Genomic DNA, 56,034 nt, shown 5'->3' on the forward strand with positions numbered 1-56,034 from the left:
GGTCACACCGATGCCCAACTCGCGGGCGGTGGGCAGGATTTCGGCCTCGATGCCGCGGGAAAGGAGGGAGTACTCGATCTGCAGGTCACTGATCGGGTGCACGGCGGCCGCCCGGCGCAGCGTGTCGGCGCCGACCTCGGAAAGGCCGATGTGCCGGACGTACCCGGCCTTGACCAGGTCGGCGATCGCGCCGACGGTCTCCTCGACCGGCACGCTCGGGTCGAGCCGGGCCGGGCGGTAGACGTCGATGTAGTCGGTGCGCAGGCGGCGCAGTGTGTACGCGAGGGCGGTCTTGGTGGCCGCCGGGCTCGCGTCGTAGCCGAGCCAGCCGCGATCCGGGCCGCGCTGCGCGCCGAACTTGACGCTGATCTGCACCGCCTCGCGGTCGCGGCCGCGCAGGGCGTCGTGCAGCAGCAGCTCGTTGTGGCCCATGCCGTAGAAGTCGCCGGTGTCCATCAGGGTCACGCCGGCGTCCAGCGCCGCGTGGACGGTGGCGATCGACTCGGCCTCGTCGGCCGGGCCGTACAGGTCGGACATGCCCATCAGGCCGAGGCCGAGCGCGGAGGTCTCCGGGCCGGTGCTGCCGAGGCGGGTGCGGGCGGGGGTGGTGTTCATGTGGGAGCTCCAGGAGAGGCGTGAGCGGATGCCTCAACTATGGCATGAGCGATGACAGATTTCAATATCTGTCATTCGGACCGACGCCTTGGCTCCGGACGAATCCGTGGTGGACAAACCTGGACGAACTCACCGTACGTCGCCCGCTCCGGTCGAGGTGGCGTCAGCTGCCCGACTGGTACCAAAGGCTGACCCGCCATCACCCATCAGGCGTGCTTCCGGGCTGCGGCGCGCGATTCGGAGCGCACGGAAGCGTTCCGAGGTCCATCGTTGGTGGTGAGCGCGGCCCGGGAGACCCGAGCCGGGAGCGCCCAGAGCGGCGGCTGCCTCCCGCCGGTCACCGATGCGTGATCACCGGGCCACCTCGCAGGGGAACGAACGAATCTTCTAGGCTCACCTCGCGGCTTCCCCCGTCCCGGTGCCCGTCCGCACCGGCGCGCGGGAGCCGCCGTCCCAGGTGCCCCGGGCCGAGCCGGGGTCACCGGACCGAGCGAGGAGGACGCATGTTGCCCAGCCCGAGGTCGCTCCACCAGCCGTTGCCCGACGAGGTACGCCGCCGTCGCACCGGGTCCGCCCTGCCGCCGCACCTGCCGGGTGGGCCGCTCGCCGCGCTCGCGCAGACCACGCTGAGTACAGGCAGCGGTCGGGGAGGCGCCCGATGAGCCCCCAACCGGCCGCCGCGCCCGCCGGTCATACCGAGGCCGTCGGCCGTACCACCCCTCGCCCGCCCGCCGTCGGGGTCTCGTTCGCGGACACCGACGCGCTGCCCGGGCTGCCGTCCACCCTGCACGCCAGGGCCCGCAGTCTGGGCAGCGCCGTTCGCAGTCGCTGCGCCGACCTGGCCAGGATCGAGTCGCCGACCGGTGACAGTGCCCGACTCAACGCGCTGGCCGAGGAGTTGGGCGCGGGCTACGCCGCCACCGGCGCCCGGGTCCACCGGGTGCCGAACGAGGCCGGGGACCACCTGGTGATGGACTGGCCGGGCCGGGACGAGAGCCTGTCGCCGCTGCTGGTGGTCGGTCACCACGACACGGTCTGGCCGGTCGGCACCCTGGCGGACTGGCCGGTGGAGGAGCGCGACGGCGCGCTGACCGGCCCCGGCGTCCTGGACATGAAGGCCGGTCTCGCGCTGGTGGAGGGGGCGTTCGCGCTGCTCTCCGACCTCGGGCAGCGGCCGCACCGGCCGGTCCGGCTCGTGGTCGTCGCGGACGAGGAGCTGGGCAGCCCCGACGGCCGCAAGCTGGTGGAACGGCAGCTGGCCGGGGCGGCCGCCGTCCTGGGTCTGGAGCCGCCCGCCGGGGCAGCAGTCGGGTCCGGCTCACCGTCACCGGCAGGGAGGCCCATGCGGGCAACGACGCCGCGCTGGGCATCTCGGCGGTGGACGAACTTGTCGACCAACTGGTGCTGGTACGCGGCCTGGTGAACCAGCCGGGCACCGAGCTGAACGCCGGCCGGATCACCGGCGGCACCCGGGCCAACGTGGTCGCGGGCCGGGCCGAGGCCGAGCTCGGCCTCCGGTTCGCGACCCCCGAGGCGCAGCGCCGCACCCTCGACAACCTGGCCCACCTGACCCCCCTGCGGCCCGGCGCCAAGGTCCGTGCGGAGGTGCTCTCCAGCCGCCCCACCTGGCCGGTCCGTCCCGCCAACCCGCTGCTCCGGCACGTCCGTTCACTGGCCGCCGCCCTCGGCCAGAACCTCGACGGCGCCCCGGCCGGCGGCGCGGGCGACACCAACATCGCCGGCGCCCGGGGCCTCCCCACCCTCGACGGCCTCGGCGCAGTCGGAGCCGGCCCGCACGCCCGCCACGAACACATCCGCACCGACCAACTCGCTCCCCGGATAGCGCTGCTGGCCGCCCTCCTGGCCGTCCCCCTGCCGCGCCTCCGCGAGCGCCCGTAGTCCGACCTCCCGAGGGCCGGGGCCGCCGATCGCCGGAGCCCCGGCCCTCGGCGTGGGCACGTCCTCACGGGGGATGTCGGTCTGGGCCCGCGCTGGAGATCGAGGCCCGTCAGAGAACTCGCTGCCTTCCGGGTGCACCGCGGAATCGTGCTCTTGTCACGGGTGAGTCGTTGGCTACACAATGGTACCGACCGAACGGTCAGTCGGGAGGCGAGTGCGGTGACGGTGTCCGAAACGGTGGAGGCCCTGGAGGGTCGGTTCGACGCGGTGGTGGCGGCCGAGCAGCGGGTGGAGCCGCGGGACTGGATGCCCGAGGCGTACCGGGCCACGTTGGTGCGGCAGATCGCGCAGCACGCGCACTCCGAGATCATCGGCATGCAGCCGGAGGGTGCCTGGCTGACCAGGGCGCCCTCGCTGCGGCGGAAGGCGATCCTGCTGGCCAAGGCGCAGGACGAGGCGGGCCACGGGCTCTACCTCTACGCGGCCGCCGAGACGCTCGGGGTGGACCGGGCCGAGCTGACCGAGAAGCTGATCTCGGGGCGGCAGAAGTACTCCTCGATCTTCAACTACCCGACGCTGAGCTTCGCCGACGTCGGCGTGATCGGCTGGCTGGTGGACGGCGCGGCGATCTGCAACCAGGTGCCGCTCTGCCGCTGCTCGTACGGTCCGTACGCCCGTGCGATGGTGCGGGTCTGCAAGGAGGAGTCGTTCCACCAGCGGCAGGGCTTCGAGCTGCTGATGACGATGATGCGCGGCACCGAGGGCCAGCGCGCGATGGTGCAGGACGCGGTGGACCGCTGGTGGTGGCCGTCGCTGATGATGTTCGGCCCGCCGGACGGTGACTCGCCGAACACGGCGCAGTCGATGGCCTGGCGGATCAAGCGGCACACCAACGACGAGCTGCGGCAGCGATTTGTCGACATGACGGTCCCGCAGGCGCAGCACCTCGGCGTCACGCTCCCCGACCCGGAGCTGAGCTGGGACGAGGAGCGCGGCAGCTGGGCCTTCGGTGAGCCGGACTGGTCGGAGCTCAAGCAGGTGATCAAGGGTCAGGGCCCGTGCAACGCGGAGCGGATCGAGCGCCGCCGGGCCGCCCACGAGGACGGTGCCTGGGTGCGCGAAGCCGCACTGGCCCACGCGGAGAAGGAGCGCAACCGATGAGCAAGGCCGACTGGCCCCTGTACGAGGTCTTCGTCCGCCCCCGGCGCGGGCTGAACCACGTGCACGTGGGTTCGCTGCACGCCGCCGACGACCGGATGGCGCTGCTCGCCGCCCGCGACCTCTACACCCGGCGGAACGAAGGCGTCAGCCTCTGGGTGGTCCCGTCCACCGCGATCACCGCCTCCACCCCCGACGAGCAGGACCCGTTCTTCGCCCCCAGCGGGGACAAGGTCTACCGGCACCCGACCTTCTACGACATCCCCGAGGATGTCCCGCACATCTGACGGGGGAGCACCTCTCATGAGTGACAACCACGGCGACCACGTCTACCTCTCCCTCGCCGAGGCCGACCACGGCCCGGAGGGCGAGGCCCGCTGGGCGTACGGCACCGGCTTCGCCGACCCGCTGCTCGGCGTGGACCGGGCGGCCCCGGCGGGGGTGGACGCGGCCGACCTGGCGGCGTACTGCCTGATGCTCGGCGACGACACGCTGATCCTGGCCCAGCGGCTGATCGAGTGGTGCACCCGGGCGCCCGAGCTGGAGGAGGAGGTGGCGCTCGCCAACCTCGGCCTCGACCTGCTCGGCCAGGCGCGCCAGCTGCTCACCCGGGCCGGCCAGCTGGACGGCACCGAGCGGACCGAGGACGACCTGGCGTACTGGCGCGAGGCGCACGAGTTCCGCAACGTCCGCCTGGTGGAGGTACCGAATGGCGACTTCGGGCACACCGTGGCCCGGCTGCTGCTGTTCGCCACCGCCCGGCACGCGCTGTACGAGCGGCTGAGCACGCACGTCGACCCGGTGCTGGCGGCGGTCGCGGCCCGGGGCGTCAAGGAGCTGGCCTACCACCGCGAGTACGCCGCCGCCTGGACGCTGCGGCTCGGCGACGGCACGGCGTACTCCGCCGAGCGGATGCAGGCCGGGCTCGAGGCGGTCTGGCCGCTGCTGGACGAGCTGTTCACGGCCGATCAGGCCGAGCTGCGGCTCGGCGTCGACCCGGGCGGGCTGCGCGAGCCGGTGCTGGCCGAGCTGACCGAGGTGATCACCGGGGCCGGTCTGACGGTGCCCCAGGCGGCCCCGATGGCCCGGGTCGGCGGCCGGGCGGGCCGGGACGGCGTGCACACCGAGGCGCTCGGCCTGCTGCTGGCCGAGCTCCAGGTGGTGGCCCGGGCGCACCCGGGGGCGTCATGGTGACCACCGCGCCCTCGGCCTGGGAGGTGGCAGCCGCTGTCCCCGACCCCGAGCTGCCGATGCTCACACTGGCCGAACTCGGCGTGCTGGCCGAGGTGGCGGAGGAGGGCCCGGCGGTGACCGCCTGGCTCACCCCGACCTACTCGGGCTGCCCGGCCGTCGCCGAGATGGCCGCCGACGTGGCGGGCCGGCTACGGGCTGCGGGCTGGGCCCAGGTGGAGATCCGGCTCCGGCTGGACCCGCCGTGGAGCACCGACCTGATCACCGAGGCGGGCAAGCGCAAACTGGCCGAGGCGGGCATCGCCCCGCCGGTGCACACCGGCCTGCTGCAACTGGGCCGGACCAGGCTCGCGGTGCCCTGCCCGCAGTGCGGCAGCCAGGACACCGAGGAACTGTCCAGGTTCGGCTCCACCTCCTGCAAGGCGCTCTGGCGCTGCCGCGAGTGCCGGGAGCCCTTCGAACGGATCAAGGAGATCTAGTGACCACCACGACCTCCCGTCGGCTCACCTTCCAGGAGCTGCGGATCGCGGCGCTGGAGCCGCTCTGCGAGGACGCCGTCGCGGTCACCTTCGAGGTGCCGGCCGAGCAGGCCGAGGCGTACGCCTTCCGGCCCGGCCAGACCCTGACGCTGCGTCGGATCGTGGACGGCGTGGACGAGCGGCGCTCGTACTCGATCTGCGCGCCGGTGGGCGGGGCGCTGCGGATCGCGGTCCGGGAGGTGCCGGGCGGGCTGTTCTCCCGCTGGCTGGTCCGGGAGGCCCGGGTCGGCGACAGCATGGAGGTGATGCCGCCGGTCGGTCTGTTCACCCCCGACCTGTCGGTGCCCGGTACGCACGTGCTGCTGGCCGCCGGTTCCGGGATCACGCCGATGCTCTCGATCGCCGCCTCGGTACTGGCCGACGGCGAGTCCGAGGTGGTCCTGGTGTACGGGAACCGGAGCAGCGACACGGTGATGTTCGCCGACGAGCTGGCCGACCTGAAGGACACTCACCTCGGCCGGTTCCAGCTGCTGCACGTGCTCTCCCGGGAGACCAGGGACGCCGAGCTGCTCAGCGGCCGGCTGGACGCGGAGCGGGTGCGGGCGCTGTTCGGCGCGCTGCTGGACGTGCCCGAGGTGGACCACTGGTGGCTGTGCGGCCCGTACGGCATGGTGCTCGGGGCCAAGGAGCTGCTGGCCGAGCTGGGGGTGCCCGCCGACCGGGTGCACCAGGAGCTGTTCCACGCCGAGGACGAGCCGGTTGCCGAGCGCGCGCCCGAGCAGCCGGACGGCGAGCGCTCCGAGGTGACGGTGGTGCTGGACGGCCGCTCCGGCACCCTGGCGCTGCCGCGCGACCGGTCGATCCTGGACGGCGCCCAGCGCTCCCGCCCCGACCTACCGTTCGCCTGCAAGGGCGGCGTCTGCGGCACCTGCCGGGCGCTGGTCACCGAGGGCGAGGTGAGCATGCGGCGGAACTTCGCGCTGGAGGAGAAGGAGCTCGCGGCCGGGTACGTGCTGACCTGTCAGGCCCGCCCGGTCTCCGACAAGGTCACCGTCGACTACGACCGGTAGCTCAAGACCGGGACGGGTGCTCCGAGCAGCTTGACGATCTCGTTGACGGCCGCCCGCCCGGCCCGGTTGGCGCCGATGGTGGACGCGGACGGGCCGTAGCCGACCAGGTGGATGCGCGGGTCGTCGACGGCCCGGGTGCCGTCGATCCGGATGCCGCCGCCGCTGGAGCGCAGTCCGAGCGGGGCCAGGTGGCCGACCTCGGGGCGGAAGCCGGTGGCCCAGACGATCGCGTCCACCGCCAACTCCTGCTCGCCCCAGGCGACACCACGCTCCGTCAGGCGGTCGAACATCGGGCGGCGGTGCAGCGCGCCGAGCTCCTCGGCGCGGCGGTAGGCGACCGACGGGCCGAGCCCGGTGACGCTCACCACACTGCGTACCGGCAGCCCCTGCCGGACCCGCTGCTCGACCAGGGCGACCGCCGCCCGGCCGGACTCCTCGGTGAACGGGCCTTCCCGGTAGACGGGTTCACGCCGGGTCACCCAGACCGTCTCGGCGACTTCGGCGACCTCGGAGAGCACCTGGATCGCCGAGGCCCCGCCGCCGACCACCAGGACCCGCTGGCCGGCGAACTCGGCCGGGCCCCGGTAGTCGGCGTAGTGCAGCTGACGGCCGGTGAACCGGCCCGGGTAGTAGGGCAGGAACGGCCTGCTCCAGGTGCCGGTCGCGTTGATCAGCGCCCGGGCCGTCCAGTCGCCCGCGTCGGTGGCGATCAGCAGCCGCCCGTCGGCCAGGGAACTGACGGACCGTACGCGGACCGGCCGGACGACCGGCAGCGCGTGCTTCGCCTCGTACGCGGCGAAGTAACCGGGCACCACCTCGCGGGCCTGGGCAGCGGGGTCGGGCGGCGGGAGTTCGAAGTCGGGCAGGTCGTGGAAGCCGTGCACGGTGGCCATCCGGAGCGAGGGCGAGCGGTGCGCCCAGGCCCCGCCCGGGGCGTCGTCGGCGTCCAGCACCACGAAGTCCGCGTACGGCGCGAGACCGCGCCGCCGCAGGTGGTAGGCGGCGGACAAGCCCGCCTGCCCGGCGCCGATCACCACGACATCCACGTCGGTCGTTGCATCGTAAACAGTCACGCCCATGAAACATCGACCTGCGGGTGGCTGTTCCCTACTGCGCGGGCGAGATCACCACCGCCGTGCCGTACGCGCAGATCTCGGTGCCCAGGTCCGCCGCCTCGGTCACGTCGAAGCGCATCATCAGCACCGCGTTCCCGCCGCGCGCCCTGGCCTGCTCGACCAGCCGCTCCATCGCCTGGTTCCGCGATTCGACCAGGGTCTTGGTGAGCCCCTTGAGCTCGCCGCCCAGCATCGACTTGAACGAGGCGCCGATCTGGGTACCGATGTGACGGCTGCGCACGGTGAGGCCGAAGACCTCGCCGATCACCCGGTCCACCCGGTACCCGGGCACGTCGTTGGTTGTGACCACCAGCACATCGGCGCTCGGGCCCTGCCCGCCGCCGTACTCGTCAAGGTTGCTCATGCGGTCATCCTGCCGCTCGAAGCCGTGCCAAGCCGGTGGACTCGCTCGCGAACTGTCTGTAAACCTTGTCCCATGGGCGAGCGAAGCGATCATCCACAGGGGCCGGGCGCGGCGGCGGAATCCGGGGACTCCGGCGCGCAGGAGATCGAGGCGACGGTGGTGCTCGGTATCCGGATCACGGACTGGGACGCGTTGCGGGCAGCCGCGCGCGCTGCCGTGGCGGAGTTGGACTTCACCGGGGTCGACCCGGCCGGGCAGCGTGAGGCACTGCTGCGAGAAGTCTCCGAGGACCCGAACGCGGCGCTCGGTGCGCTGCTGCACCCGGACCGGCTGGTGGCCGCGATCCCCGGGGTGGAGGCACTGGGCGGCACGCTGGAGATCGCGCTGACCGACGACTTCGCGCCGGACTTCGCCGAGCTGTTCCCGCTCGACCTGGACGAGGAGGAGGGCGGCGGCACCGGGGACTGGACCCTGACGCCACGGACCGCGTGCCTCCTGCACACCCAGCTGATCACGCTGGCCGACGCCGCGTACGACGACCTGGACGAGCACGAGGGCGACCCGGTCACCGACGAGGAGGAGGCGGACTGGGCCGTGCTGGCCCGGCTGCCCCGCCGGACCTGGAACCTGCACCGGGGCTGGCGCCGCTCGATGGCCCGCACCTTCGACGACCTGGCCGACGACATGGCGCTCGGCGAGTGGCCGCTGCCGCGCTGCCTGGCGGAGGAACTGGCGCTCCGGCTGGCCCTGGTGGACGCCCGGGAGCTGCTCGGCGCCCAGCCGCAGGCGGTCGCCGACATGATGGGCGACCTGCCGGTCGACCTGTACGACTACGACTGGGACGGCTGCGCCGACGAGCTGTTCGGGGTGTACGGCCCCGAGGAGCAGGGCGACCCCGACCTGGACGCGGCCGACCGGACCGACCAACTGCTGGCCGCCACCCACCCGGAGGGCTGGTTCCTCACCTACGAGGACGCCGAGGAGCGCGAGTCGGGGCGAGGCTACCGGCGCTGACCTACGCGGAGGGGGCCACCGGGCTGCTGGCATGCTGGTGGGGTGACGACGTCTCCTTTCACCGCTCCCAGCACCCCGGCCGCCTCCGACCCGCGTGACGAGCAGCCGCAGTACGTGCTGCCGCTGCTGGTCCGACTGGAGAAGGCCGAACCCCCGGCCCGTACCGACGCGTTGGAGACCTCGGCGCGGGCGGTGCTCACGCTGCTCGCCGACCCCCGGGTGACCGAGCCCGAGGGGGAGTGGGCGGAGCGGGTGGCCGCCTGGGAGGACGCCCGGATCCGCAAGGTGGTCCGGCGGGCCAGGGGTGGCGAGTGGCGCAAGGCCAACGAGCTGCCCGGGATCACGGTCTCCGGGGCGTCCGCCGAGGTCCGGGTCTTCCCGCCGGTGCCGCTGGACGGCTGGCCGAAGGAGCTGGCCAAGCTCCAGGTCTCCGGCACCGACCTGGACGACCCCGCCGAGCCTGGCCCGGTCGAGCCGGGCGTGCCGGTGCTCTGGCTGAACCCGGAGCTGGAGATGAGCGCGGGCAAGACCATGGCGCAGACCGGCCACGCCGCCCAGCTCGCCTGGTGGCGGCTGGATGACGCGCAGCGCAAGGAGTGGGCCGAGGCGGGCTTCCGGCTCGCGGTCAGGACCGCCGCCAAGGAGGACTGGGCCGAGCTGATGGCTGGTCACCTGCCGGTGGTCCACGACGCGGGCTTCACCGAGATCGCCCCCGGGCCGACTGTTGCACTCGAAGGGGGCGAGCGCTACTGCCCCACCCCGCGCCTGCGACGCCCGTGAACGCACCGGTCTGACCCCTGGCGTGTTCCGTCGGTGCCACCAGTGGCGGGCGTTCGGGAGGCTGTCCCGTAGGGGCCGGTGGTGTCAGGTCGGGTGGACGAGGCGGCTGTCGTAGGCGAAGACGACCGCCTGGATCCGGTCGCGGAGTCCGAGTTTCTGCAGGATCCGCCCGAGATGGGCCTTCACGGTTGCCTCGGCGAGGTGCAGGGCGGCCGCGATCTCGGCGTTGGACAGGCCGCTGCCCACCTTGACGAGGACCTCGCGTTCGCGCGTGCTGAGCCGGCTGAGTCGTTCGTCGTGGTGGTCGGTGCGGCTCCCGTGGGGGAGGTGCGGCCGGAGGTTTTCGAGCAGGCGGCGGGTGATCCTTGGGGCGAGAACGGCGTCGCCCGCGGCCACGTTGCGTATCGCGGTGAGGAGTTCCTCGGGCCTGGTGTTCTTCAGCAGGAAGCCGGAGGCTCCGGCGGCGAGTCCGGCGAAGGCGTATTCGTCGAGGTCGAAGGTGGTGAGGATCAGTACCTTGCTCCTGGGGGAGATGTGGGTGAGCAGGCGGGTCGCCTCGATGCCGTCGGTCCCGGGCATCCGGACGTCCATCAGGACGACGTCGGGGCGCAGTTCCCGGGTGAGGCGTACGGCCTCGGCGCCGTCCGCGGCCTCGCCGACGGGTGTCATGTCGGGCTGGGCGTCCAGGATCGTGCTGAAGGCCATCCGGAGCAGCGCTTCGTCGTCGGCGATCAGGATACGGATCGTCATGCGGGTGCTGCTCCGTCACTGTCGAGGTGGAGGCGGGTGTGGACGTTCCAGCCGCCGCCGGGGAGCGGTCCGGCGCGCAGTGTCCCGCCGTAGGCGGCCGAGCGCTCGCGCATGCCGGGGATGCCCTGGCCGGACGGGGCTGACGGGGTGTCGGCGGGAGAGGACGGGCCGGGGCCGTTGTCGGTGATGTCCACGGTGACGGTTGCGGCGGAGCACCGTATCCGGACATCGGCGCGGGTGCCCGCGGGAGTGTGTTTGAGGGTGTTGGTCGACGCTTCCTGTACCAGGCGGTAGACGGTCAGTTGGGCGGTGGCGGGCACGTGGGTGTAGCTGCCGAGGATGTCGAGGCGGGTCGGCAGCCCGGCGGCGCGCATCCGGTCGGCGAGGGCATCGAGTTGGGCGATGCCGGGCAGCGGGTGGCGTTGCGCGTCGGGTTCGTCGGTCCGCAGGATGCCGAGCGAGCGCCGCATGTCGGTCAGGGCCTGCCGGCCGGTCTCGGAGACCTGGAGCATCGCGGTGGTGGTCTTGTCGGGTGACCGGTGCTGCGTCTGGACGGCGGCGTCGGTGAGGGCGACCATGACGGACAGGTTGTGGGTGACGATGTCGTGCATCTCCCGGGCGATGCGGGTCCGTTCCTCGGCGACGGCCAGTCGTGCCTGCTGGTCCTGGTGTTGTTCCAGGCGTGCGGCCCGTTCCTCCAGGGCGGCGAGGTAGGCGCGCGCGGTCCGCGCGTTCGTGCCCAGGGCGACGGTGGCGACGACGGTCGCGGTCAGTGCGACGAAGGGGGCCAGGAATGCGCCTTCGGTCGCCCAGCGCAGGCACGCCAGCAGGGCCCCGCCCTCGACGACGGCGCCGGCGACGAGCGTCGCGCGTCTGCCCGAGTGCGCGGCCACCGTGTACAGGGACACCAACAGGGCGACGTCCGCCGGCAGTTGAATGCCCGCCAGCCACTGGACGATGGCTGCGGCGGCGACGGCGCCGAACACCGTGCGCGGGGCCCGCTGCCGCCACAGCAGGGGCAGCGTGAGGGCGACGGTGAGGGCCGCGGCCGGCGGGAGCTCGTGCGGCGCACGCGTGGCCGCGACATGGAGCAGGAGCAGGGGTAGCAGCAGGAGCGGCGTGGGCGACAGCGCCGGTCCCGTCGCCCGCCCGGATGTCGTCGCCTGCTGTGCGCGGTCCCGGTGGCGTACCGGGTGGGCATTGTCGTGCCCTGCGGCAGCCTCCGTCATCACCATGTCCCTGTCGATGTCCTGCCGATGCGGCCCCCTGCGTCCCCGCGCTGCCGTGCTCCGTCCTGCCACGGTAGGTGGCGGGGGCGGTGGCGCACATGCGTCCGTCGTCGGAGGACACCGCGCCGGAGTACGACCGCAGGAGGAGCCCGGGTACATCCTGCGGTCGTACTCCGGCCGCCCTTTCGGGGTGTCCGTCTGCGACTGGGGTGGCATGCGCCGGAGACCGCGGGCCGATGTGCCACCGTGTGCGCCGCTTCGAGGATGGCGGGGTGACCGAGACAATCGCGGGACTGTCCATGTCCCTTCCGGAGTTCCTTGCCGTGCTGGGCGCCGTCGCGCTGGTGGTGGCGCGCTGGCTTCCCCCTGCCGCCCGTCCGCGCGTCACGATCGCGGCGGGGGCGTTGTTCGTGCTGTCTGTGATCGTGCTGGGTGCGGTGGGGATCCGTTGGCAGTTGCTCCCGGTGCCGGCGGGTGGTGCCGTCGCGCTGCCCTTCGCCCTCTCCCCGCTGCTCCGAACGCTCCGGCGCCGTCCCGGCCGGCCGGCGTGGCGGGCGCGGTGGTGGCTGGCGTTGCCGGGGTCGGCGGCCTGCCTTGGTCTGATCGCCGCCGGGCCGGTGGCTGCCTGGGCGTTTCCCGTGCCCGTGTTTCCCGAGCCGTCGGGCTCCTTCGCCGTCGGCACCCGGGTGATCCAGTGGACCAACCCGAACCGCCCCGAGACCTTCACCGCCGACCCGGACGACCGGCGCACGGTCGTGGTCCAGCTCTGGTATCCCGCGCAGAAGAGCCCCGCGGGCGCGCAGCGGGCCCAGTACCTCGGACGTACGGAGCAGGAGGCGCGCACCGTCTCCGATGCCCTGGCCGGTGCCGTCGGCCTGCCCGGCTTCCTGGTCGACGGCGTACCGCAGGCCCGCACCCACGCGGTCTTCAACGCCCCGGTGGCCGGTGGGGGCGAACGGTTCCCCGTCGTGCTGTTCTCTCCCGGAGCGGGCGGGGTGCGCACCCAGAACACCGCTTGGGCGGAGGAACTGGCCGGCCACGGCTACGTGGTGGCCGCCCTCGACCACCCGTACGACTCCGCGGCGGTCGTCCTGGACGACGGCCGGATCATCCGCGCCGTGACCGCCTCCACCGGCGACCGGGAGGCGGACGAGGAGCTCGCGGCCGGCTGGACGGCCGTCAGGGCCGCCGACCTCGGCTTCGTCCTCACCCAGCTGGAGGGCCTGGACCGCGGCGCGATCGTCGCCCCGCTGGTCGGAAGTGACCCGTCGACCGGACGCGACCCGCTGGCCGGACGTCTGGACACCGGCCGGGCCGCGGTGACCGGCCACTCCATGGGCGGTGCCGCCGCCCTGCAGGCAGTCCGGCAGGACCCCCGGTTCGCCGCCGTCATCGACCTGGACGGCTACCCCCACGGCCCCGCCTCCCCGGCCCTCCACCAGCCGGTGCTCGCACTCACCCAGGCCATCACCCCGAGCACCGACCCGCGATACCTGCCCCGCCTCACCGAGGCCCTCGCATCCGACACCGCGACGAGCTACCGGCTCACCGTCCCCGGCGCCGCCCACCTCACCTTCATGGACGGCCCGCTGTACCTGCCGCCGGTGCCCTCGATCGTCGGTTCCCTGGGCCGCACCGGGAGCCCCCGCGTCGTCGCCGCAACCACGCTCGCCTTCCTGGACGCCACGCTGCGGCACGCGCCCGGCGACCTGGCCGGCGCGCTGTCGGCGTACGGCAGCCTCAGCGTCTACCGCCCGGACGACCCCCGCTGACCGGCCGCACCGCCCACCGGCCCACCGTCCGGCGCTGCGCTCGACCTCTGCCCGTCCCTGCGCTGCTTCCGCAGAGAGCTGCTCGCCTGGCCGGGTCAGGTCAACGGCGTGTCGGGCTGCTGTCCCGGCCGACACCCGGAGAACCAGTTCCGGGAATCAGGCCGCGGCGAACTCCTTCTCGCGGGCCGGTGTCTTGACCTTGGGCTTCTTGTTCGGCAGCGAGAGCCGGAAGACCTTGTGCCACGCGGAGAACACCTGCTTGGGCAGCGGCCCGGTGACGTACTCCAGCTCGTACTTTTCGAACAGCGCGCGCACCTTCACCGCGACTTCGGCGTACCGGTTGCTCGGCAGGTCCGGGAACAGGTGATGCTCGATCTGGTGAGACAGGTTGCCCGTCATGAAGTGCATGGCCCTGCTGCCGCTGATGTTCGCCGAGCCCATCATCTGGCGCAGGTACCACTGGCCGCGCGTCTCGCCCTTGACCGACTGGCGCTCGAAGACCTGTACGCCCTCGGGGAAGTGCCCGCACATGATCACCGAGTGGGTCCAGATGTTGCGGACCAGGTTCGCGGTGAACGTGGCGGCGAGCGTGGTGAGGAACGACGGGCCCGACAGCAGCGGGTGGATCACGTAGTCCTTGAGCACCTGCTTGCGGATCTTGCGGCCCACGGCCTTGGCCCGCGCGCGGAACTCCGGGTTCCTGCGGCGGCGCTTGTGCAGGTTCTTGGCAAGCTCCAGGTCGTACGCTGCGATGCCGTACTCGAAGAAGCAGGCGTTGATGAAGTTCCACAGCGGCTGGCCGAGGTGGAACGGGTGCCACTTCTGGTCCTCGTCGACGCGCATGATGCCGTAGCCGAGGTCGTTGTCCTTGCCGATCACGTTGGTGTACGTGTGGTGCAGCTCGTTGTGCGAGTGCTTCCACTGCTCGGCCGGCGAGACGTGGTCCCACTCCCAGGTGGTGGAGTGGATCTTCGGGTCCCGCATCCAGTCCCACTGGCCGTGCAGGATGTTGTGGCCGATCTCCATGTTGTCCATGATCTTCGCCACGGACAGGCCGGCGGTGCCGAGCAGCCACGCGGGCGGGAAGATCGAGAACAGCAGCACGCCCCTGCTGGCCAGCTCGAGCTTGCGCTGCGCCGAGATGACCTTGCGGATGTAGGCGGCGTCTTTCTCGCCGCGGTCGGCGATCACCTCGTCGCGGATCGCGTCCAGCTCGCGGCCTAGCTCCTCGATCTGCTCCGCGGTCAGGTGGGCGGTGGGGTCGATAGCGGTCAAGGTGCTTCTACCGTTCGATGTCGCAGGGGCCCGCCGCGGCGGACACACAGGTCTGGATGAGGACGCCCGGCTCGGCCTCGGTGATCTCGCCGGTGCGCAGGTCGCGGACGGCGCCCGCCTTGAGCGGCGTGACGCAGCCGAAGCAGATGCCCATGCGGCACCCGGAGGGCATGAGTACGCCGGCCTCCTCGCCGACGTCCAGCAACGGCGTGGCGCCGTCCGCGCCGACGGTCTTGCCGGTGGCGCTGAACGTGACTTCGCCGCCGTCGCCGGCGACGACGATGCGGGGGCGGAAGCGTTCGGTGTGCAGGCGCTCTTGGACGCCGTGCTCGGTCCAGTGCTCCTCTGCGGCGTCGAGCAGGCCCGCGGGCCCGCAGGCCCAGGTCTCGCGCTCGGCCCAGTCGGGCACGAGTTCGCCGAGACGGGCGATGTCGAGCCTGCCGTCTGTGTCGGTGTGCACCTCGGTGAGGCGCAGGTTCTTGTCCGCGACCAGGTCGTGCAGTTCGTTGCGGAAGATCACGTCTTGCGGCTGCGGCGCGCAGTGGACCATGACGACGTCGTCGAACTCGGTGTCGCGCAGCATGCCCATCACGGGCGTGATGCCGCTGCCGGCCGTCAGGTAGAGCACCTTGGCGGGCTTGGCATGCGGCAGCACGAAGTCACCGGTCGGCTGGTCGAGCTGGATCAGCGTGCCCGGTGTCGCCCTATGGACGAGGTGGTTGCTGACCTTGCCGTCCGGGATCGCCTTCACGGTGATCGTGATGCGGCCGTCCTGGCGGTCTGTCGGTGAGGTGATGGAGTAGGCACGCCACAGGCGCCTCCCGTCGACGTCGACCCCGATCCGCATGTACTGACCGGCAGTGTGGCCGCGCCAGCCCCGTCCCGGCCTGATCACGACGGTCGCGGCGTCACCCGTCTCGGGGTGCACGGCCTCGATGCGCCCACGCAGGTCGGCGCCCGCACGCAGCGGGCTGACCAGGTCGAGGTAGTCCGACGGCAGCAGCGGCGTCGTGACCATCTCCAGCAGTTTCCACGCCCTGCTGCGGAGGGCTGTACTCGTCATGACTCCAGCTTGCTGCGCCTCAGGGCGTAAAGTCCTGACCGTAGGACGTAAATCTGATCGGCTGAATTGTTCGCAGGGAACAAGAACGTGAGCCATGCAATCCGGAGGGCCAGCGAGCTGGTCCTGGACGAGACGACGGTCACCGCGCTTCGGGCCGCGCTGACGGCCACCGCCGACGAGGTCGTCGAGGCGATCATTGACGAGGTCCCTCCCTACGCCAACGCCCTTTCAGGCCGCATGGGCGGCACCATCCGCCAAGCCGTCCGCACCGCCCTGGGGCATTACCTGGACCTCGCGAGCGGGAACGTCACCGGCGGTGACGCCGGCGACGCCGCCTACGATCTGGGCCGCGGCGAGGTGCGCGACGGCCGTTCGATGGACGCACTGCTCAGCGCCTACCGCGTCGGCGCCCGGGTGGCCTGGCGATGCCTGGCAGCGGGTGCCGTACCCGCAGGTCTGCCCGCCGCCGAGGTCGCCAAGTTCGCCGAGCTGACCTTCGCCTACATCGACGAGCTCTCCGCCGCGAGCGCCGCGGGCCATGCCGACGAACTGGCCGCCCGGGGCAGGGCCCACGAGCGCCACCTGGAACACCTGGCCCGCGATCTCCTCGCCGGCGCGAGCCCGGACGTGCTGCTGGCCGCTGTTCAACGGGCCGGGTGGCAGACCCCGGTTTCGCTGACCGCGGTCCTGCTGCCCGCAGCCCAGGCCCGGCCTGCCTATCGCGTGCTCGACCCGAGCACTCTCGTCCTCGACGATCTGCCGGACGCCACCGGTGTGCTGCTCGTCCCCGATGCCGACCGACCACACCTCTTGCGGCAGCTGACCGACCGCACCGCCGTGGTCGGCCCGGCACGGCCATGGACTCGTGCGTCCGCCTCGTACGCACGAGCCGTACGTGCGCGCTCCCTCTCCTCTGAGATTCGCGACACCGAGGACCACCTGCCCGAGCTGGTGCTGAGCGCCGACATGGACGCGTTCGCAGACCTGCGTACCCGAGCCCTCGCGCCGTTGCGGACCGTGCCTGTCGCGACCGCACGGCGGCTGGAGGAGACGTTGCGGGCGTGGCTGCTGCACCAGGGCAGGCGGGACGAGGTGGCGGCGGCGTTGTTCGTCCATCCTCAGACAGTCCGGTACCGGATGTCGCAGCTGCGGGAGCTGTTTCCGGATCTCGCATCGCCGGACCGGGTCCTTGAACTGACCCTGGCGGTGGGTCTTCGGGCCGGCTGACGCGTACCGGGAGATCGCCCCCGGTTCCTGCACCGTCGTCGCGGACCACCCGTGCTGCGCTAGACGTCCTTGCGGCTGAGGGACCGCCAGCCACCGTACAGGGCCAGGGCGGCCCAGGCCGCCATGATCAGCAAGCCGGTCCAGTGGCCGAACCAGATGTTCGGGTCGGTTTCCAGCCGGAAGGCGTACTGGCCGGCCCGGTCCGGCAGGAACTGGGCGACGGCGCGCACTCCCGGGATGGCGGCCAGCATCACGGTGCCGAGGAAGACCATCGGGGCGAGCAGACCCATCGCGGCGGTGAGGTTGCGCAGCATCGCGGTGACGCCGAGGCAGAACAGCACCAGCAGTGGGCAGTACAGCACTCCCACGACGACGCTGCGGACCATGCCGGGGGCGCCGAAGTCGACACCGATCACGTCGTCCACCGCGAGCAGGCTCCCGGCCGTGCCGGCCAGGCCGACCAGCAGGCCGACGCCGGTGCCGAGCAGGAGCTTGCCGCCGTACAGCAGGCCCCGCCGGGGGACGGCGGTGAGCGAGCTGCGGACGGTGCCGGAGTTGTACTCCTGGCCGAGCAGCAGGACGCCGAAGCAGGCGAGCGGCACCTGACCGAAGTTGAAGCCGTAGTAGATCCCGATGGTCGGGTCCTCGGTCAGCGACGGGTCGATGTCCCCGTAGGCCAGGTGGACGGCCAGCGTGAGGCCGACGCTGAGCAGTACCGACAGCAGCGGGGTGAACCACTGCGAGCGCAGGGTGGTGAACTTGGTCCACTCGGAGCGGAGCACGGTCACGGTGGTCATGCCGCCACCGCCCGGTACTCGACGCTGTCCGCCGTCATCCGCATGAAAGCCTCCTCCAGAGAGTCCTGTTGAGCCGCGATCTCGTACAGCACCACGCGGTGGTCGGCCGCGAGGCGGGCGAACTCCTCGCCGGTCGCGCCGTGCACGTCCCAGGCCCCGCCCTCGGCCGGTTCGGCGGTCAGCTCCGAACTCCGCAGCAGGTCGGCCAACTTGACCGGATCGACGGCCCGGACCCGGAGCCGGGGGCGGCCGTGCTCGGCGATGAAGTCCGCCGTGCTCGCGTCCGCCAGCAGCCGGCCCCGGCCGATCACCACCAGGTGATCCGCCGTCAGCGCCATCTCCGACATCAGGTGCGAGGAGACCAGCACCGCCCGGCCCTCGGCGGCCAGACCGCGCAGCAGGGTACGGATCCACCGGATGCCCTCCGGGTCCAGGCCGTTCACCGGCTCGTCCAGCATCAGCACCGGCGGGTCGCCGAGCAGCGCCGCCGCCACTCCGAGCCGCTGGCGCATCCCGAGCGAGAAGCCCTTCACCCGCTTGCGGGCCACCTCGCCGAGGCCGACCTGGGTCAGCACCTCGTCGACCCGGCGGTCCGGGATGCCGTTGCTGCGGGACAGGCAGAGCAGGTGGGCCCGGGCGGTGCGGCCGCCGTGCACGGCGTGGGCGTCGAGCAGTGCGCCCACCCGCCGTAGCGGGTCGGTCAGTTCGGCGTACGGGGTGCCGTCGATCAGGGCCTGCCCGGCGGTGGGCCGGTCCAGGCCGAGGATCATCCGCATGGTGGTGGTCTTGCCGGCGCCGTTCGGGCCGAGGAAACCGGTCACCTGGCTGGGGCGTACCTCGAAGCTGAGGCCGTCCACGGCGTGGGTCTCGCCGTAGCTCTTGCTCAGACCCTGGACTTGGATCACGGCTTCCTCCTGTGTCGGTGGTTGATGGGCTCCATTCCACCGGGACCGGAGGTGCGGGGGATCCCGCCGGGGGTGGGGCGGTGAGCTGGCACGATGTGGGGGTGCCCAGGATCCTCGCGCCGCTGTTCGCCGCCGCCACCTACGCCCGCTGGCTGCACCTGCTGGTCGGGATGGTCTTCGCCGGAGTGGTGCTGATGGTCTACCCGGGCATCGAGGAGGGCCTTGGCGTGGCCGAACTCCTGGCCAGATGCGTGCTGTTGGACAGTCTGCTGCTCACCCTGATCGCGCTGCTCCCGGCCACCCGGCGGGCCGAGGGGGTGCAGGCCCGGCTGCTGCTGATGCCGGACCGGGAGGAGCGGATCGGCATCGCCTCGTCGACGAGTTGGGTCGACCGGCGGCGGACGGCCGGGTGGCTGATCGGGCGGGTCGGGCTCGGCACTCTGGTCGGCTACGTCTCGCTGTTCGGGATGACCGGTGTGGTGGTGCTGGTGACCGAGTCCTTCCAGGGACGGCGACCGGCGCTGTTGGGACTGGAACTCCCGGATGCCGTACCGGTGCTGGCGTACCCGCTGCTGGCGCCGGTGCTGCTGTTCCTGGTCGGCTGGCTGGTGGTCTGGGCCGGCCGGGCCCAACTGGCGCTAGCAGTCCGACTGTTGGGCGCATCACCGACGGAGCGGCTGGCCGAGGCCGAGCAGCGGGCCGAGCAGCTGCTGGAGCGCAACCGGCTGGCCCGGGAGCTGCACGACTCGATCGGCCACGCGCTGACGGTGACCGTGCTGCAGGCCGGGGCGGCCCGCGAGGTGGCCGATCCGGCCTTCGTGGCCAAGGCACTCGAGGTGATCGAGGAGACCGGGCGGCGGGCGATGGACGATCTGGAGCGGACCTTGGTGCTGCTCCGGGACAGTCCCGATGGCACGGCGGTGGAGCGGCCGGGTGTCGAGCAGCTGACCGGGCTGTTCGACACCGCGCGGGCGGCGGGCAGTCCGGTGGAGGCCCTGGTGGAGCTGCCGCCCGGCGCACTGCCCGGGGTGCTCTCCCGGGAGGCGTACCGGATCGTCCAGGAGGCGGTGACCAACGCGCTCAAGCACGCGCCGGGGGAGCCGATCGCGGTCAGGATCACCGTCCGGGACGGGCAGTTGGCGCTGCGCTGCGCCAACGGGCGCTCGCCGCTGGGCGGTTCGCGCCGCAGCGGTGGAGGCAAGGGGCTGCGGGGGATACGGGAGCGGGCCGCACTGCTCGGTGGCGAGGCGGCGGCGGGCTGGGAGAGGGAGGAGTGGGTGCTGACGGTCCGGCTGCCACTACGGTTGGGCTCATGATCGACATCCTGCTGGTGGACGACGAGGAGCTGGTCCGGGCCGGGCTGCGGGCCGTGCTGGAGGCGCAGGGCGACCTGCGGGTGGTGGGCGAGGCGGCGGACGGCGCGGAGGCGATGACGCTGGCCCGTACGCTGCGGCCGGACGTGGTGCTGATGGACGTCCGGATGCCCGAGGTGGACGGCCTGACCGCGACCAAGGCGATCCTGGCGGCCAGTGCCGACCCGCCGAAGATCCTGGTGGTCACCACCTTCGAGAACGACGACTACGTCTACGAGGCACTGCGGGCGGGCGCCGACGGCTTCCTGCTCAAGCGCTCCCGCCCGGCCGAGATCGCGCACGCGGTGCGGCTGGTCGCGGCCGGGGAGTCGCTGCTGTTCCCGGCCGCGATCCGGCGGCTGGCCGCCGAGCGGGCGAACCGGCCCGCCGAGCAGGCGATGGCCAGGGCCGGGCTGACGGAGCGTGAGACGGAGGTGCTGCGGCTGGTGGCCCAGGGGCTCTCCAACGGCGAGATCGCCGAGCAGCTCTTCCTCGGCGTGCAGACGGTGAAGACCCACGTCAGCAGCGTGCTCGGGAAGCTCGGCGCGCGGGACCGGACCCAGGCGGTGATCGCGGCGTACGAGTCCGGGTTCGTCCCCCGTTGACGGGCGCGCGCTACCGGGCTTTCGGCTGATCAACTGTTAGTTCTTGTTCGTATGAGACGTCATACCGTAGTGCTGAGCTGTGTGGCCGTGCTGTCGGCCGGTCTCGGCTCGCTCGCGCTGACCGGGCCGCCGGCCGCCGTCGCGCCCGATGCGTTGGCCAGCTCCCAGCTGGTGCAGCTGCGGAACCAGTCGGTGCCCGCGATCGGGCTCGACGCCTTCACCGGGACGTACGGGGAGGCGGACAGCACCGCGATCGGCGACACCGACAGCGGTGACTTCAGTGACCCGGACGGGGTGCTGAACCTGGTCACCATCGCGACCGAGGTGGTGCGGACCGACGCGGCGGACTCCAAGTACTACGGGCAGGCCCAGCTCACCGACCTGGTGGTGCACTTCCGGACCAAGCAGCTGGTCGAGCTCCGGTCGACCGGTGGCAGCGGGGTGGCGGCGCTCGACTCGTACGCGGAGTGTGTGCCGCCGCCGATCGGTCCGTTCGGGCTGGCGTACAACCGGACCAACGGGGGCCAGATCACCGTGCTCGGGCAGGTGGTGCCGGTCGGCACCACGACGCTGGCGATCACCGGGGCAGACCTGGACGTGCCGACCATCGGGGCCAGCACGCTCACCGTGGTGGTGACACCGCATCAGGACCCGGCGTCCCAGATCGCGCAGGCGACGGCGGAGGCGTGGCTGGACATCCAGGTCTCCGGCACGCTCAACGACACCGGGGGCAGTCAGGTCTACCAGGGCGAGATCTCGTCGATGCGGCTGGGCGAGGTGCACGCGCGGTGCGATGCCGCTCCGCCGACGCCTACACCCACCCCGACTCCGACCCCAACACCGACCCCGACCCCGACCCCAACCCCGACGCCCACGCCGACACCGACTCCCACGCCGAGTCCGTCCCCGAGCGTGACCCCGACGGAGAGCATGGCGCCGAGTCCGTCCCCGAGCGGTACGTCACCCGCACCGGTCCCGCCGCCGGACGGCGGTAGCGGTGGCGGGCCAGAGCATCACGGATGCCGGACTCGACCTGGCCCCCGGCGAACTGCTCGCCGGTACGGGCGTCGTGCTGGTGCTGGCCGGTCGCCGCCTGCGGCGCTGAAACCGGGTCAGGCCAGGTCAGGTCAGGCCGGGTAGGCGTGGGTCTGGGTCGCCTTGACGGCGGCCCAGACCAGGCTGCCCGGTGCGAGGTCGAGCTCGGCGGCGGCGGCCGGGGTCAGGTCGGCGGCCATCGGGAGCGGGCCGGTCAGGTCGACCCGGACCTGGTCGCCGTGCAGGTCGAGTCCGGCGACCTCCAGCTGCCAGACGTTGCGGGCGCTGGAGTCGGGCCGGGTGCGGTGCAGTGTGACGGCGGCGGGCGGGAAGGCCACGAAGGCGGGGCCGGTCAGGTCCTCGGTGGTGGTGAGCACCGGGCCGCCGTCCGGGAGGGTGACGGTGTGTCCGGTGGCGGTGCCCTGGTAGAGGTTGAGGCCGACCAGCCGGGCGATGTAGTCGGTGCGCGGGTGCCGGGCGATCTCGGCCGGGGTGCCGGACTGGACCTCGCGGCCGTCCTCGATCACCACCAGCCGGTCGGCGAGCACCATGGCGTCCAGCGGGTCGTGCGTGACCAGCACCGCGACCGCCTCGAACTCGCGGAGGTGGCGGCGGAGTTGTGCGCGGACGTCCAGCCGGGTGCGGGCGTCCAGCGCGGCGAGCGGTTCGTCCAGCAGCAGCAGCCGGGGGTGCACGGCGAGCGCGCGGGCCAGCGCGACCCGCTGGGCCTGGCCGCCGGAGAGCGCGCCGGGCCGGGCCTGGGCGTGCTCGGCCAGGCCCATCCGCTTCAGCCAGGGCAGCGCGGCCTCCCGCGAGGCGCGCCGGCCGAGGCCTCGGCAGCGCGGCCCGAAGGCGACGTTGTCCAGCGCGGACAGGTGCGGGAAGAGCAGGTAGTCCTGGAACACCACGCCGACCGGCCGCTCCTCGGCGGGCGTGTGCACACTCGTACCGGGATCCTCCAGGGTGACGCCGTCGAGCCGGAGGTGACCGTCCGTCAGCGGGAGCAGCCCGGCCAGCGCCCGGAGCGCGGTGGACTTGCCCGCGCCGTTCGGGCCGAGCAGGGCGATCACCTCGCCGGGTGCGGCCCGCAGTTCGAGGTCGAGCCGGAAGCCCGAGCGGGTGGCGTGGCTGGTACGTTCGACCACCAGGCGGGCATCGAGCGAGCTGCTCATCGGGGCGCTCCGGGTGTGTGCGTGGTCACGGGCCGGACATCCACCGGCCGCGCAGGCCGGCCAGCACGGTGATGGAGACCGCGAGCAGCACCAGGCTGAGCGCGATCGCCGCCTCCGGGTCGGACTCCATCGCCAGGTAGACCGCCAGCGGCATGGTCTGGGTCTGGCCCGGGAAGTTGCCCGCGAAGGTGATGGTGGCGCCGAACTCGCCCAGCGCCCGGGCCCAGGCGAGTACCGAGCCGGCCGCGATGCCCGGGGCGATCAGCGGCAGGGTGACCCGGCGGAACGCGGTCAGCCGGGAGGCGCCGAGGGTGGCGGCGGCCTCCTCGTACCGGGGATCGGCGGCCCGCAGCGCGCCCTCGACGCTGATCACCAGGAACGGCATCGCGACGAACGCCTCGGCCAGCACCACCCCTGAGGTGTGGAACGGCAGGGTGATCCCGAAGGCCGAGTCCAGCCACCGCCCGGCGATGCCGTTGCGGCCGAGCAGCAGCAGCAGGGCCACCCCGCCGACCACCGGCGGCAGCACCAGCGGCAGGGTGACCAGTGCCCGGACCAGCCGCCGCCCGGGGAACTCCGTCCTGGCCAGCAGCCAGGCCAGCGGCACCCCGAGCACCAGCGACAGGGCGGTGGCCGCCGTCGCGCAGACCAGCGAGAGCCGCAGCGCCTCCCAGACCTCGGGGCTGGTGAGCTGCGCCGGCAGATCACTCCACGGGGCCCGGATCAGCAGCCCGACCAGCGGCAGCACCAGGAAGGCGAGGCCGAGCAGGGCGGGCAGCAGGAGCGCGAACGGTGCCCGCCGGTGCGCGGGCCGTGCGGGTGTCACGGCGTCTGGAAGCCCGCCGCGGTGAGCACCCGGCGGGCGTCGGCGGACTGGATGTAGGCGGTGAAGGCGGCGGCACCGTCGGCGTTGGGGGCCTTGGTCAGCGCGGCGATCGGGTAGTCGTTGACGGCCTTGGCGGCCTCGGGGAAGTCCACGCCGTCGATCTTCGCAGCATCGGCGATCACATCGGTCCTGTACACGAGCGAGGCGTCCACCTCGCCGAGCTCGACCTTGGTCAGTGCGCCCTTGACGTCCTGCTCCAGGGTGACCGGGGTCAGGTTGACCTCGCCCGCCTTGAGGGCGTCCACGGCGGCGGCGCCGCACGGCACCTCCTTTGCGCAGAGCGCGACCTTGAGCCCGTTGCCCGCCAGGTCCTTGAGCGCGGCGATGTGCTTGGGGTTGCCCTTGGGCACCGCGATGGTGAGGGTGTTGCGGACGAAGACCTTGGAGTCGGCGGCGGCCTTGGCGTCGGTGACGGTCTTCATGGTCTTCGGGCTGGCCGCCGCGAACACGTCGGCGGGGGCGCCCGAGACGATGCTCTGGGCCAGGGCGGAGCTGCCGCCGAAGTTGAACTTCACGGTGACGCCCGGGTAGGCGGTCTCGAACTTCTTACCCAGCTCGGTGAAGCTCGCCTTCAGCGAGGCGGCGGCGAAGACGGTGACTGTGCCGGAGAGCTTGGGGGCACCGGAGGCCGAGGAGGACGCGGAGGGGGAGTCGGAGCTGCTGCACGCGGTCAGCCCGGCGGCCAGCGCGAATGCGGTGGCGGCCAGGACGGTGCGGCGGACGGTGATGGACATGCGGGCGGTCCCCTCTTACTTCCGGTGAGGCGATCATAATGTCGCACGTACGGGCAGAAAATCCCCTGTCTCATCGCACGGGCCAGGGGGAAGGTCGGAACGGGCCAGCATGTGCGAAGCGACCAGCGGGAAGTTCCGGCCCTTCTGTGCTGACGAGGGGTCAGCTAGTTTGGTGGGACACGCACAAGTCTTCCGTGACCAGGGGGTTTCCTTGCCGACCACTCAGATACCCGGCCCGCCCGGTGTCCCGCTGCTGGGCTCGATGTTCGACCTGAAGCGCGACCCGCTGGGCACCTACCTGAGTGCCCAGCGCGAGTACGGCGACGTGGTGCGGTTCACCGCCGGGCCGCCCGGGCTGCGGGTGGAGCTCTTCGGCATCTACTCGCCGGAGGGGGCGCAGCAGGTGCTGGCCACCCAGGCGGCCAACTTCCGCAAGGAGAACACCTTCTACGAGGAGATCCGGCAGAGCTTCGGCAACGGCCTGCTGACCTCGCAGGACGCCGACTACCAGCGCCAGCGCCGGCTGATCCAGCCGCTCTTCACCCGCCGCCGGGTGGACGGCTACGCCGAGGCGATCGCGGTGGAGACCGAGCTGATGGTCGAGCGCTGGGCCGCCGAGCCGAGCGGCACGGTGGACGCGGTGGACGAGATGTCCCGGTACGCGCTGCGGGCGGTGGCCCGGATCCTGTTCGGCGCCGACCTGGATGCCGCGCTGGACTCGGTCCGGGTGAACTTCCCGGTGATCAACCACTACGTGACCGCCCGGGGCTTCCAGCCCAAGCGCATCCCGCGCAGCTGGCCGACGCCGACCAACAAGCAGGCGGCGGCTGCCGAGCGGGCCCTGTTCGCGGTCTGCGACGCCATCATCGCGTCGCGCGGCACGGCCGCTGACCAGGCCGAGGACCTGCTCGGCCTGCTGGCCGCCGCCCGGGACGAGGACGGCGCGCAGCTGGACCCGACCGAGCTCCGTGAGCAGGTGTTGATCTTCCTGCTGGCCGGCCACGAGACCACCGCCACCTCGCTGACCTTCGCCCTGCACCTGCTCGGTCACTACCCCGAGGTGCAGCGCCGGGTCCGCGAGGAGCTGGACGCGGTGTTCGCCGACGGGCACCGGCCGACCGCCGCCGACTACAACGAGCTGCCGTACCTGACCATGGTGCTCAAGGAGGCGATGCGGCTCTACCCCGCCGCCCCGGCGATCGGCCGCCTCGCGGTCGCGGACTGCGTGATCGGCGACACCGTGATCCCGGCCGGGGCCAACGTGATGGTCGCCCCGTACGTGGTGCACCGGCACGCCGGGCACTGGAAGGACCCGGAGAGCTTCGACCCCGAGCGCTTCGCGCCGGAGGCGGAGGCCGCCCGGCACCGGTACGCCTGGTTCCCGTTCGGCGGTGGGCCGCGGGCCTGCATCGGTCAGCACTTCTCGATGCTGGAGTCGGTGCTCGGTCTGGCCGGCGTACTGCGGGCCTTCGAGGTGGAGGCGCTGGACGCCCGCGAGGTGCCGCTGACCCACGGCATCACGCTGGAGGCCGTCGGCCCGGTCCGGATCAGGCTGACCCGACGTTAGGTGATCGGGCCGCCCGTGGATGCGGGCGGCCCGACCGGTGGTGCTACTTCACGGTGCAGGCCGAGCCGTTCAGGGTGAAGGCGGTCGGCTTGCCGTTGCTGCCAGTCCAGCTGCCGTTGAAGCCGAACGAGGTCGAGCCGCCATTCGCTGCCAGCGTGCCGTTGTAGCTCAGGTTGGCGACGCTGACCGCTGCGCCGGTCTGGGTGTACGCGCCGTTCCACAGCGAGGTGACCTGCTGGCCGTTGGTGAAGGACCACTTGACGGTCCAGGCGGTCAGGGCGGTCGGGCCGGTGTTCTTCACCGTCACCGCTGCGCCGAAGCCGCCGGACCACTGGTTGCTGACGCTGTAGGTGATCTCACAGCCCGTCGACGGCGTGGAACTTGGGCTGGGCGTCGGGCTGTTGGAGCTCGGCGAGGCGGACGGAGTGGCCGTGGGTGTCACGGTGGGGGTCACCGTGGTGTCGCCGACGATGATGCCCCGGCCGTTGGTGGAGAGGTAGACCCGGCCGTAGACCCGGGGGTCGCCGGTGATCGCCGCCCCGGTCCAAGCCCACTGGTGCGCATCGTCGTTGATCCTGACCCAGCTCGCCCCGGCGTCGTCCGAGCGGAAGATGCCGCGCACGCCGCCGATCTGTGCGGAGCTGTACAGGGCGGGGTAGCTCGCGCCGGGGGCGGCCTTGCCGAAGCCGATGCTGTCGGCCTGGGTGACGGCTGCCGACCTGGTGAACGAGGCGCCGGAGTCGGTGGAGTGCCAGAGTCCGTACGTGCTGTCGGCCTTGCCGCCCGCGAGCCAGACGTCGCCCTGGACGCCCGGCAGTGCCTTGAAGCGGACGTTTCCCTCGACCGGCAGTCCGGTGGCTGCGGTCTTCGCGAAGGTCAGGCCGCCGTCGGTGCTCAGGTAGAAGCCGCCGGCCGAAGTCCCGTAGAACTTCAGCGGGTTGACCCGGTCGGCCTGCACGCTCGCGCCGGCCGGCAGACCGCTGACCGCGGTGAACGAGCTGCCACCGAAGGCTGCGGTGACCGGCGCCGCACCGGCCGGGGACCAGACCACCCGGCTGCCGTCGGCGGCCAGCGCCACCGTGCCGCCGCCGGTGATGCCGGCCGGTTCGGCGCCGGGCTGGTACCAGTTGACGCCGTTGTCGTTGGAGAAGGCGATGTGCCGGTCGGTGTCGGTGTTGCCGACCCGGACCACCCGGTTGGGGTCGGCCTGGGCGAAGTCCAGTGCGGTGGTGCTGCCGTGGTTGGGGGACTGGTACATCAGCGGCGGCACGGTGGTCAGCGAGGTGTGCCGGAAGCCGCCGATGTCGCCGAGCGCACTGAGCAGCGGGGCGCCGCTCGGCGGGCTGACCAGGTCGTTGACGGCCGTTTCCTCCAGTCCCTGCACCATCGGCCGGATGGCCACGTTCGTACCGGCGTCCCAGGCGGTGAGGTTGTCCGTGCCGTAGACGGTGGCGCCGGTGCCGTACATCATCCGGTCGGAGTCGAAGGGGTCGATCTCCAGCGCCTCGGTCATCCAGCCGAGCTTGGGGGTCTGCTCCGGCGGGGACGGGTTGTTGCCCCAACTCAGCCAGGGGGACGAGGAGATGTCCATCGTGTAGTGGTTCACCCGGGTCGGGTAGCCGTTGTACTCCCAGATCGGCTTCCAGGTCGCGCCGAAGTCGGTGGACCGGTAGATCTGGGTGTCCGGGTACCAGGAGCTGTAGCCGGTCACCATCAGCACGTTGGGGTGCAGACGGTCGACGGTCAGGCCGCTGTAGCCGAAGTACGCGCCGGAGTCCGTCGACCTGACCGGGCTGAGCTGGGTCCACTCGCCGGTCCTCGTGGCGTACCGCCAGACGTCGCCCTTGGCTCCGTCGTACGGGCCGCCGGTGTCGCTGGTGGCCAGGTAGAGGTAGCCGTTGACCGGGTCGAGCACGCCCTTGTGCGGCAGGTAGCCGGTCGGCTGACCGGCCAGTCTGTTCCAAGTAGCGCCGCCGTCAACGGACTTGTAGACGCTGTTGTCCTTGTCGGCGACCCCGGCGTAGAGGGTCTGGGTGGTGGCGCCCGCGCTCGCGCTGCTCTTGTCGAAGGTCACCCAGAGCACCCCGGGCTTGGCGCTCAGGTAGCCGTTGGTGTCGGTGGGGTCGGGCGCGTAGTTCCCGGCGTTCGGGAAACTCGCAACCTTTGCCCAGCTGACGCCGTAGTCGGTCGATCGCCAGAGGCCGTTGCCCTCGGGGGCGCCGAGGTAGACCACCTTGTCGTTGTTCGGGTCGATCGCCAGCCGCTCGCCCATGCCACGGCCCGGCATGTTGCCACCGATCTTGAACGGCAGGGTGGTTCGGGCCCAGGTCGCACCCTTGTCGGTGGAGCGCAGGATCGCGCCGTTGTTCGGGTCCCAGCTGTTGGTGTAGGTGCCGGCCGCGACGTAGACCCGGTTGGTCTGCACCGGGTCGGTGGCCAGCGAGGCGACACCGGTCAGGTTCCAGTCGTTCCAGCCGAGCGAGTCGAGCAGCGGTATCCACTTCTTGCTCGCCGGGTCCTGGCGGTAGGCGCCGCCGATGTCGGTGCGGGCGTAGACCAGGCCGGCCTCGCTCTGGTTGAAGACGATGCCGGGCACGAAGCCGCCACCGTCGATCCTGACGTTGCCCCAGCTGTAGCCGGCGGCGGTGGCGGTGGTGTCGGCGGCGTTCGCGCTCTGGTGCGGGCCGCCGAGCCAGGACACCGCCAGGCCGCAGCTCACCGCCAGCGCCGTGACGGCCGCCCGGGGGCGGGAGAGGAGACGGGTCATCCGGAACGGACTCCTTCATCGGGCCCGCAGGAGAGGGAGGACCGGAAGGCTCCCACGGCCGATACGTCCGTCTGGGTCGGTGGCTCCGGCGCCGCCGGGTGGGGGCGGCGGCGCTGCGGGCGGTGGTAGCCGACCCTAGGTCGGACCCGAGCCCGGCAGAAGGGGATCGACGGGCCTGTCCGCAAGCGGTCATGACGGGCGGTCAGCCGCGCGCCGGGCGCACAACACCCGCTCCAGTGCAGCACATTCGAGCCCCGACGTGGGCTGCTTTTCACATCTTCGCGTAACTGCCAGTGATCACTCGGTAGCGTCCGGCGCATCCGAAATCCGAAATCGCACAGGCGACTGGCATATGTCCGAGTGACAGCTGCCCGAGTCGTTCGGAGGCCCGATGGGACACCTGGACCACTTCAGCTTCGGCTGGCCGACCCCGGCCATCTCGTACGTGATGGCCTGCGTCGGCGCCGCGCTCGGTCTGCGCTGCACCCTTCGCGCGCTCTCCGCCACCGGCTCGTCGCGGCGGAACTGGCTGATCACCGCCGCCGCCGCGATCGGCTCGGGCATCTGGACCATGCACTTCGTCGCGATGTTCGGCTTCACCGTGGACGGCACCGAGCTGCGCTACAACGTGCCGCTCACCATCCTGAGCCTGCTGGTCGCCGTCCTGGTGGTCGGGCTCGGCGTGTTCGCCGTGGCGTACGGGCGGCACCGTGGGCGCTCGCTGATGCTCGGCGGCCTGATCACCGGGGTCGGGGTGGCGGCCATGCACTACCTCGGCATGGCGGCCGTCCGCCTGCACGGCGTGATCGCCTACGACTTCGGCACGGTGGCGCTCTCGGTGCTGATCGCGGTCGGCGCGGCGACCGCCGCGCTCTGGGCCGCCGTCACCATCCGCAACCTGTACGCCGCCGCGGCCGCCTCGCTGGTGATGGGTATCGCGGTGAGCTGTATGCACTACACCGGGATGGCCGCCGTCCAGGTCGAACTGCACCCGTCCCGGGTGGAGTTGGGCGGGGCGACGCCGATGCAGTTCATCTTCCCGCTGGCGGTCGGGCTGGGCTCCTTCCTGTTCCTGACCTCCGCCTTCGTCGCGCTGTCGCCGACCGCCCAGGAGCGCGCCGCGTACCGCGAGGCGGGCCAGCTGGCGATCGAGGAGCTCGACCGGGCGGCCTGACCGCGGCCACCGTCCACCACATTCCACCGAAAGGGCCCTGACCACATGGGAACCCACGCGGGCCCGCCCGCCCGGGAGGCCGCCACTCACGAGGCCGCCACCCGAGAGGCCGCCGCCGCCCGACGACCCGCCGCGCACGCGCTGCTGCGGCGGCTGCGCCCCCGCACCGTACGCGCCAGGATCGTCGCTCTGCTGATGGTCCCGGTGGTCTCCGTGATGGCCCTCTGGTCCTTCGCCACCGTCACCACCGCGCAGCAGATCTGGGACCTGCTGCGGCTCCAGGAGGTGCACAGCGAGCTGCTCGACCCGGTGGCCGCCACCGTGACCGGCCTGCAGGCCGAACGGGTGGCCGCAGGACAGCAGTTGGCCGCACCGGGGGTCGGCCGGGAGGCGGTGCTCCGGGAGGCCGCCGAGGCCACCGACCGGGCGGTCGCCCCGCTCGGGATCGGCACCGGCTACAACCGGGCCGACGCCCGGGGGCTCGGCGCCGAGGCGGCCGACCGGGTGGACGCGCTGGGCGCGGCCGTCAGCGGTCTGGCCGAGCTGCGCCGCCGGGTGGCGGAACGTTCCGTCAGCTGGGCCGAGACCTATGCCGGCTACACCGCCGCGATCGACCGCGCCCTCGAGGTGACCAGCGCGACCACCCGGCTGCAGGACCACCGGGTCGCCTCGGACGGCCGGGTGCTGCTCGAGTTCGCCCGCTCCCGCGAACTGCTGGCCAGGGAGGACGCGTTGCTGCGCACCGGCCAGCGCGCGGGGACGCTGCTGGACGCCCAGCGCGCCGAGTTCGCCGCCGCCGTCTACGCCCGCCGACTGTTCGAGCAGACCGCCGCGCCCGACCTGCGCCCGGAAGACCGCGCCGCGCTGCTCGCGGTCTTCAACGGCACCGACCACCGCGGGCTGCTCCGGTACGAGGACGCCGTCCGCTCCGCCGTGGACGGCCGGGCCGCGGTGGACGCGGTGAGCGCCGAGCAGTGGTCGGTGGCCGCCGACAACGTGGCCCGCACCCTGCGCACGGTGGAGACCAACGCCGGTACGGCCGCCGCCGCGCAGGCCCGCCCGTACGCGCTCGGGCTGTTCAGCAGCTCCGGCGCCGCCGTGCTGCTCGGCCTGCTCGCGGTGGTCGCCTCGCTGCTGATCTCGGTGCAGATCGGCCGGGGCCTGGTGACCGAACTGATCGCGCTGCGGAACTCCGCGCTGGAGCTGGCCGGGCGCAAACTCCCGGGCACCATGCGGCGGTTGCGCGCGGGCGAGGAGATCGACGTGGAGACCGAGGCGCCGCTGCGCCCGCACGGCGAGGACGAGATCGGGCAGGTGCACGGCGCGCTCGGCTCGGTCCAGCGGGCGGCCGTGACGGCGGCGGTCGAGCGGGCCGAGGTGCTCTCCGGCGTCTCCGGGGTCTTCGTCAACCTGGCCCGGCGCAGCCAGGTCCTGGTGCACCGTCAGCTCACCCTGCTGGACACCATGGAGCGGCGTACCGAGGACCCCGAGGAGCTGGAGGACCTGTTCCGGCTGGACCACCTGACGACGCGTATGCGGCGGCACGCCGAGGGCCTGATCATCCTCTCCGGGGCGGCCCCGGGCCGGGGTTGGCGCAACCCGGTGCCGCTGATGGACGTGGTGCGGGCCGCGGTCTCCGAGGTCGAGGAGTACGCCCGGGTCGAGGTGCACAGGCTGCCGTTCGCCGCCGTGGCCGGGCAGGCGGTCGCCGACCTGACCCACCTGGTGGCCGAACTGGTGGAGAACGCCACCGGGTTCTCGCCCCCGCACACCAAGGTGCACATCCGGGGCGAGCAGGTCGGCAACGGCTACGCGCTGGAGATCGAGGACCGGGGCCTGGGGATGGGCCAGGAGGCGCTGGCCGACGCGAACCGGCGGATCGAGGCCGCCCAGCAGGTGGACCTGTTCGACAGCGACCGGCTCGGCCTGTTCGTGGTCAGCCGGCTGGCCCGCCGCCAGGACGTCCGGGTCTCGCTCCGGACCTCCGCGTACGGCGGCACCACAGCCGTCGTGCTGCTGCCCAACGTGCTGCTGGAGAACCCCCGTTCGGAGCGCGCGGCCCCCGAGCCGGAGCGGACCGAGCTGGCCCCGCCGCCGGTCCCGGAGGTGTTCGGCTCGGGCCTGCTGCGGCCGACCCCGTTCCCGGCGCCCCGGCTGGCGGTCGCCCCGACCGCCCCGGCTTCCGTGCCACCGCCGCCGCCCAGGATGCCGCCGCCGAGCATGCCGCCGTCGCTCGGTCCTGAGGCGGACGACGACCTGCCGCGCCGGGTCCGGCAGGCCAGCCTGGCCCCGCAGCTGCGCGAGGCCCCGGAGCGCCCGCAGACCCGGGCCCGCCCGGACGGTCCGCCCCGGTTCGGCCGCAATCCGGAGGAGGCCCGCGCCGCGATGTCCGCGTACCAGCGCGGCTGGGCCCGGGGCAAGAACCAACGCACCGTCGACACCACCGAGGGAGAGCCCCGATGATCAGCCCCGCACCGCGCTCGGGAGAGTTCAACTGGCTGCTCGACGAGCTGGTCTCCCGGGTCGCCCAGATCAGATTCGCCGTGATGCTCTCGGCCGACGGCCTGGCGATCGGCACCTCGGCCGGCATCGGCCGGGAGGACGGCGAGCACCTGGCCGCCGTCGCCTCCGGCTTCCACAGTCTGGCGAAGGGGGCGGCGCGGCACTTCGAGGCGGGTGAAGTCCGGCAGACCATGGTCGAGTTGGAGCACGGCTTCCTGTTCGTCGCGGCGGCCGGGGAGGGCAGCTGCCTGGCCGTGTTCGCGCACTCCGACGCCGACCTCGGGCTGATCGCCTACGAGATGGCCCGGCTGGTCCGCCGGGTCGGTGAGCACCTGTACACGCCACCGCGCAGCGCGGTCGGTAGGTGATTCCGGTGCCCTACCCGCAACGCCGCCACCTGCCCGAGTCCCCGTTCGGCTTCCCGGCCCCGGCCGAGCAGCACACCCGCTGGTACGACGGCGCGGCCGGGCCGATGGTCCGTCCGTACGCGCTCACCAAGGGCCGGACCAGGCCCACCGGGCGGGAGTTCGACCTGATCGCCCTGGTGGTCAGCGACGTCCCGGACAGCCCGGACCTGCCGATCGGCCCCGAGCACGGCGCGATCCTCGACCTGTGCCGGGACAACGCGCTCTCGGTGGCCGAGATCGCCGCCGAGACCGACCTGCCGCTCGGGGTGGTCCGGGTGCTGCTCGGTGACCTGCTGGACGCCGAGTTCATCCGGGTCAGCCGCCCCGTACCGCCCGCCATGCTCCCCGACGAGCACATCCTCCGTGAGGTCATCAATGGACTCCGCGCACTCTGAACATCCCGAACGCTTCGACGACGGCCAGGTGTTGACGCTGAAGATCCTGGTCGCCGGGGGCTTCGGCGTCGGCAAGACCACCATGGTCGGCTCGGTCAGCGAGATCCGGCCGCTGCGCACCGAGGAGCAGCTCTCGCTGGCCGGGGCCGGAGTGGACGACCTCGGCGGGGTGGAGCAGAAGACCACCACCACGGTGGCGATGGACTTCGGCCGGATCACCATCCGGGAGGGGCTCTCGCTCTACCTGTTCGGCACCCCGGGGCAGGACCGGTTCTGGTTCCTCTGGGACGAGCTGGCCACCGGCGCGCTGGGCGCGGTGGTGCTGGCCGACACCCGGCGGCTGACCGACTGCTTCCCGGCCGTCGACTTCTTCGAGCACCGGGGCATCCCGTTCGTGGTCGCGGTGAACCGCTTCGCGGGCACCCGGGAGTTCCGCCCCGAGGAGGTGTCTCGGGCCCTCGACCTGGACGCCGACACCCCCGTGGTGATCTGCGACGCCCGGCGGAGGGAGTCCGGCAAGGAGGTGCTGATCAACCTGGTCGAGCATGCCGGCCGGGTGCACGCGGCCCGGCTGCTCGCCGAGGTCGGTGGCTGAGCGCGCCGGCCGAGACCTCGCTCGTGGCGTTCCGCTGACGGAGCGTCACGAGTCGTACGCTGAAAATGTGATCACCTACGAGTGCCGCACGCTGCGCACCCTGGCCGACGAGGAACGCTGGCCCGAGCTGCTCGGGCTCTACCGCGAGTCCCGGGCGGTCGGTGCCGCGCTGCGCGGCGAGGCCCAGGGCGCGGCTGAGACCGGACCGCTCGGCCACCTGATCGCGTACGGGGCGCCGCCGGAACTGGCCGCCCGGCTGTTCGACCCGGACGGCGGGCCCGGCGCCGCCGCGACGGTGGCCGACCACGATGCCGGGCCGCTCTGGGAGGTGCTGGCGACCCGTCACTCCTGGCGACGGCTGGCCCCGTTGCTGGGGCCCGCCCGGGTCCGGCGGCTGGTCCAGCACACCCGGGTGCTGCTCGGCGAGGAGCTCGACCACGGTGCCGAGCCGGACCGGGACGGCGTCCCGCTCGCCCTGGAGTCGTGGGAGCTGGCGGGCTGGGAACCGGGCGCCCGGGTCCGCGAGTACCTGCGCACCGGCGGCGCCCGGCGCTCCCTGCTCACCCTCCCGGCCGGCCGGGAGGGCCTCGGGCCGCTCGAACTGCCGGAGCCCGGCACCCTGGTCCGCGAGCTGGCGGCCACCAGACTGCTGGCCGCCGCCGTCCCCTGGGCGACCGCACGCTGCGTACGCGGCTCCGGCCCGGCCGCCGCCGCCCAACTGGCCACGGGCCGTCAGGTCACCGGCGGCTACCTCCCGTTCGGAGCTGTCTACCCCACCCTGCTCCAGGCCGCCTCGGACGGCCCGGCCCGGGGCAGCGCCCAAGGCCGGATCGCGGTCTGGCGGCTGCTCGCCGCGATGACCGGCGAACCGGGCACGTCCGAGGTGAACACCCTGGTGTCCCGCCTCCGCTGCTTCACCTGGCACGAACCGGCCGACGAACTCCGCTTCGTCCACCTGGCCCTCGAGGACCCGGCCACCGGCCTGGCCTGGGCACTGAGCGGGGCGGTCTACGACGGGGCTTGAGTGACAGGTCCGCCGCGTGACGAGGCAGACCCCCGCTCGACCGGGGGGTCTCCGAGCGGGGGCCTGCGGCTTGAGGGGGTGTCAGTGCGTCTTCTCCAGGGTGGGGGCGTCCGGCTGGGCCGGGACCGTGGAGGTGTGACTGTCCACCAGGGTGGTCTCGTCGAAGGGGAGGCGGCCGGTCAGGACCTGGTCCATCCGGTCGCGGTCGAGCTCCTTGGTCCAGTGGCCGATCAGCACGGTGGCGACGGCGTTGCCCGCGAAGTTGGTGAGCGCGCGGGCTTCGGACATGAAGCGGTCGATGCCGACGATGAGGCCGACGCCGTCGACGAGTTCGGGGCGGTGGGACTGGAGGCCGCCGGCGAGGGTGGCGAGGCCGGCGCCGGTGACGCCTGCTGCGCCCTTGCTGGCGATGATCATGAAGATGAGGAGACCGAGCTGCTGGCCGAGCGCCATCGGCTTGTCGAGGGCCTCGGAGATGAAGATCGAGGCCATCGTCAGGTAGATCGCGGTGCCGTCGAGGTTGAAGCTGTAGCCGGTGGGGACGGTGATGCCGACGACGGGACGGCTGACGCCGAGGTGCTCCATCTTGGCGATCAGGCGGGGGAGGGCGCTCTCGGAGGAGGAGGTGGAGAGGATGAGGAGGAACTCGCGGCCGAGGTAGCGGAGCAGGGCGAAGATGTTGACCCCCGCGGCCAGCCGGAGCAGTCCGCCGAGCACCAGCAGGACGAAGAGCGCGCAGGTGACGTAGAAGCCGATCATGATCACGGCGAGGCTCTTGAGCGCGGCGGTGCCGGTGGCACCGACCACGGCGGCGATCGCGCCGAAGGCCCCGACCGGCGCCAGCCACATGATCATCGACATCACCCGGAAGACCAGCCGCTGGAGGTGCTCGATGCCGCGCAGCACCGGCTTCCCGGCCGGGCCCATCGCCTGCAGCGCGAAGCCCGCGAGCAGTGCGACCAGCAGGGTCTGCAGCACCTTGCCCTCGGTCAACGCGGAGAAGACGGTGGTCGGGATGATCCCGAGCAGGAAGTCCGTGGTGTCCTGGGCGTGCCCGGCGGTCGCCTGGGCGTGGCCGGACTTGGCGAGGGCCTGGGTGAGGTGCAGGCCGGATCCGGGCTCCAGCAGGTTGCCGACCAGCAGCCCGATGCCCAGCGCGACGGTGGACATCAGTAGGAAGTAGCCCAGTGCGAGACCGCCGACCCTGCCGACCTTGGCCGCCTTGGTGACCGAACCGATGCCGAGCACGATGGTGCAGAAGATCACCGGGCTGATCATCATCTTGATCAGGTTCACGAAGCCGGTGCCGATCGGCTTCAGGTCCACCGCGACGCCGGGGGCGACCAGGCCGACCGCGATGCCGGCCAGCACCGCGACGATCACCGCGAGATAGAGGTAGTGCGTCCGGTCCCGTCTCTGGGCTGCTGTGGTCGTCATGGTGCGGCTCCTTCGCCTGCGGGTGCTGCGGCCCGGGGTGGACGGGTCGGTCCGACTATGGGCGCCGAAGTGACCAGGGTCACGTTTGAGTTCATAGAGTTCATGCCGCCTGGCCGGCTCGCCCCGCGCGGCGGCAGGGCACACTGGCTGGAATGGACGCGCACCCCGACCTCCCTCCGCGCCGCCGCGCACGCAGCCTGGCGGGCCAGCTCTTCGTGCTCCAGGTGGTCATCGTGGCCGCGGTGGTGGCCGGGGGCGCGGTGCTCGCCTACCTGTTCACCACAGGCCGGGCCGAGGACGCCGCCCGCCGCCAGGTGACCGCCGTGGCCCGATCGGTGGCCGCCGCACCGAGCGTCCGGGACGCCGCGCTCGGCCCCGACCCGTCCGCCGTGCTCCAGCCGTACGCCGAGCGGGTCCGCCAGGACACCGGGGTCGACTTCGTCACCGTGATGGCCCCCGACGGCATCCGCTGGGCCCACCGCGACCCCGCCCAGATCGGCCGCCCCTTCCTCGGGCACACCGAACAGGCGCTGGCGGGCCGGGTGTTCACCGAGACGTACACCGGCACGCTCGGCCCCTCGGTCCGCGTGGTGGCCCCGGTGCTGGACGGCGGCCGGGTGGTCGGGATGGTCAGCGCGGGCATCACGGTGCAGTCGATCAGCACCCAGCTACGCGGTCCGCTGATCGCGCTCAGCGGAGTCGCGTTCGGCGCGCTGCTGCTCGGCGGGGCGGCCACCTACCTGGCCAACGCCCGGCTGCGACGGCACACCCACGGCATGGGGGCCGCGCAGCTGAGCCACCTGTACGACTACCACCAGGCCACCCTGCACTCCGTCCGGGAGGGCCTGGTGCTGCTGGACGGTGCCGGCCGGGTGGTGCTCTGCAACGACGCGGCCCGCGAACTGCTGGGCCTGTCGGGCGAGTTGGCCGGCGTACCGGTCCGCTCGCTCGGCCTGCCGCCCTCGCTGGTCCGGGCACTCGGCTCGGCTGAACCGGTCCGGGACGAGCTGCACCTGACCGCGGAGCGGGTGGTGGTGCTGAACACCTCGGCGGTCGGGCCCGGTCTCGGCACCGTGGTGACCCTCCGGGACCACACCGAACTCCAGGGACTGGTCGGTGAGTTGGACTCGGTACGAGGCTTCGCCGAGGCGCTCGGCGCGCAGGCGCACGAGGCCGCCAACCGGCTGCACACGGTGGTCTCGCTGATCGAACTCGGCCGCCACCGCGAGGCGGTGGACTTCGCCACCGCCGAACTCGAACTCGCCCAGCAGCTCACCGACCGGGTGGTGGCGGCGGTCGGCGAACCGGTGCTGGCCGCCCTGCTGCTCGGCAAGACCGCCCAAGCCGCCGAACGCGGCGTCGAGTTGACCCTGACCGAGGACAGCCGGATCGACGACGGCGTACTGCCACCCGGCCTCACCCCGCGCGACCTGGTCACCGTGCTCGGCAACCTGGTGGACAACGCGGTGGACGCCGCGATCGAGAACGCCGCCGCCCGCGCCCCCGAAGTCACCGTCACCGCCCGGGTGGACGGCTCCGAACTGCTGCTCCGGGTCGCCGACTCCGGGGCCGGCATCGAACCGGACGCCGCCGCCGAGGTGTTCGGCCGGGGCTGGACCACCAAGGCGGCCGAGGGCGGCCGGGGACTGGGCCTCGCCCTGGTCCAGCAAACCGCCCGGCGCAACGGCGGGACGGTGCAGGTCGGCCGCTCGGACGGCGCGGTGCTCACCGTCCGGCTGCCGCTCCAGCGGGAGGCGGTCCGATGATCTCGGTCCTCGTCGTGGAGGACGACCCGGTGGCCGCCGCCGCCCATACCCTCTACGTCCAGCGCACCCCGGGCTTCGCCGCCGCGGGCACCGCACACACCTGCACCGAGGCGCTGCGCCTGCTGGACCGCTCCCGTACCGCCGGAACCCCCGTGGACCTGCTGCTGCTCGACCTCCACCTGCCCGACGGCCACGGCCTCCAGCTGCTCCGTACGCTGCGCGCCGCCGGGCACTCCGCCGACATCATCGCCGTCACCTCGGCGCGCGAGCTGGCCACCGTCCGGCAGGCCGTCTCGGCCGGGGTGGTCCAGTACCTGCTGAAGCCTTTCGGTGCGGCCGCCCTGCACGATCGCCTGGACCGCTACGCCCGCTACCGCTCCACCCTCGGCCGGACCGGCGACGCCACCGGCCAGGACGAGGTCGACCAGGCCTTCGCCGCCCTCCGCACCCCCGACCGCTCCGCCCTCCCCAAGGGCCTCAGCGCCGCCACCCTCGACACCCTGGCCACCGTGCTGCGCACCGCCCCTGACGGCGTGTCCGCCACCGCAGCCGCCACCGCCACCGGCGTCTCCCGGATCACCGCCCGCCGCTACCTCGAACACCTGGTCACCACCGGCCTCGCCGACCGCGAACCCCAGTACGGCCAGGTCGGCCGCCCGGAGCTCAACTACCGCTGGCGCACCGGGCGGTAGAGCTCGGACAGCGACCAGAACGTGGCGAGCGAGCATGAGGGTCCCGGGAATCAGCTCGCCGGAGCGTCGTCTTGCCGCTGTTCGGCGAGCCACTGGGCGGACCTCCGCTCGGCTTCCTCGGCCTCCGCTGCGGCTTGTGCTCGGGCCGGTTCGGGGATCTCGCCGTGGTGGCGAACGTGCTCCGCCACCAGTTCGGCCAGGCGATCGCGCTCCAACTGCCGCTCGACCGCAGTGGTGACGTACACGCTGGTGAGCACGGGCTGCACATAGTAATCGTAAGCCGGTGCGGCGGGGGCGGGTCAGGGCGATCACGGCGAGCGTCGTGCTGATCAGGCCCACCAGTACGGCGACGTAGGCGCCGCCCAGCCCGTTGCCGGTGCCGAGACCGCCGTCGGCGGTTGCCGCGACTGCCCCGCCGACGACCACGGCGATCAGTCCCGCCACGAGGGCTGTGACAGCCCCCTTCCGCCGGGCCCAACTGCCGATGCGACCGCTACCGGTGGGGCGGGCCAGGACCAGGCCGCCGTTGACCGCGCCGAGGAGGCCGACCAGCGCGGCCAGGGAGGCTCCGATGCGGCCGACGCTCAGGGTGTAGACGCTTGCGGCGACCGGATGGACCGAGGGGTCCGCGGCCGCCGGTTCGGCGAGCGCGAGAACACCGATCAGGGTGGCTCCGGCCACGGCAAGCACGGTACGGACTGACATGTGGTGCTCCTTCTCTCACGGGAACTGGATCACCCGAGCATGTCTGCCGGACCCACCGTCAGTCGTCCAGCGGGCGCAGGCACTTTGCCCTGCCGCCGATGGCGCAGCCTGCTACGGCGGACGCGGTGGGAAGCCGTGGAGCTACCGCGTGCGTGGTAGTCCTCCCCTCCTCCGTGAGCGGGACTCGCCCGTGCCGGCGTACGGCTAGGGTGCGCCAATGAGCAGAGAACGGTTCAGTGTTCGCGCCGGGGTCAGGGACTGGGCGATCGCCGTGGGAGTGGCAGCGACGCTGCTGGTCGGCGGGCTGTCCGGGGAGCACTCCGGCACCGACCTCGATCTGCTCGGCTACGCGTTGCTGACGGTCGGTGGCCTGGCGCTGGCCGTCGGCCGCCGGGCTCCGGTCCCCGTCCTTGCCGTCACCGGGCTGTGCGCGGTGGGGTACCAGGCGGTCGGGTTCGACGTGCCTGTCGTCGGGTACCTGTTCGCGGTGTACGCAGCCGTCCGGGCGGGACACCGCACCGTCACGGTGGTGGCGAGCGTGACCATGATCGCCGCTCTCCCCTTCGCCGCTCTGGCCTCGGGCCTGCGCGACATGGGAGAGGCGCGCAGGCCCGAGGCGCCCTCGAACTGGCCTGGCTGATCGCCGCCGGCGCTGCGGGGGAAGCGCTGCGGCAGGCCGAGCGGCGGGCGGACGAAGCCGAGCGCACCCGCGAGGAGACGGCGCGACGCCGTGCGGACGAGGAACGCCTGCACATCGCACGGGAGTTGCACGATTCGCTGACCCATCAGATTTCGGTCATCAAGGTGCAGTCCGAAGCCGCTGTCCACGTGGCCCGCAAGCGGGGTGAACCGGTGCCGGAGGCGCTGCTGGCGATCCGGGAGGCCGGGCGGGAGGCGGCCCGGGAGCTGCGGGCGACCCTGGAGGCACTGCGCGACGACGACACCACCCCGCCGCACGGGCTGGACCACATCCCGGAGTTGATGGATCGGGCCGGCCGGACCGGCCTGGCGGCGACGCTGACGATCGAGGGACAGCGGCAGGACGTGCCGGCCGCGGTGGGCCGGACCGCGTACCGGATCGTCCAGGAGTCGCTGACCAACATCGCCCGGCACGCCGCGGCCACCACGGCGTCGGTCCGGATCGACTACCGGTCGGACTCCCTCGCGCTACGGGTCGACGACGACGGCAGGGCCACCCCGGACAACGCCTCGAAGCCCGGCATCGGGCTGCTCGGGATGCGCGAACGCGTGACCGCTCTCGGTGGTCACCTGCGGGCGGCACCCCGCAGCGAGGGCGGCTTCACCGTCCAGGCCGAACTCCCCGTGGAACGAGCGTCATGATCCGTGTCCTGCTGGTCGACGACCAGCCGCTCATCCGCAGCGGATTCCGCGCTTTCCTCGATCTGGAGGACGACATCGAGGTGGTGGCCGAGGCGGCCGACGGGCAGCAGGCTCTGGAGCGCGCCAGGGAGCACCTGCCCGACATCGCGATCATCGACATCCAGATGCCGGTCATGGACGGCATCGAGGCGACCCGGCGGATCGCCGCGGACCCGGCCCTGGCCCAGGTGCATGTCGTCATCCTGACCAACTACGGCCTGGACGAACACGTCTTCAACGCGCTGCGCGCCGGGGCCGCAGGGTTCCTCGTCAAGGACATCCTCCCGGAGGACTTCCTGCACGCCGTACGCGTCGCCGCGCGGGGTGATGCCCTGCTGGCACCGTCGATCACCCGCAGGCTGATCGACCGGTACGTCAGCCGACCGCTCCCCACCGACGCCGGCCCGGGGCTGGCCGAGTTGACCGGCCGTGAACGCGAGGCTGTCGTCCTGGTCGCGCAGGGCCTGTCCAACGACGAGATCGCGGGCCGCATGGTGATCAGCCCGATGACCGCGAAGACCCACATCAACCGGGCGATGACCAAGCTCCATGCCCGCGACCGGGCCCAACTCGTGGTCCTCGCCTACGAGTCCGGCCTGGTGACCGTTCAGAGTGCCCGCTCTGCCACGGCAAGGTAGCGGTCGTCGGTGTCGGTGTAGCTCACCAGGTGCCAGCCGTTGGCGGCCAGCAGGGGGCGGAGGTTTGGCTCGGCGCGGCGGTCGTCGGGGGTGAGTTCGCGGCCGTGGCGGGCGGCCAGGACGGCGCGGCCGATCGGGTGGAAGAGGGCGAGGCGGCCGGACGGGCGGGTGACCCGGGCCAGTTCGCGCAGGCCGAGGGCGGGGTCGGGGAGGTGGTTGACCAGGCCGGCCGCGAAGACCAGGTCGGCCGTCCCGTCGGGCAGCGGGAGGTGCGCGCAGTCGGCCAGTGCGACGGCGGCCACGCCGGAGTGGGCCTGGGCCCGGGCCACCATCTCGGGGGTCACGTCGATGCCGAGTACGGTCCCGGACGGGCCGACGGCGTCACGGAGCAGCGGCAGCGCCCGGCCGGTCCCGCAGCCCGCGTCGAGTACGAACGCACCTGAGGCCAGGCCGAGTTCGGCGATCGCGGCGGCGTAGCGCGGGCTGTCGTCCGGGTACTTGGAGTCCCAGGTGTCGGCGCGGGCGGCGAAGAACTCACGGGTGGCGGCCAGTTCGGCTTCGTACGACATGCCCGCAGCCTACGGTGCGGGGACCTTCCGGTAGTGGAGCAGGGCGACCCCGTTGCCGAAGGTCCGGCTCTCGATCAGCTCCAGGTCCACCGTGCGGTCGGCGGGCGGGAAGAGCGGCTTGCCCCGCCCGATCAGGACCGGGTGGACGTAGATCCGGTACTCGTCGATCAGGCCGTGCTGCGCGAACGCGGTGGCCAACTCGGCGCCGCTGAGCACCAGATCGCCGCCGGGCCGGGCCGTGAGCGCCCGCACCTCGGCCGGGTCGACCTCGCGGGCGATCTCGGTGTTCCAGCCGGCGTGGGTGAGGGTCCGGGAGTAGACGGTCTTCGGCATCTCCCGCCAGATGCCCGCGAACTCCGCCGTCGGCCCGCTCACCGAGGGGTCGGCGTCGGCGGTCGGCCAGTAGTCGGCCATCAGCTGCCAGGTGACCCGCCCGCTCAGGAAACCGCCCTTGGTGCGCAGTTCGTCGTTCATGTGCTGGTGCAGCTCGTCGTCCACCCGGTGCCAGCTGATGTCGCGGTCCGGGCGCTCGATGTAGCCGTCCAGGGAGATGCCCACGAACAGGATGATCTTCCGCATCCGTTCACCATGGCACGGCCCGTTTCCCCTGTCGGCCTCACTCGTTGATGGAGTGTCGGGTTCACTCGGACGAGTGGAAAGCGGGCCCGATGCGGAGCAGGGGATTCCAGGCGAGTAAAGTTAGGCTTACCTAACTCAAGGGAGTCTGCCTTGGCCCTCACCGCCGCCCCCTCGGCCGGCGACGCGATCCTGCGCCGTCAGCGCATCCGCGAGTCGGCTGCCCGCACCTACGCCCGTTCCTTCCCGATCGTGCCGGTCCGGGCCCACGGGATGACGGTGGAGGGCGCGGACGGCCGCCGCTATCTGGACTGTCTGTCCGGCGCCGGGACGCTGGCGCTCGGCCACAACCACCCGACGGTGCTCACCGCGATCCGCCGCACCCTGGACAGCGGCGCACCGCTGCACCTGCTCGACCTGGCCACCGCCGAGAAGGACGACTTCACCACCGCGCTGTTCGAGAGCCTGCCGCCCGGCTTCGGCGACCGTTCCCGGGTGCACTTCTGCGGACCGGCCGGCACCGACGCGGTCGAGGCGGCGCTCAAGCTGATGCAGACCGCCACCGGCCGCCGGGGCGCGCTCGCGTTCACCGGCGCGTACCACGGCATGACCGCCGGGGCGCTGGCCGTCACCGGCGCCGTCGACGTCAAGTCGCCGCTGCCCAGCGGGGGAGAGGTGACCCGGCTGCCCTACCCGTACGCCTACCGCTGCCCGTTCGGCGAGGGCGCGCGCGGGGCCGAGCTGTCCGCGACGTACGTGGAGCGGCTGCTCGACGACCCGTCAGGGGGCGTGCTGCCGCCGGCCGCGATGATCCTGGAGGTGGTCCAGGGAGAGGGCGGAGTGGTGCCCGCGCCGGACGGCTGGCTGCGCGAGATGCGCCGGATCACCGCCGAACGCGGCATCCCGCTGATCGTGGACGAGGTGCAGACCGGCGTCGGCCGGACCGGCGCGATGTGGGCGGTCGAGCACAGCGGGATCGTGCCGGACGCGATGGTGCTGTCCAAGGCGATCGGCGGCAGCCTGCCGCTCGCGGTGGTGGTCTACCGTGAGGAGTACGACGGCTGGCTGCCCGGCGCGCACACCGGCACCTTCCGGGGCAACACGCTGGCGATGGCGGCGGGCACGGCCACCCTGCGGTACGTCGCCGAACACGATCTACCGGCCAGGGCCGACCTGCTCGGAGCCCGGCTGACGGGCCGTCTGGACGCGCTCAAGGGACGGCTGCCGGTGATCGGCGACGTCCGGGGCCGGGGCCTGATGAATCCCGAGCTGGCCCGCCGGGTCCGGGCGGCCTGCCTGCATCGCGGCCTGATCGTCGAACTCGGCGGCCGCCACGACGCGGTGCTCCGGCTGCTGCCCCCGCTCACCGTCACCGACGAACAGGTCGAGGCGGTCCTGGAGCGGCTCGCCGACGCGATCGAGGCCGCGTCCCGATGACGGGCAGCTCGGGAGAGCTGGCCCGCCCGGCGGCGCTGCGCCCGCTGCTCGAGCTGGTGCTGACCGCGCTGGAGGTCGGCGCCGCGCACCGGGGCGGCCCGCTGCCGGCCGGCGGCCCCGAGCTGATCGCCGGTCAGACCAGGTTGGCGCTCGCCATCCAGCACGACCAGGACGCCCTGCTCCGCCTCACCGAGTTCCTCGCCTTCGGCACCGCCGACCCCGCCGACCCGGCCTGCGCGGCGCACCTGCACTGCCCGCCGCTCGCCGTCGCGGTCGCCGCCGACCTCGCGGTCAGCGCCCTCAACCCCTCGCTCGACTCCTGGGACCAGGCGCCGGCGGCCACCGGGATGGAGACCGCCCTGATCGCCGAGCTGGCCGGGCTGGTCGGCTTCGACCCGGCACTCGCCGCCGGGGTGCTGACCACGGGCGGCACCGAGTCCAACCTGATGGGCCTGCTGCTGGCGCGGGATCAGGTGCTGGGCGGCGAGGTCGAACTGCACGGCCTGCCGCCCGGCGTCCGCCCGGTGATCCTGGCCTCCGAGGCGGCGCACTTCTCGGTCCAGCGCGCGGCCGCCCTGCTCGGCCTGGGTGAACGGGCGGTCCGCACCGTCCGGGTCGACCGCGAGCTGCGGATGGAGCCGGACGCGCTGGCCGAGGAGCTGCGCGCCGCCGTCCACGCCGGGCAGCGGCCGATCGCGGTGGTGGCCACCGCGGGTACCACCGACACCGGCGCCGTCGACCCGCTGCACCGGGCCGCCGAGCTGGCCGCCGAGTACGGTGCCTGGCTGCACGTGGACGCCGCGTACGGCGGCGGAGCGCTGCTGAGCGACCGGCTGGCCCCGCTGCTGGACGGCATCGCCCGGGCCGACTCGGTCTCGCTGGACTGGCACAAGTTCGGCTGGCAGCCGGCCGCCGCCGGGGTCTTCCTGGTCCGCCGGGCCGAGTCGTACGGGTCGCTGGCCCGGCGGGCGGCGTACCTCAACCCGGCCGACGACGAGCAGGCCGGCTACCCGAGCCTGCTCGGCCGCTCGCTGCGCACCACCCGCCGGGCCGACGCGTTCAAACTGCTGGTCACCCTGCGGACGCTGGGCCGCAAGGGCCTGGGCGCACTGGTCGACGCCTGCCACGACCTGGCGCTGGCCACCGCCGGGGCGGTCGAGGCCGCCGGGGACCTGGAGCTGCACTGTGCGCCGGTGCTCAGCACGGTGGTGTTCTGCTACCGCCCGGCCGGGGCCGGACCGGCCGAGCTGGACCGGCTGAACGCGGAGCTGCGCCGCGAGCTGCTCCGGTCCGGCCGGGCCGTGGTCGGCCGGACCGAACTGCCGGGCGAGGGCCCCGGCCGGGTCCGGCTCAAGCTCACCCTGCTCAACCCGCACGCCACCCTGGCGGACACCGAAGCCCTGCTGGCCGCGGTGCAGGTGGCCGGACAGCGCGTCAGAGACCGTGGCGGCGAAGAAGGGTGACGTAGGGTGAAAAATCAGGACAACCCTACAAGTCAGGACAGGCGGTCAACAGTGGCAAACCGAACCGTGGTGATCGAGACCACCAAAGGCACGATCACGGTCGAGCTGTACGAGGACAAGGCTCCGATCACGGCCGGGAACTTCGCCGACCTGGTCGAGCGGGGCTTCTACGACGGGCTGAAGTTCCACCGCTACGAGCCGGGTTTCGTGATCCAGGGCGGTGACCCGCTGGGTAACGGCACCGGCGGATTCATCGACCCGGCGACCAAGCGGGAGCGGACCATCAAGCTGGAGGTCTCACCCGGACTCAAGCACGGCGAAGCGGGCGCACTCTCGATGGCCCGCAGCCAGAACCCGAACAGCGCTTCCAGCCAGTTCTACATCACGCTCGGCCCGGCGGCTTTTCTCGACATGAACTACGCCGTCTTCGGCCGGGTCACCCAGGGTCTGGACGTGGCGCAGCAGCTCAGGGCCGGTGACAAGATCACCAGCGCCAAGTTCGCGGACTGAGAAAGCAGTTGGCGGATCTGACAGCCGGATTCCCGCTCCGGCTGTCAGAATTCGTAGGAAAGCGCGACCGCAGGGCGCCCCGTGGGTATTTCCGGGGCCTTTTCGGAAAGGCTCCGTGGACATACCTTCTCGGTGCTGTCCAGTCGTTTTCAGCCGCACTGCGGCGGATTCTCGCCAACCACCCGGTCATGGTTGCGGATCAGTCGGAGCGCAGCGGTAACTTCTAGTAGCCGCCGCCACACCGGGAGCACACGGCTCCTCGGGACTCGCGGCGCGAGGGAGTAGTGAACCCGCCGTCATCCGGCGTGGCCTCTCCTTTCGCCTCTCTGGCACGAACTCCCTTGGTGTCGACACCACTTCCCTGTACTCAGTCCTGCGACGCGGAGCTGCGGCATGACCGAAACACTTCTGAGCACCACTTTCAGTACCTTCCAGGCGCTGCCGTTCTCCGACCGCTGCCACCGGGTCTGGCAGCGCGGCGACCATCTGCTGATCGGGGTCAGCCCGGGCAACAGCTACTTCAGCCATCTACGGATCGCCCAACTCGTGCGCTGGGGGCGCCAGTTCTTCGACTCGGTGGATGTGGTCCACGCAGACCTGCACGTGGACACCCAGTTCGCCGCGTTCGGCTATCCGGCCGACCAGGCCCGTCGCCGGGCGGCCAAGGAGACCAAGACCACCCGGCGGCGGATCGAGCGCGGGGTCGAACTGGCCGGCCGGTCCAGGGTCGGGGTGCACGCGCTGTCCGAGTTCGCGGACACCGCGGCGTACCGGCGGCTGTCCGGCGAGGTGGCCGGTGCGCTGGCCGAGGACGAGGACTTCCGGCTGGCCACCGAGGGGATGGCGGCCGGCTTCCTGGCCGCCAGGCTGCCGGAGGGCGAGGCGCCCTCGGCGGACCAACTGGCCGCCGGGGTGGCTTACATAGCCGCTGAGCTGCCGTTCTTCCTGGACACCCCGAGCCTGCTGGACGTGCCGTCCTCGGTCTCCTGCTACCACGTCGAACTGCCGCTCACCCCGGTCCTGTTCGGCCGCGACCAGGGCCTGCGGGCGGTGCCAGGGCAGGGCTACGCGGTGGTCCGGCCGAGGGCCGTACCGCAGGTGCCGCAGGTCGCCACCGCCGCCTGACCCTGACCAACCCTCAAGAGGAGCAACCCCGATGACCACGAGTGCACAGCGCGAGTTCACCTTCCCCCTGTCCCGGCGCGGCGACGTGCTGCCCGAGGAGGCCACCCTGCTGCGCGAGCAGCAGCCGGTCGCCAAGGTCACCACGCTGACCGGCGACCCGGCCTGGCTGGTGAGCAGCTACCACCTGGCCAAGCAGGTGCTGGAGGACGAGCGGTTCAGCCTCAAGGACACCGCCAACCCGGGCGTGCCGCGCCAGTATGCGCTGACCATCCCGCCCGAGGTGGTCAACAACATGGGCAACATCAACAGCGCCGGGCTGCGGGACGCCGTGATGAAGACCCTCTCGCCGCGCGCCGACAAGGAGTTGGCCGGCTGGCTGGAGGCCGAGGCGCACCGGCTGCTGGACGAGCTGGAGCAGCAGGGCCAGCCGGCCGAGCTACGGGACGGCTTCACCGAGCCGTACTCGGCGGCCCTGCACTGCCGGTTGCTGGGCATCCCGACCGACGACTGGCGGCGGCTGATGGGCGGGATCGACGTCGCGTTCATCACCAGCCCGGCCACCTTCGAGGGGTCCACCCCCAACTGGTACAAGGACCTGGGCTACATGCTCGGCAAGCTGAACGCCGACCCGGAGCCCAAGGACGGGCTGCTCGGCCGGTTCGCCGCACTGCGCCGGGAGCGTGCCGACCTGGAGGACGACGAGCTGCTGGCCACCGTCGCGCTCTCGCTGTTCGGCGCCGGGGCGGTCTCCACCTCGTCCTTCCTGCTGCACGCGATCATCGCGCTGGCACAGCGGCCTGAGCTGGCCGAGCGGCTGCGGCAGGAGCCCGCGCTGATCGGCCGGGCGGTGGACGAGCTGCTCCGCTACAACCTGTCGATCGGTGACGCGCTGCCCCGGATCGCGCTGGCGGACGTCCAGGTCGGCGAGGTGCTGGTCCGTCAGGGTGAGCTGGTGCTGGTGCTGATCGAGGGCGCCAACTACGACCCGGCGGTCTTCCCGGACCCGGAGCGGATCGACTTCGACCGGGCGGAGAACCCGCACCTGGCCTTCGGCGCCGGGCGGCACTTCTGCCCGGCCTCCGCACTCGGCCGCACCCACGCCGAGATCGCGCTGCAGGTCCTGGTGGAGCGGCTGCCCGGGCTGCGGCTGGCCATCCCGGCCGAGCAGCTGGCCTGGCGGCCCGGCTTCATCAAGCGCCTGCCGGAGCGGCTGCCGGTGGTCTGGTGAGCCCCCGGCCCGCCGGAGGGTCTCAGCCGAACAGCACCGATCTGACCTGCTCCCAGACCGCCGGATCGGCGGCCACCAGGAGCCCGTCCGTACCGCCGGGCGGTTCCGGCCGGTAGCTGCTGCCCCGCCTCGGTGACCAGCAGCGAGCCGGGGGAGTGATCCCACGGCAGGGTCCGCCAGTACAGGATGAACTCGGTATCCCCGTCGGCGATCTGCGGGTACTCCATGCCCGCCGAGCGCAGGCCGACGCCGGTCTTTCCGAAGACCCGGACGGCGCTCTGCATCCGGTGGTGCTCGGCCGGGTCGAGGAAGCGGCTCTTCACCGAGCCGCGCCACTTCTCGGGCGCGTCGGTGACGGCGGGGCGGGTCAGCCGGTGCCCGTCCCGCCAGGCGCCGGCGCCCAGCTCGGCGGCGTACGCAGTCCCGCTGACGGGCTGCCAGATCCAGGCGGCGACGGTCTGCCCGGCGCGGACCAGCGAGGCCATCACGGCGAAGTCGGGGCGGCCCGCGACGAAGTTGGAGGTCCCGTCCACCGGGTCCACCAGCCAGACGGCGGGTTCGGAGCGGAGCGCCTCGGCCAGGGACGGGTCGGCGGCCACCGCCTCCTCGCCGACCACCGGGACGGGCAGCAGCTCGCGCAGGCGGCGGGAGATGATCACCTCGGCCTCCCGGTCGGCGATCGTCACGATCTCCCCGGGCGCCTTCTCGATCACCTCGCCGGCGGCCAGTGCCCGGAAGCGCGGCTCGACCACCTCGGCCGACGTCTCGGCGAGGATCTCGGCCACCTTCTCCATCAGCACGTGCGCGCTCCCTTCGCTGGGTACCACTCTCGCACGTCCCCCAGGCCCCGACCTGCGGCGCCCCACCGACGAGGCAGGTCGGGGCCCGGCGGGTCAGCCGAGAAAGTGGAATCCCGGCCGAGGGTGCATCAGGAACTCGTGGTGCGAGATGTTCCAGGCGTACGCCCCGGCCATCGCGAACACCACCCGGTCACCGGCCCGGAGCTCCGCCACCGGGATGTCCGCCGCCAGCACGTCCTTGGGCGTGCAGAGCTGCCCGGCCACGGTCACCCGTCCGGTGGTCACGGCGGGTCGCTCCCACGGGTGCGGCCAGTCGGGCACCGGGAGCACGCTGAACGGCTGGTCGTGGCCTCGGGTGGCGGGGGTGCGCAGGTGGTGGGTGCCGCCCCGGACGATCGCGAAGTCCTCGCCGTGGCTCTGCTTCACGTCCAGCACCTCGGTCGCGTAGTAGCCGCAGTACGAGGTCAGCGCCCGGCCGGGCTCGATCCGCAGGGTCAGCCCGGGGTGCCGGTCCAGCAGCTTCGCCAGCCCGGTGCCGAAGGCCGTCCAGTCGAAGCGGGCGGCCGGGTCGGCGTAGTCCACGGCCATCCCGCCGCCGACGTTGACCTCCTCGAGGGTGATCCCGTGCCGCTCGGCCAGCGCCAGCGACCACCCCACCACCTGCTCGGCGACCGCGAGTTGGGCCTCGGCCGCCAGTCCGCTGGCCAGGTGGGCGTGTACGCCGACCAGCCGCAGCCGTTCGAAGCCGGGCTCCGCCAGCAGCCGCACACAGCGGTCGACCAGCGCCGGGTCGAGGCCGAAGGAGGTCGGCCGGCCGCCCATCGCCAGCTTCACCGAGTCGAGCGAACCGTCCGCCACCGGCAGGTTGGCCCGCAGCAGCACCTCCACCGGGCCGTCGGCGAGCGCGGCGAGCATCCGCAGCTCGTGCTCGCTCTCCACGTGCCAGCGCCGCACCCCGAGCCGCAGGGCGGAGGCGATCTCGGCCGGGGTCTTGCCCGGGCCGCCGAAGGCCAGCGGATGATCCGGCACCGCTGCCCGGACATGGGCCAACTCGCCGCCGGAGGAGACCTCGTAGCCGTCCACGGCGGAGCCGAGTGCGGCCAGGACGGCCGGCTCGGGGTTGGCCTTGGCGGCGTAGTACAGCTCGACCCGCTCGGGCAGTGCGGCCCGGACGGCGGCGGCGTGCTCGCGCAGCGCGGACAGGTCGTAGACGTAGAGCGGGAACTGATCGGGTGCCAGGTCATTGATCAGGGCGTCGAGGGACATCAGGCGCTCCAGCTCAGGGCCAGCACGGATTCGCCGAGCGGCGAGGGCAGCGGGACGTACCCCGCCTCCCGGTCGGCCTTGCGCTCCCAGCGGGTGAGCAGGTTGGCCTTGGCGGGCAGCGGCACCCCCGCGAGCAGCGCGGCCAGCCGGGGCGGGCAGCCGTGTGCGTCGCCGAACTCGCCGAGTACGGTGCGCAGTTCGCCCCAGAAGGCGGTCTCGAGGGGCGGGTGCTGGTCGGCCAGCGCGGAGACCAGCTCGGACAGGTGGTTGACCACCAGGCAGTACACCACCCGGTCCCAGCCGCGCTGGGCGTCGTAGGCCATCGGCCCGGCCACCTCGGGCGGCAGGGCGGCCAGCAGCTCGGCGTTCCGCTCCGGCAGCAGCTTGGTGCCCTCCAGGTCGCGGAACAGTACCTGGGCCGGACGGCCCCGGTCGTCCACGCCGAGCACCACGTTCTGCAGGTGCGGCTCCAGCACCACGCCGTGCTCGAAGTACGCGGCCAGCACCGGCGGCACCACCAGCCGCAGGTAGGCGCCCCACCAGTCGAGTGCCCCCGCTGGGCCGGAGTCGCCCAGCAGGGCGCCGATCTGTGCGGAGCTGGTCGGGTACTCGTCGGCCACGGCCGCCGCGAGCAGCGCGGTGACGCCGGGCCGGAGCTTCTGCTCCAGTCCCTCCCGGACGATCAGGCCGAAGCCCTCGAAGAGCGAGTTGTCCACCACGCCGTCCGGGCCCGGCAGGGCCAGGGTGCGGAAGGCGGGCTCGCGCAGCATGGCCGCGTCGGGATACTGCTCGGCCAGCTTCGCGAACGGCTCGGCCAGCAGTCTGGTCAGGGTGACGGCGCCGGTCAGCTCGTAAGCGGCGTTCTTGCGCACGCAGTTGGTGATCCGGACGTTCAGGCTGAACTTCAGGAAGGCGCCCGCACCGTGCAGGGTGCGCACCGAGGCGGTGGCGGTGAACGGCACTCCCCGCTCGCCGAGGTCGATCACGTCGCCGCGCTCCAGTGCGGCGGTCAACCCCGGGTGGTCGCAGAGCAGTTCGTACTGCCAGGGGTGGGAGGGCAGCAGGGTGTAGCCCTCCGGTACCTCGCCCAGCGAGTCCAGCAGCGCCAGCGCGTCCGGGTCGGCGGTGTCCTGGGCGACGTACTCGGTGCGCACCGCGAGGTGGCGCAGGCGGAACACGGCACGGGCCTCGGGGGCGTAGTCGTCCCAGGAGCCGCGCTCGGCGTAGCGGGATTTGGGGGCCGGGTGGAAGCGGTGGCCGAACAGCAGCGCCTGCTCGGACTCCAGGTAGCGGTCCGGCCCGGGGGCGGTCCGGCGGTCCAGTCCGTGGGCCACCCCGGCGCGGCTGGAGGTCAGCTGGGTGAGGAACTCCTCGTTCCGCACCCCGGTGCGCAGCGTCAGCTCGGCCTGGACGTGTTCGGCAAGCTCCTGCCAGCCCAACTCCCGCCAGCCGTCCGGGCCTTCCTCGAAGACCGGGCCGGTGAAGCGGTGCGCGCCGGTGAGCGAGGTGCGGCGCAGCGCGATCCGCAGCGCGACGCCCCGGCGGGGCAGGCGCAGGTGCAGTCGGCCGTCGACGATCGCGGTCTGGTGCTCGGGGCCGGAGACCTCACGGAGCAGGCAGTTGAGCAGGGTGTGGGTGACGGCGTGATCCGCCGTGGGCAGCGTGGTGGGCCCGGCGTCGGCCGGGGCGATGTCGATGTCGATCGAGGAGGGCATCACTTGCTCCTGCGGGAGAGGAGGACGAGGGAGGCGGCGACCAGTGCGGCCACGGTGCCGGTCAGCACCGGGGCGGTCGGACCGAAAGCGCTGTTGACCAGCGCGGCGACCACTCCGGCGGCGACCGCGCCGCCCTTGGAGACGAATTCGAGTGAGCCGAACATCCGGCCCGGGGCCCGCCCGCGGCATGCCTCGGCGGCGAGCACCGAGAGGCAGACCAGACCGAGGGTCAGGCCGACGCCCAGCAGCAGCCGGGCGAGGGTGAAGGTGAGCAGGGAGCCGGCCGGGCCGTGTGCGGCCAGGCCGAGCGCGACGAAGCCGAAGCCGATCGCCAGGCCGGTGCGCGGCCGCTCCAGGAAGCGGGTGTGCACCCGTCCTGCGGCGGCCAGGTAGCACAGGTGCGGCAGTGCGAAGAGCAGGCCGGTGACCGTGCCGGAGACGCCGGGCAGCTTCTGCTCCACCAAGGCGACCAGGTACGGGAAGGAGATGATGGTGGAGAAGACGAAGGCGAACTCGACCGTGTAGAGCAGCTTCAGCGATCCCGGTACGACGGCGGCGGGCGGCCGGCCCGTCGTGCTCGGCCGGACCGGCCTGGACGGCTCGGGCAGCAGGGCGAGCAGCCCGGCGGCGAGCAGTGGGAGGACGGCCATCAGCAGATACTGCCGGTGCGGGGATATCCAGGGCGAGAGGGCGCCGACCAGGATCGGCGCGGCCACCAGCGAGGCCCGGGCGCTGCCCTGCATCAGGGTGAGCGCCTTGGACAGCTGGGGGCCCTCCAGCGCGGCGGCCAGGTAGCCGTTGGTGGCGGCGAAGGTGCCGCCGAGGAAGCCCTGCAGCACCAGCGCGACGGTGAAGGCGGGCAGGCTGTCGGCCCAGCCGGCGAGCAGGAACGAGACGGTGAGCCCGAGTTGGGCCCGGAGCAGCAGCCGCTTGCGACCGAACCGGTCGGCCAGCCGGCCCCAGAGCGGGGCACCGAGGCCGCTGAAGACGGTCGGCACGATGTAGAGCACCCCGGCCCAGCTGCCGTCCTGGTCGCCAAGACCGGGCAGGATCTGAGTCAGGAACGGCGGCAGGCCGAGCGCCGCGAAGGAGGCGACGAAGTAGCAGGCGGCGATCGCGTGCACCTGGCGGCGGTCCAGCCCCTCTGGTGCCGGGACGGTCATCGTGCGCTCGGCTGCTGCGGTGCTCATCAGACCTCCAGGCGAAGGTAGTTCGGTCCGCTGGTGTAGTGCTTGTTGATGTCGGCTGCGCCGGAGCGTTCCTTGCTGAGCAGCGATCCGGCGGTGACCATCGCCTTCACCGGCAGCCGCTCGGCGTCCAGCAGGGCGGCCCGCAGCGAATCACCGGCCGGGCCGAGCCGCCCGATCGAGCGCTCGAGCTCGGCGCGCAGCAGGCCGAGCAGCTCGGCCAGCGGGGCTCGGCCGTGCGCGGCCAGACCGAAGGCGAGCGAGGCGGTGCACAGGTGGCCGGTGATCGTGGTGAACAGGTCGGTGAGTGCCAGGTCGTTCTGTGAGAAGACCCTGGCATCGTCGAACTCGCCGACGAAGGAGCCGAGTTCACCGATCCGGTCAGTGTTCACCCGGGGGCCGTCGTTGTCCTTGTAGAGCAGCCGCAGCCGGGTCGTGCCGTCCACCAGGTCGAGCACCAGCGAGGTGTTCTGCTGATGCGACTCCAGGGCGATGCCGTAGCCGAACAGGGTGCCCTGCCAGTCCAGCAGCAGCGCCAGCAGCTCGCGGTAGAAGGTGGTCACCGAGCCGTCGTAGAACCGGTCGGCCAGCAGGTCGACGACCAGCCCGCCGGGCGCCGGGGCGAGCAGTGCGGCCAGCGGCACCGTCAGGGCGTGTTCCAGGCCGGCCGGGTAACGCCGGACCAGCACGGCCAGCAGCTCGTGGCCGGTGTGCGCGTAGCCCTGCTCGTCGGCGTGCAGGATCCGCTCCGCCAGGCGCGGTTCGCGGGCCAGTACGGCCTCGAACAGCCGCTGTCCTGCCGCGCCGTCCTCCAGGGTGCCCGGCTTGATGGTGCGCCGGTTGCGCAGGCCGAGGGTGGCGGTGGTCAGCGGCAGCTTGAGGTGCCACTCGGGGTGCTCGGCCAGGGCGACGGTGCGCATCGACAGGGTCGGCACCACCTCCAGGTGGCCGCGCTCGGCGAGCACCGCCCCCGGTACGGCGGCCAGCGCCTCCCGGGCGCTCAACGGGTGGACCGGGACGGCGAGGTGAGTGTCGGTCAGCTCGTTCAGCCCCAGCTGTGCCAGGCTCGGCCACCAGTCGGGGCGCGGCCCGATGGTGTCCACGGCCAGTGCCCCGGCCGGTACGGCCAGCCAGTTCAACTCGAAGCTCGGGTGGAACTCCGGTGCGTAGCTGCGCAGTTCGTCCTGACTCAGGCCGGACCGGCCGCGCGCGGTCGGGTACACCGGGTGGTCCAGGAAGGCGGCCAGGGTGTCGAAGCCGAGCGAGCCCGCCAGGCCGGTCCAGTCGGCGGGGTGCTCGCCGTGCCGGAGCGCGAGCAGGTCGTGCACCTGGCCCTGGATGTCCGCGTGCAGCTCCATGGTGGCCAGGGTCTGCCGGCACTCCTCGGCGAAGGCCGGGTAGCCGTCCCGGTCCTGCGGATCGGCCAGCTCGGCGAGGTGGGCCAGCATCTCGGGGAGCTCGGTGACCTGCTGGTCCTCGACCGTCAAGAGCGGGAGCCGGGCGGTCAGTTCGCTCTGGAAACCGTCGGTCACGACCGGCAGCGCGAGTGTCCCGGCCACCAGCCAGCGGCCGTCGGGACGCTCTTCCACGGTGCTCTGGGTACGCAGGCCGAGCACGTCCTCGCGGAGCAGCGCGCCGAGCACCCGCAGGGTCAGCTGCTCGGCCTGGCCGGAACGGTCGACGCTCATGCCGAGATCTCCCAGCGGTTGGCCGCGATGAACCCGGCGACCGCGCTGTCCACCGCCGCCTGGTCGGTGCCGACCGCCCAGATCACACCCAGGTAGTCGCGGTTGGTGCCGTAGTGGTCGTGCCGCTCGCCGACCGGACGGAACGGGCGGTAGCTGAGCCTGACGCCGTCCCGGTCCTGGTCGAAGGCCTCAGGAGCGGAGGTGAGCACCCCGGCCCGGTCGGCGCAGACCGCCTCGTTGCGGGCCCGGCCGTCGGTACGGGCGCCGAGGTCGGCGGGCAGCGGCACGCCCAGGTGGGCGCGCAGCACGTGCTCGAAGAACGGGATCTCCAGCAACTGGGCCAGCATCAGGTCGCACTGGTCGCCGATGGCCCGGTAGTTGATCTCGATGATCCGGGCCCGGCCGTCCTCCTGCACCACGAACTCGGTGTGGCAGGCGCCGAGTCCGACGCCGACGGCGTCGAGCTGGGCGAGCACCTGCTCGGTCACCGCCTGTGGGTGCGCGGGGACGAACTCCAGCACCTCCTCGATGAAGTTCGGCGGCGGCGAGAGCCGGGTCCGGAAGCCGCCGAGCACGTGCCGGGCGGTGCCGTCGCCGAGCGTCTCCAAGGTGTGCAGCTCACCGGCCAGGAACTCCTCGACCACCAGCGCCGTACCGGCCCGGCGTTCGCGGATCGCGGCCACCCGTCCGGCCAGTTCGGCGGCGTCGGCGACCAGCGCGACGTCCTCGCTGGCCACGCCCTCGCGCGGTTTGACCACACAGGGGAACGGCGGGTCCAGCTCGGCCGGGTCCTGACCCGGGGCCAGCTCGCCGGACCAGACCGCGTCCAGCCCGGCGGCGGCCAGGTGGCGGCGGAACTGGGCCTTGTTCTTGGCCCGCAGGGTCGCCTTCCAGTCCTTGCCGGGCAGCCCGAAGTACTCGGCGGCCAGCGCGG

The 56,034-nt window shown here is 72.6% G+C and carries 50 protein-coding genes and 4 pseudogenes (2 of these 54 running past the window's edge); 30 read left to right on the forward strand and 24 right to left on the reverse strand.

Annotated elements, in window-relative coordinates:
• Positions 1-615 carry the 5' portion of an aldo/keto reductase gene (locus tag ASC99_RS34235; protein ID WP_057239502.1) on the reverse strand. The gene continues 393 nt to the left of window position 1, outside the view, so only the first 615 of its 1,008 coding nucleotides appear in the window; its start codon is at positions 613-615; the stop codon falls past the left edge of the window.
• A 970-nt stretch (positions 616-1,585) separates the two neighbouring features.
• Between ASC99_RS34235 and ASC99_RS41840 the strand changes: the two genes are divergently transcribed.
• From ASC99_RS41840 to paaE, 7 genes and pseudogenes are all read left to right on the forward strand, one after another.
• Entirely contained in the window at positions 1,586-2,038 is a 453-nt protein-coding gene (locus ASC99_RS41840; RefSeq protein WP_255359308.1) for a M20/M25/M40 family metallo-hydrolase, read from the forward strand.
• A pseudogene (locus ASC99_RS41845) lies at positions 1,966-2,514 on the forward strand (M20/M25/M40 family metallo-hydrolase); the annotation flags it as partial. The gene ASC99_RS41840 and the pseudogene ASC99_RS41845, both read left to right, overlap by 73 nt.
• A gap of 219 nt (positions 2,515-2,733) precedes the next feature.
• Complete coding sequence (gene paaA, locus ASC99_RS34250) at positions 2,734-3,675, forward strand: 1,2-phenylacetyl-CoA epoxidase subunit PaaA (RefSeq protein WP_063857274.1); 942 nt, start codon at positions 2,734-2,736, stop codon at positions 3,673-3,675.
• The gene (gene paaB, locus ASC99_RS34255) at positions 3,672-3,959 is read left to right on the forward strand and encodes a 1,2-phenylacetyl-CoA epoxidase subunit PaaB (RefSeq protein ID WP_057239508.1); all 288 of its coding nucleotides are present in this window, start codon (positions 3,672-3,674) and stop codon (positions 3,957-3,959) included. The genes paaA and paaB overlap by 4 nt, the downstream gene beginning before the upstream one ends.
• 16 nt (positions 3,960-3,975) lie before the next feature.
• Positions 3,976-4,866, forward strand: coding sequence for a 1,2-phenylacetyl-CoA epoxidase subunit PaaC (gene paaC / locus ASC99_RS34260; RefSeq protein ID WP_057239510.1), 891 nt, complete (start codon positions 3,976-3,978; stop codon positions 4,864-4,866).
• Positions 4,860-5,342, forward strand: coding sequence for a 1,2-phenylacetyl-CoA epoxidase subunit PaaD (gene paaD, locus ASC99_RS34265; RefSeq protein WP_057239512.1), 483 nt, complete (start codon positions 4,860-4,862; stop codon positions 5,340-5,342). Before paaC ends, paaD begins: the two co-directional genes overlap by 7 nt.
• On the forward strand, positions 5,342-6,412 hold the full coding sequence (gene paaE / locus ASC99_RS34270; protein ID WP_057239514.1) for a 1,2-phenylacetyl-CoA epoxidase subunit PaaE: 1,071 nt from the start codon (positions 5,342-5,344) through the stop codon (positions 6,410-6,412). The genes paaD and paaE overlap by 1 nt, the downstream gene beginning before the upstream one ends.
• Here paaE and ASC99_RS34275 read toward each other — a convergent pair.
• Positions 6,400-7,485 carry an FAD-dependent oxidoreductase gene (locus tag ASC99_RS34275; RefSeq protein WP_235583193.1) on the reverse strand — a complete coding sequence of 362 codons (1,086 nt, stop codon included), beginning with the start codon at positions 7,483-7,485 and terminating at the stop codon, positions 6,400-6,402. The genes paaE and ASC99_RS34275 overlap by 13 nt on opposite strands.
• Before the next feature lie 34 nt (positions 7,486-7,519).
• Positions 7,520-7,891, reverse strand: a complete 372-nt coding sequence (locus tag ASC99_RS34280; RefSeq protein WP_057239518.1) for a YbjQ family protein — start codon at positions 7,889-7,891, stop codon at positions 7,520-7,522.
• 72 nt (positions 7,892-7,963) lie between these two features.
• Here ASC99_RS34280 and ASC99_RS34285 point away from each other — a divergent pair, with 72 nt between their 5' ends.
• A complete protein-coding gene (locus ASC99_RS34285; RefSeq protein ID WP_157531933.1) occupies positions 7,964-8,905 on the forward strand; it encodes a hypothetical protein in 942 nt (313 codons plus the stop codon).
• A 42-nt stretch (positions 8,906-8,947) separates the two neighbouring features.
• On the forward strand, positions 8,948-9,685 hold the full coding sequence (locus ASC99_RS34290) for a peptidyl-tRNA hydrolase (protein ID WP_057239522.1): 738 nt from the start codon (positions 8,948-8,950) through the stop codon (positions 9,683-9,685).
• A gap of 84 nt (positions 9,686-9,769) precedes the next feature.
• Here the strand turns inward: ASC99_RS34290 and ASC99_RS34295 are convergent, their stop codons facing one another.
• Complete coding sequence (locus ASC99_RS34295) at positions 9,770-10,435, reverse strand: response regulator transcription factor (RefSeq protein WP_057239524.1); 666 nt, start codon at positions 10,433-10,435, stop codon at positions 9,770-9,772.
• Entirely contained in the window at positions 10,432-11,664 is a 1,233-nt protein-coding gene (locus ASC99_RS34300) for a sensor histidine kinase (protein WP_082598899.1), read from the reverse strand. Before ASC99_RS34300 ends, ASC99_RS34295 begins: the two co-directional genes overlap by 4 nt.
• A gap of 236 nt (positions 11,665-11,900) precedes the next feature.
• On the opposite strand from ASC99_RS34300, the gene ASC99_RS34305 reads away from it, so the two are divergent.
• The gene (locus ASC99_RS34305) at positions 11,901-13,436 is read left to right on the forward strand and encodes a hypothetical protein (protein ID WP_057239526.1); all 1,536 of its coding nucleotides are present in this window, start codon (positions 11,901-11,903) and stop codon (positions 13,434-13,436) included.
• 156 nt (positions 13,437-13,592) lie between these two features.
• Here the strand turns inward: ASC99_RS34305 and ASC99_RS34310 are convergent, their stop codons facing one another.
• Positions 13,593-14,711 carry an acyl-CoA desaturase gene (locus ASC99_RS34310; RefSeq protein ID WP_057239528.1) on the reverse strand — a complete coding sequence of 373 codons (1,119 nt, stop codon included), beginning with the start codon at positions 14,709-14,711 and terminating at the stop codon, positions 13,593-13,595.
• Positions 14,712-14,718: 7 nt separating this feature from the next.
• Positions 14,719-15,774, reverse strand: coding sequence for a ferredoxin reductase (locus ASC99_RS34315; RefSeq protein ID WP_057239530.1), 1,056 nt, complete (start codon positions 15,772-15,774; stop codon positions 14,719-14,721).
• Positions 15,775-15,861: 87 nt separating this feature from the next.
• Here ASC99_RS34315 and ASC99_RS34320 point away from each other — a divergent pair, with 87 nt between their 5' ends.
• The gene (locus ASC99_RS34320; protein WP_057239990.1) at positions 15,862-17,001 is read left to right on the forward strand and encodes a CdaR family transcriptional regulator; all 1,140 of its coding nucleotides are present in this window, start codon (positions 15,862-15,864) and stop codon (positions 16,999-17,001) included.
• A 59-nt stretch (positions 17,002-17,060) separates the two neighbouring features.
• Here ASC99_RS34320 and ASC99_RS34325 read toward each other — a convergent pair whose 3' ends face one another.
• Both ASC99_RS34325 and ASC99_RS34330 read right to left on the reverse strand, forming a co-directional pair.
• The gene (locus tag ASC99_RS34325) at positions 17,061-17,798 is read right to left on the reverse strand and encodes an ABC transporter permease subunit (protein WP_057239532.1); all 738 of its coding nucleotides are present in this window, start codon (positions 17,796-17,798) and stop codon (positions 17,061-17,063) included.
• Positions 17,795-18,703, reverse strand: coding sequence for an ABC transporter ATP-binding protein (locus ASC99_RS34330; RefSeq protein WP_057239533.1), 909 nt, complete (start codon positions 18,701-18,703; stop codon positions 17,795-17,797). Before ASC99_RS34330 ends, ASC99_RS34325 begins: the two co-directional genes overlap by 4 nt.
• A 101-nt stretch (positions 18,704-18,804) precedes the next feature.
• On the opposite strand from ASC99_RS34330, the gene ASC99_RS34335 reads away from it, so the two are divergent.
• From ASC99_RS34335 to ASC99_RS39220, 3 genes are read left to right on the forward strand one after another with little or no spacing between them, the layout of a single operon-like run.
• Positions 18,805-20,019 carry a histidine kinase gene (locus ASC99_RS34335; RefSeq protein WP_057239992.1) on the forward strand — a complete coding sequence of 405 codons (1,215 nt, stop codon included), beginning with the start codon at positions 18,805-18,807 and terminating at the stop codon, positions 20,017-20,019.
• A complete protein-coding gene (locus ASC99_RS34340; RefSeq protein WP_057239535.1) occupies positions 20,016-20,660 on the forward strand; it encodes a response regulator transcription factor in 645 nt (214 codons plus the stop codon). Before ASC99_RS34335 ends, ASC99_RS34340 begins: the two co-directional genes overlap by 4 nt.
• 51 nt (positions 20,661-20,711) lie before the next feature.
• Entirely contained in the window at positions 20,712-21,800 is a 1,089-nt protein-coding gene (locus ASC99_RS39220; RefSeq protein WP_157531934.1) for a hypothetical protein, read from the forward strand.
• On the opposite strand, the gene ASC99_RS34350 is transcribed toward ASC99_RS39220, so the two are convergent.
• The 3 genes from ASC99_RS34350 to modA are packed head-to-tail and all read right to left on the reverse strand — an operon-like array spanning position 21,788 to position 24,487.
• On the reverse strand, positions 21,788-22,867 hold the full coding sequence (locus ASC99_RS34350; protein WP_057239539.1) for an ABC transporter ATP-binding protein: 1,080 nt from the start codon (positions 22,865-22,867) through the stop codon (positions 21,788-21,790). The genes ASC99_RS39220 and ASC99_RS34350 overlap by 13 nt on opposite strands.
• Positions 22,868-22,892: 25 nt before the next feature.
• Entirely contained in the window at positions 22,893-23,693 is an 801-nt protein-coding gene (locus ASC99_RS34355; RefSeq protein WP_057239541.1) for an ABC transporter permease, read from the reverse strand.
• Positions 23,690-24,487 (reverse strand): molybdate ABC transporter substrate-binding protein, encoded by a 798-nt coding sequence (gene modA, locus ASC99_RS34360; protein WP_057239542.1) that lies wholly within the window; start codon positions 24,485-24,487, stop codon positions 23,690-23,692. Before modA ends, ASC99_RS34355 begins: the two co-directional genes overlap by 4 nt.
• A 211-nt stretch (positions 24,488-24,698) precedes the next feature.
• Between modA and ASC99_RS34365 the strand changes: the two genes are divergently transcribed.
• Complete coding sequence (locus ASC99_RS34365; protein ID WP_057241237.1) at positions 24,699-26,054, forward strand: cytochrome P450; 1,356 nt, start codon at positions 24,699-24,701, stop codon at positions 26,052-26,054.
• Positions 26,055-26,097: 43 nt separating this feature from the next.
• Here ASC99_RS34365 and ASC99_RS34370 read toward each other — a convergent pair whose 3' ends face one another.
• Entirely contained in the window at positions 26,098-28,821 is a 2,724-nt protein-coding gene (locus ASC99_RS34370; RefSeq protein WP_057239544.1) for a cellulose-binding domain-containing protein, read from the reverse strand.
• 391 nt (positions 28,822-29,212) lie between these two features.
• Between ASC99_RS34370 and ASC99_RS34375 the strand changes: the two genes are divergently transcribed.
• The 6 genes from ASC99_RS34375 (at position 29,213) to ASC99_RS34400 (ending at position 34,918) form a co-directional block, all read left to right on the forward strand.
• Complete coding sequence (locus tag ASC99_RS34375) at positions 29,213-29,995, forward strand: MHYT domain-containing protein (RefSeq protein ID WP_057239545.1); 783 nt, start codon at positions 29,213-29,215, stop codon at positions 29,993-29,995.
• A 45-nt stretch (positions 29,996-30,040) separates the two neighbouring features.
• Positions 30,041-32,458, forward strand: a complete 2,418-nt coding sequence (locus ASC99_RS34380) for an ATP-binding protein (protein ID WP_057239547.1) — start codon at positions 30,041-30,043, stop codon at positions 32,456-32,458.
• Positions 32,455-32,865: a roadblock/LC7 domain-containing protein gene (locus ASC99_RS34385; RefSeq protein ID WP_057239549.1), complete on the forward strand. Its 411-nt coding sequence runs from the start codon at positions 32,455-32,457 to the stop codon at positions 32,863-32,865. Before ASC99_RS34380 ends, ASC99_RS34385 begins: the two co-directional genes overlap by 4 nt.
• A gap of 29 nt (positions 32,866-32,894) precedes the next feature.
• A complete protein-coding gene (locus ASC99_RS34390; protein WP_057240000.1) occupies positions 32,895-33,299 on the forward strand; it encodes a DUF742 domain-containing protein in 405 nt (134 codons plus the stop codon).
• Positions 33,280-33,894 carry an ATP/GTP-binding protein gene (locus tag ASC99_RS34395; RefSeq protein WP_057239550.1) on the forward strand — a complete coding sequence of 205 codons (615 nt, stop codon included), beginning with the start codon at positions 33,280-33,282 and terminating at the stop codon, positions 33,892-33,894. The genes ASC99_RS34390 and ASC99_RS34395 overlap by 20 nt, the downstream gene beginning before the upstream one ends.
• A 67-nt stretch (positions 33,895-33,961) precedes the next feature.
• Positions 33,962-34,918, forward strand: a complete 957-nt coding sequence (locus tag ASC99_RS34400) for a hypothetical protein (RefSeq protein WP_057239552.1) — start codon at positions 33,962-33,964, stop codon at positions 34,916-34,918.
• Between the two features lie 81 nt (positions 34,919-34,999).
• Here ASC99_RS34400 and ASC99_RS34405 read toward each other — a convergent pair whose 3' ends face one another.
• Complete coding sequence (locus ASC99_RS34405) at positions 35,000-36,355, reverse strand: cation:dicarboxylate symporter family transporter (protein WP_057239554.1); 1,356 nt, start codon at positions 36,353-36,355, stop codon at positions 35,000-35,002.
• A 152-nt stretch (positions 36,356-36,507) separates the two neighbouring features.
• Here ASC99_RS34405 and ASC99_RS34410 point away from each other — a divergent pair, with 152 nt between their 5' ends.
• Both ASC99_RS34410 and ASC99_RS34415 read left to right on the forward strand, forming a co-directional pair.
• Positions 36,508-38,121 (forward strand): sensor histidine kinase, encoded by a 1,614-nt coding sequence (locus tag ASC99_RS34410; RefSeq protein WP_057239556.1) that lies wholly within the window; start codon positions 36,508-36,510, stop codon positions 38,119-38,121.
• On the forward strand, positions 38,118-38,813 hold the full coding sequence (locus ASC99_RS34415) for a response regulator (protein WP_057239558.1): 696 nt from the start codon (positions 38,118-38,120) through the stop codon (positions 38,811-38,813). The genes ASC99_RS34410 and ASC99_RS34415 overlap by 4 nt, the downstream gene beginning before the upstream one ends.
• A 50-nt stretch (positions 38,814-38,863) precedes the next feature.
• Here ASC99_RS34415 and ASC99_RS34420 read toward each other — a convergent pair whose 3' ends face one another.
• Positions 38,864-39,079, reverse strand: coding sequence for a hypothetical protein (locus ASC99_RS34420; RefSeq protein ID WP_057239560.1), 216 nt, complete (start codon positions 39,077-39,079; stop codon positions 38,864-38,866).
• Positions 39,080-39,104: 25 nt separating this feature from the next.
• Positions 39,105-39,518 (reverse strand): annotated as a pseudogene (locus tag ASC99_RS41560) (DUF6223 family protein); the annotation flags it as partial.
• A 217-nt stretch (positions 39,519-39,735) separates the two neighbouring features.
• Here ASC99_RS41560 and ASC99_RS34425 point away from each other — a divergent pair.
• Both ASC99_RS34425 and ASC99_RS34430 read left to right on the forward strand, forming a co-directional pair.
• Positions 39,736-40,859: pseudogene (locus ASC99_RS34425) on the forward strand (histidine kinase).
• On the forward strand, positions 40,856-41,536 hold the full coding sequence (locus ASC99_RS34430) for a response regulator transcription factor (RefSeq protein ID WP_057239562.1): 681 nt from the start codon (positions 40,856-40,858) through the stop codon (positions 41,534-41,536). The pseudogene ASC99_RS34425 and the gene ASC99_RS34430 overlap by 4 nt, the downstream one beginning before the upstream one ends.
• Here ASC99_RS34430 and ASC99_RS34435 read toward each other — a convergent pair.
• Both ASC99_RS34435 and ASC99_RS34440 read right to left on the reverse strand, forming a co-directional pair.
• Positions 41,506-42,105, reverse strand: a complete 600-nt coding sequence (locus tag ASC99_RS34435; protein WP_057239564.1) for a class I SAM-dependent methyltransferase — start codon at positions 42,103-42,105, stop codon at positions 41,506-41,508. The genes ASC99_RS34430 and ASC99_RS34435 overlap by 31 nt on opposite strands.
• A gap of 9 nt (positions 42,106-42,114) precedes the next feature.
• Positions 42,115-42,684, reverse strand: coding sequence for a dihydrofolate reductase family protein (locus ASC99_RS34440; RefSeq protein ID WP_057239565.1), 570 nt, complete (start codon positions 42,682-42,684; stop codon positions 42,115-42,117).
• Between the two features lie 150 nt (positions 42,685-42,834).
• Between ASC99_RS34440 and ASC99_RS34445 the strand changes: the two genes are divergently transcribed.
• The 5 genes from ASC99_RS34445 to ASC99_RS34465 all read left to right on the forward strand — a co-directional run bounded on the left by ASC99_RS34445 (position 42,835) and on the right by ASC99_RS34465 (position 48,444).
• The gene (locus ASC99_RS34445) at positions 42,835-44,118 is read left to right on the forward strand and encodes a diaminobutyrate--2-oxoglutarate transaminase family protein (RefSeq protein ID WP_057239568.1); all 1,284 of its coding nucleotides are present in this window, start codon (positions 42,835-42,837) and stop codon (positions 44,116-44,118) included.
• Complete coding sequence (locus ASC99_RS34450; protein ID WP_057239571.1) at positions 44,115-45,581, forward strand: pyridoxal-dependent decarboxylase; 1,467 nt, start codon at positions 44,115-44,117, stop codon at positions 45,579-45,581. Before ASC99_RS34445 ends, ASC99_RS34450 begins: the two co-directional genes overlap by 4 nt.
• A gap of 51 nt (positions 45,582-45,632) precedes the next feature.
• A complete protein-coding gene (locus ASC99_RS34455) occupies positions 45,633-46,091 on the forward strand; it encodes a peptidylprolyl isomerase (protein WP_057239573.1) in 459 nt (152 codons plus the stop codon).
• 393 nt (positions 46,092-46,484) lie between these two features.
• On the forward strand, positions 46,485-47,216 hold the full coding sequence (locus ASC99_RS34460; protein WP_057239575.1) for a tRNA-dependent cyclodipeptide synthase: 732 nt from the start codon (positions 46,485-46,487) through the stop codon (positions 47,214-47,216).
• A 31-nt stretch (positions 47,217-47,247) separates the two neighbouring features.
• Positions 47,248-48,444: a cytochrome P450 gene (locus ASC99_RS34465; RefSeq protein ID WP_057239576.1), complete on the forward strand. Its 1,197-nt coding sequence runs from the start codon at positions 47,248-47,250 to the stop codon at positions 48,442-48,444.
• A gap of 182 nt (positions 48,445-48,626) precedes the next feature.
• On the opposite strand, the pseudogene ASC99_RS41565 reads toward ASC99_RS34465, so the two are convergent.
• The 6 genes and pseudogenes from ASC99_RS41565 to ASC99_RS34490 form a co-directional block, all read right to left on the reverse strand.
• Positions 48,627-49,238 (reverse strand): annotated as a pseudogene (locus ASC99_RS41565) (inositol monophosphatase); the annotation flags it as partial.
• A gap of 99 nt (positions 49,239-49,337) precedes the next feature.
• On the reverse strand, positions 49,338-50,510 hold the full coding sequence (locus tag ASC99_RS34470) for a type III PLP-dependent enzyme (RefSeq protein ID WP_082598870.1): 1,173 nt from the start codon (positions 50,508-50,510) through the stop codon (positions 49,338-49,340).
• Positions 50,510-52,225 carry an IucA/IucC family siderophore biosynthesis protein gene (locus ASC99_RS34475; protein WP_057239578.1) on the reverse strand — a complete coding sequence of 572 codons (1,716 nt, stop codon included), beginning with the start codon at positions 52,223-52,225 and terminating at the stop codon, positions 50,510-50,512. The genes ASC99_RS34470 and ASC99_RS34475 overlap by 1 nt, the downstream gene beginning before the upstream one ends.
• Positions 52,225-53,415: an MFS transporter gene (locus tag ASC99_RS34480; RefSeq protein WP_057239580.1), complete on the reverse strand. Its 1,191-nt coding sequence runs from the start codon at positions 53,413-53,415 to the stop codon at positions 52,225-52,227. The genes ASC99_RS34475 and ASC99_RS34480 overlap by 1 nt, the downstream gene beginning before the upstream one ends.
• Entirely contained in the window at positions 53,415-55,100 is a 1,686-nt protein-coding gene (locus ASC99_RS34485; RefSeq protein ID WP_057239582.1) for an IucA/IucC family protein, read from the reverse strand. Before ASC99_RS34485 ends, ASC99_RS34480 begins: the two co-directional genes overlap by 1 nt.
• Positions 55,097-56,034, reverse strand: the 3' portion of a protein-coding gene (locus ASC99_RS34490) for an acetyl-CoA carboxylase biotin carboxylase subunit family protein (RefSeq protein ID WP_057239584.1). Its footprint extends 259 nt past the window's final position; only the last 938 of its 1,197 coding nucleotides appear in the window; its start codon lies off the right edge, out of view; the stop codon is at positions 55,097-55,099. The genes ASC99_RS34485 and ASC99_RS34490 overlap by 4 nt, the downstream gene beginning before the upstream one ends.

The sequence above is a fragment of the Kitasatospora sp. Root107 genome (assembly GCF_001424875.1).
Taxonomy (GTDB): domain Bacteria; phylum Actinomycetota; class Actinomycetes; order Streptomycetales; family Streptomycetaceae; genus Kitasatospora.

What these genes read in the sequence shown, in the direction of transcription:
- ASC99_RS34450 (WP_057239571.1), top strand. Translation starts at nt 44,115, where the DNA reads ATGACGGGCAGCTCGGGAGAGCTGGCCCGCCCGGCGGCGCTGCGCCCG.
- ASC99_RS34295 (WP_057239524.1), bottom strand. Translation starts at nt 10,435, where the DNA reads ATGACGATCCGTATCCTGATCGCCGACGACGAAGCGCTGCTCCGGATG.
- ASC99_RS34370 (WP_057239544.1), bottom strand. Translation starts at nt 28,821, where the DNA reads ATGACCCGTCTCCTCTCCCGCCCCCGGGCGGCCGTCACGGCGCTGGCG.
- ASC99_RS34485 (WP_057239582.1), bottom strand. Translation starts at nt 55,100, where the DNA reads ATGAGCGTCGACCGTTCCGGCCAGGCCGAGCAGCTGACCCTGCGGGTG.
- ASC99_RS41840 (WP_255359308.1), top strand. Translation starts at nt 1,586, where the DNA reads ATGGACTGGCCGGGCCGGGACGAGAGCCTGTCGCCGCTGCTGGTGGTC.
- ASC99_RS34435 (WP_057239564.1), bottom strand. Translation starts at nt 42,105, where the DNA reads ATGTCGTACGAAGCCGAACTGGCCGCCACCCGTGAGTTCTTCGCCGCC.
- ASC99_RS34305 (WP_057239526.1), top strand. Translation starts at nt 11,901, where the DNA reads ATGTGCCACCGTGTGCGCCGCTTCGAGGATGGCGGGGTGACCGAGACA.
- ASC99_RS34415 (WP_057239558.1), top strand. Translation starts at nt 38,118, where the DNA reads ATGATCTCGGTCCTCGTCGTGGAGGACGACCCGGTGGCCGCCGCCGCC.
- ASC99_RS34380 (WP_057239547.1), top strand. Translation starts at nt 30,041, where the DNA reads ATGGGAACCCACGCGGGCCCGCCCGCCCGGGAGGCCGCCACTCACGAG.
- ASC99_RS34480 (WP_057239580.1), bottom strand. Translation starts at nt 53,415, where the DNA reads ATGAGCACCGCAGCAGCCGAGCGCACGATGACCGTCCCGGCACCAGAG.
- ASC99_RS34405 (WP_057239554.1), bottom strand. Translation starts at nt 36,355, where the DNA reads ATGACGACCACAGCAGCCCAGAGACGGGACCGGACGCACTACCTCTAT.
- ASC99_RS34285 (WP_157531933.1), top strand. Translation starts at nt 7,964, where the DNA reads ATGGGCGAGCGAAGCGATCATCCACAGGGGCCGGGCGCGGCGGCGGAA.
- ASC99_RS34440 (WP_057239565.1), bottom strand. Translation starts at nt 42,684, where the DNA reads ATGCGGAAGATCATCCTGTTCGTGGGCATCTCCCTGGACGGCTACATC.
- ASC99_RS34340 (WP_057239535.1), top strand. Translation starts at nt 20,016, where the DNA reads ATGATCGACATCCTGCTGGTGGACGACGAGGAGCTGGTCCGGGCCGGG.
- ASC99_RS34410 (WP_057239556.1), top strand. Translation starts at nt 36,508, where the DNA reads ATGGACGCGCACCCCGACCTCCCTCCGCGCCGCCGCGCACGCAGCCTG.
- ASC99_RS39220 (WP_157531934.1), top strand. Translation starts at nt 20,712, where the DNA reads ATGAGACGTCATACCGTAGTGCTGAGCTGTGTGGCCGTGCTGTCGGCC.
- ASC99_RS34470 (WP_082598870.1), bottom strand. Translation starts at nt 50,510, where the DNA reads ATGTCCCTCGACGCCCTGATCAATGACCTGGCACCCGATCAGTTCCCG.
- ASC99_RS34300 (WP_082598899.1), bottom strand. Translation starts at nt 11,664, where the DNA reads ATGACGGAGGCTGCCGCAGGGCACGACAATGCCCACCCGGTACGCCAC.
- paaC (WP_057239510.1), top strand. Translation starts at nt 3,976, where the DNA reads ATGAGTGACAACCACGGCGACCACGTCTACCTCTCCCTCGCCGAGGCC.
- ASC99_RS34460 (WP_057239575.1), top strand. Translation starts at nt 46,485, where the DNA reads ATGACCGAAACACTTCTGAGCACCACTTTCAGTACCTTCCAGGCGCTG.
- ASC99_RS34375 (WP_057239545.1), top strand. Translation starts at nt 29,213, where the DNA reads ATGGGACACCTGGACCACTTCAGCTTCGGCTGGCCGACCCCGGCCATC.
- paaB (WP_057239508.1), top strand. Translation starts at nt 3,672, where the DNA reads ATGAGCAAGGCCGACTGGCCCCTGTACGAGGTCTTCGTCCGCCCCCGG.
- ASC99_RS34315 (WP_057239530.1), bottom strand. Translation starts at nt 15,774, where the DNA reads ATGACGAGTACAGCCCTCCGCAGCAGGGCGTGGAAACTGCTGGAGATG.
- paaD (WP_057239512.1), top strand. Translation starts at nt 4,860, where the DNA reads ATGGTGACCACCGCGCCCTCGGCCTGGGAGGTGGCAGCCGCTGTCCCC.
- modA (WP_057239542.1), bottom strand. Translation starts at nt 24,487, where the DNA reads ATGTCCATCACCGTCCGCCGCACCGTCCTGGCCGCCACCGCATTCGCG.
- ASC99_RS34465 (WP_057239576.1), top strand. Translation starts at nt 47,248, where the DNA reads ATGACCACGAGTGCACAGCGCGAGTTCACCTTCCCCCTGTCCCGGCGC.
- ASC99_RS34280 (WP_057239518.1), bottom strand. Translation starts at nt 7,891, where the DNA reads ATGAGCAACCTTGACGAGTACGGCGGCGGGCAGGGCCCGAGCGCCGAT.
- ASC99_RS34350 (WP_057239539.1), bottom strand. Translation starts at nt 22,867, where the DNA reads ATGAGCAGCTCGCTCGATGCCCGCCTGGTGGTCGAACGTACCAGCCAC.
- ASC99_RS34430 (WP_057239562.1), top strand. Translation starts at nt 40,856, where the DNA reads ATGATCCGTGTCCTGCTGGTCGACGACCAGCCGCTCATCCGCAGCGGA.
- ASC99_RS34475 (WP_057239578.1), bottom strand. Translation starts at nt 52,225, where the DNA reads ATGCCCTCCTCGATCGACATCGACATCGCCCCGGCCGACGCCGGGCCC.
- ASC99_RS34325 (WP_057239532.1), bottom strand. Translation starts at nt 17,798, where the DNA reads ATGACCACCGTGACCGTGCTCCGCTCCGAGTGGACCAAGTTCACCACC.
- ASC99_RS34395 (WP_057239550.1), top strand. Translation starts at nt 33,280, where the DNA reads ATGGACTCCGCGCACTCTGAACATCCCGAACGCTTCGACGACGGCCAG.
- ASC99_RS34385 (WP_057239549.1), top strand. Translation starts at nt 32,455, where the DNA reads ATGATCAGCCCCGCACCGCGCTCGGGAGAGTTCAACTGGCTGCTCGAC.